Raw genomic sequence first — 55,850 nt, 5'->3', positions numbered from 1 at the left:
ATGCTGTCTTTCAGCGCGTTCAGGAAATGGGTTTCATCTGGGACCATGCCGCCTGCGCCCGCTTTGCCGCGTGCCTTTAGGCCGCCATCCGCGATCGACACGGCTTCGCGTGCGATATCCATCAGTTTCACACCGCCAAATTCGCCTGCCAGACCATCAACAGATGCGGCAACGCGCAGACCTTCGCGGGTTTCTGCATCCCAATCTTTGGCCAGATCCCACGCGGCATCCAGTGCGGACCCATCATACATCAGGCCAACCCAGAACGCAGGCAGCGCGCACAAACGACGCCAAGGCCCGCCATCCGCGCCGCGCATTTCCATGAACTTTTTGATCCGCGCTTCGGGGAAGATCGTGGTCAGGTGATCGGCCCAATCGGACAGAGTCGGCTTTTCACCGGGCAGCGCAGGCAATTCGCCTTTTAGGAAATCGCGGAACGATTGGCCCAGCGCGTTGATGTATTTGCCGTCGCGGTAGACGAAATACATCGGCACATCCAAAGCGTAATCGACATAGCGTTCGAACCCCATGCCGTCCTCGAACACGAACGGTAACATGCCTGTGCGGCTATCGTCCAAATAACGCCACACGCGGCTGCGCCACGATTTGTGACCATTCGGTTTGCCGTCAAAGAACGGAGAATTCGCGAACAGAGCCGTCGCAACAGGCTGCAACGCCAGCGCGGTACGGAATTTTTTGACCATGTCGGATTCCGAACCGAAATCCAAATTCACCTGCACGGTGCAGGTGCGGTACATCATCGATTTACCGGATGTCCCAACGCGGTCCATATAGTCGGTCATCAGGGCGTAACGGCCCTTTGGCATGACCGGCATTTGGTCGTGGCTCCAGATCGGTGCGGCGCCCAGACCGATGAAACCCACGCCGATTTCATCTGCGATTTCGCGAACCTCGCGCAGGTGGGTGTTCACCTCGTCGCAGGTTTGGTGGATGGTTTCCAATGGCGCGCCAGACAGTTCCAGCTGTCCACCCGGTTCCAGACTGACGTTTGCGCCGTCTTTTTCCAGACCGATCAATTTTCCAGCCTCGGTCACGGGTGCCCAACCGTAGCGGTCGCGCAATCCCTCTAGCACGGCCAGAACCGAACGCGGGCCTTCATAGGGGATCGGGTTCAGCGTATCGCGGCAATACCCGAATTTTTCATGTTCGGTGCCGATGCGCCAATCGTCTGCGGGTTTGCAGCCAGCCGCCAAATATTCGGCCAGTTGTTCGTGCCGCTCGATCGGGCCTCCGCCGGATTGTGGAATGGACATAAATGGCCTCGATCTAATTAAAAAGTCTTAGTCACATGAGGTGGACCTGTTAGCGGGTCAAGTCAAGGGACGCGGACCACGGATTTCGTTATGCGGAATAGGTGTTCGCCAAAGCACATAAACACCCGCGCCTTTGGAATTGATAGCCGAAACCGCCGCATCATAGTTCAGTGACGGCAACGCAGACAGTGCATCCATGATTTCTTCGGCACCTGTGGCGTTGGCGGGGACAGTCAGGCGTTCGCCGTCTTTTTGCGTCAGTTGCCAGAACATATCGTCGTTTTCATCGATACGGATGGCGACGCTGGACAGCTGATCAATCGACACCGCGCCGCCCCATTCGGCGGTCAGCCAACTGATCTGGCGTTCATCGATATCCACCATCCCCACACCGATTTCCGATCCCATCCGCGCGGCCAATCGCGCGCGGCGGGTACCTTCGATCATGATGGATAGGCCCAACGCAGCAACGCCCGCGCCGAACCATTTCACAAACCCAAAGGTGGACAGGAACACCCACAGACCAAACGCGGTGACCGCGACGCCAATGATCGCTTGGGTCCAGCGTTTTAACGTGCGGACTGCATCAGGGCGTAGGAAATCAGACATCAACAGGGCTCCGATATAGGCACAAGGTCCAATCGCCGATGCGTTTGAACCCGATGGATTTATAGACCCGCGCGGCGGTTTCGCTGGCTGCAAATAGGGTAAAGCGCGAATAATCCAACGCCTGCGCCAGATGCAACGCCACTGCGCGTCGCGCGTAGCCCTGCCCGCGATGTTCAGGCGGCGTAAAGACCCCGCCGACCTGCGCCACGCCGTCAAATTCCGCGTTGAACCCCGTTTTCGCCACAGGCACACCGTCGACCGATAGAACCCATTGCTGGGGGTCAGCGGCAAACCCGTCGACCACAGTCGCAGCGGATTGCGCGGCGTCTTGGGCGGTCATGCCGATCGCCTCTTGGGAATATTGAGTCAGCCACTGGATCATCAGATCACGGGGCGCATCGCGGAACGGGATCAGATCGCCACCCGCGTCAGGCATAATCAGATCATCGCGGGCCAATTCAAACTGCGGTTCATCCCGATCAACATTGGTTGGCCCGTCGATTTTCAGCAGGTCCATCACGGGCCGGCATTGTTCGGCTGGCCCGACAAAGCCCGCGACTTTGCGCCCGAAAACAGGGGCAATAATCGGATCGGTCGGGCATTGCGGCATGACGATCCCGTTGTTCGTGATCGACAAAACATCGGTGATGTCCCCGCCCGAACGGCGAATCCAGCACGACGTGCCGTATTTGCCCGCCCCGTCCAAACCGAACCGATCCAGATTGGACAGCGCGAACATCGACCGACAGATATCGCGTTTTAGAAAGTCGATCACCTCGGGCAGATCGGCCTGCGTGGCGCGGGTCATTCCCAATCGCCCAGCTGCTGCTGCCACACCGTCAATGCCGCCACAGCCGCCGTATCCGCCCGCAAAATACGTGGGCCTAATGACACCGCGCGGGCACAATCCATTCCGTTCAGCCGTGCGCGCTCTGCGTCGGAAAAACCGCCCTCTGGTCCGATGAAAATCGCCCAAGGGCCGCCTTTGACGTCGCCCAACGCCTCGGCCGCGCCAACAAGGGATTCGTCGCAGAACATGATCTGGCGGCTGTGATCCCAGTCATCGATCAGACGGGTGAATTTCACCAGATCGGCGACCTCGGGCACGTAGGTGCCGCCGCATTGCTCTGCCGCCTCTAACGCGTGGGCCTGCAACCGTTCCTGATTGATGCGCCCCGAATTGGTGAATTCGGTCTGCATCGGCACAATCCGCGCGGCGCCCAGTTCAGTCGCCTTTTCCACGATGAAATCTGTGCGATCCTTTTTGATCGGGGCGAATACCAGCCAGATGTCAGGCGGCAATTGCAGCGGTTTGGTCTGATCCCTGCAGACCAATTCACCCGCGCGTTTGCCCGCTGACACAATTTCCGCGTCCCATTCGCCATCGCGGCCATTGAACAGGGATAAAACCGTGCCTTCGGTCAGGCGCATGACGCCAAATAAATAATGCGCCTGCTCTTTATTCAGAGAGACGGTTTGCCCTTTGGTAAGGGGATGATCTACATACAGTCGAACTTTGGATGCCATGGGCCGGACAATATGAGCGCAGAGAACCAATTGCCAGAGGGCACAGTCGCAGATGCGGTGAAAGATAACTGGGTCGATACTATCGCCCCCCGCTGGACGCGCCCCTATCTGCGCCTGTCGCGTGCCGATCGCCCGATTGGGACGTGGCTGTTGTTGCTGCCATGCTGGTGGTCGCTGGCATTGGCGTGCCTGCAAACGGGCACTGCGGGTTGGTTTGACCTGTGGATCGCGTTGGGCTGTGCGATGGGCGCGTTTTTGATGCGCGGCGCGGGCTGCACATGGAATGACATCACCGACCGCAAAATCGACGCGCAGGTCGCCCGCACCCGTTCGCGGCCAATTCCGTCTGGGCAAGTGTCCACGAAACAGGCCGCCGTTTGGATGGCGGTACAATCGCTGGTGTCACTGGGCATTTTGCTGACGTTCAATACGGCGACGATCGCCTTGGGCGTTCTGTCATTGGCCCCCGTTGCAATTTACCCGTTCGCCAAACGGTTCACGTGGTGGCCGCAAGTATTTTTGGGCATCGCGTTCAACTGGGGCGCGCTGGTCGGGTGGACGGCGCATACCGGATCGCTAGGGTGGCCTGCGGTGCTATTGTATCTGGGCGGGATCGCTTGGACGTTGTTCTATGACACCATCTATGCCCACCAAGACACCGAAGACGACGCCCTAATCGGCGTCAAATCCACTGCCCGCCTGTTTGGCGACGCCACGCCCAAATGGCTGCGGCTGTTTATGGCGCTGACGATGATCCTGTTGGGATCGGCTGCGATTTTGGCCACGATTGACCGATCCTTGCTGTCGCTGATCATCGCGTTCTGCGGGGTTTGGGCGATGGGGTGGCACCTTATGTGGCAAATGGCGCGGTTTGACCCCGAAAATGGCGACGGATTGCTGCGGTTGTTTCGTTCAAACCGCGACGCAGGGTTAATCCCTGTGCTGTTTTTCGCCTGTGCGCTACTACTTTGATTGCGCCAATAGGTCTAACAGCTTAATCAGAGAGAAATTTCTTAGAAGACAGAGACAGCACACAATGCGTCTATCATCAGTAGCGATCCGCGTAGGCACCTTTGGCGTCGCAGCCGGAGTGGCGGTTTTAGCGGGCAAAGCTGCGGTCAAAACGCTGGAATACAAATCCCAGATGGCCGTGCAAGAGGCATTGATTGATGCTGACATGTCTTGGTCGCGCGTTATCGCCGACGGCCTACAGATCGTCCTAGAAGGCGACGCCCCGAACGAAATCGTTCGCCTGCGTGCCGTCACCGTCGCAGGTCAGGCCGTCGATCCCAGTCGCGTGATTAACAACATCAGCGTCATCGATCAGGTCAGCATTGATGCGCCTGACTTTGCGCTGGAAATTTTGCGCAACGACAGCGGCGTGTTTCTGATCGGCCTGATCCCCGCGACTACAGACCGTGAAACCATGACGAAACGGATGACCGATATGGCGAACGGTCTGCCTGTGTCTGATTTGATGGAATCGGCTGATTATCCCGTGCCAGAGGACTGGCGCCCTGCCATTAATTTCGGACTGCGCGCGTTGGAAATGTTGCCGCGGTCGAAAATCTCTGTTGCGGCGGGCGAAGTGTCGGTCATCGCAAGCACCGACAGCGCGGATGAAAAACGCCGCGTTGAACAACGGCTGATATCGATCACGCCCGACGACGTCGATGTCACGATGGAAATCGCAGCCCCCCGTCCGGTCGTATCGCCCTATATCACGCGATTTACCATCGACGAAAACGGCCCCGCGTTTGAGGCATGCACCGCCGACACCGAAGAGGCCCGCGAAAAAATCATGGCGGCAGCCAGATCCGCAGGCGTCACTGACGATGTGACCTGCGCATTAGCATTGGGCGTTCCATCGCGCACGTGGGGTGACGCGGTTGCGCTGTCGATTGATGCCGTCGCCGAATTGGGCGGCGGGACTGTAACCATATCAGACGCGGATATTTCTTTGGTGGGCCGCATCGGCACGACCCAAGCGCGCTTTGATCAGGTGGTCGGCGAATTGGACAACGCGTTGCCCGAACTTTTCGCGCTAGACGCAACATTGCCCGAAGCCCCGACCGACACCGAAGAAGGCCCGCCGCAGTTTTCCGCGACGCTTAGCCCCGAAGGTCTGGTTCAGCTACGTGGCCGTATTCCGAACGATCTGGCCAACACTGTGGTTGAAAACTTTGCCTCGGCGCGTTTCCCCGGAACGGACATCGCGATGGGCACACGTGTGGGCGACGGCCTGCCTGCAGACTGGCAAGTTCGCGCCTTGGCCGCCGTCGAAGCGTTATCGCGTCTATCGAACGGATCGGTCATCGTTGAACCCAACAACCTGATCATCGCAGGCGTCACCAACGTTGAAGAGGCACAGGCCGAAATTTCATCGCTTTTGGTCGAGAAACTGGGGGCAGATGCAGTATTCAACGTAGATGTGGAATTTGTCGCCCTGCCCGATCCGATTTCGGATCAACCGACACCGCAGGAATGTTTGGACCAAATTGCGCTGGTCACTGGCGACCGCAAAATCACGTTTGATCCCGGCAAATCGACGTTGTCGTCGGATTCCATTCCGATCATTGACGATATCGCTGATGTCATGCGCGAATGCGTCGACATTGAATTGGAAATCGCCGGTTACACAGATAGCCAAGGCAGCGAAGAAATGAACCAGAACCTGTCCCAACAACGGGCAGAGGCTGTGTTGTCCGCCCTGCGGAACCGCCGCATTCCGACATCCAGCTTTGCGGCTGTTGGCTATGGCGAAGAAAACCCAATCGCCGACAACGACACCGAAGCAGGCCGCGAGGCCAACCGCCGTATCGAATTCCATCTGGTTGCCGCTGACGCGCCAGACAATACAGAAACCACGGAAGAGGCAAACGCCGAAGCCGACACTGCTGCGCCAGCCGAATAACGACCAAAGGATATCAAAGTGAACAGAACCGAATTGATCTTTGCGACCGCTGTTATCCTATTTGCCGCCTTTTGTTTGGGCTGGATGGCGAACTGGCTGGTCAACCGTTTCAATCGCGTGACCAAAGCGGAAATTGGCGAATTGGACCGCATGGCCCAAGCCCTGCACGAAGCCGAAGAAACCCGCGATCAGGCCATCAACTACGTCCACCAGCGCGAAGCGGAAATCACCAACCAGCTATCCCAGACCGAGGCTGAACTGCGCGCCGCAATGGACGGCCTGCGTGATGCCCGCCACGAAGCCGAAGAACTGCGTCGTTACATCGAACAAAAGAACCTAGGCTAATCAGTCCCGCGGGGCAGCGGCGCGGGTCAAACGATCATTGATCGCACGGCCCAGCCCCGTCATCGGCACAGGCGTGACCGCAATTTTCTGGGCGCCCATGTCGTTTAACTGATGCAGACAGTCAAACAAACGCGCGGCGGCCTGAACCAGATCACCAGATGGCGATAGGTTAATCGCGCAGTCCACATTCCCAAATCCCAAAACAGTTTCATCCGCATCGGGCTCGGTCACGTTCAATCGCATTGTACCGTTTGGCGCGTAATGCGATGTCATTTGCCCAGGCGCTGTGATGCCTGCGCCCGCGCCCTGTAAGGGTTGGCCCAATGCGGCTTCGATCGCTTCGACGGGGATACCGCCCGCACGCAACAAACGCGGCACATCCGAACAGCCGATAATCGTGGATTCCACACCAACGCCGCAGGGACCAGCGTCCAGAACCGCTTCGATCCGGCCAGATAGCCCGTTCATCACGTGCTGCGCGGTGGTCGGGCTGATTTGACCAGACGGATTGGCTGACGGCGCGGCCACAGGGCCACCGAATGCGCGCAGCAACTGTTGGGCAATCGGCGCATCAGGCACGCGCACGGCCAACGTATCCAAACCGGCCGTGACCAGCGGCGAAATGCCTGCATCCTGTTTGATCGGCAAAACCAATGTCATCGCACCCGGCCAAAACGCTGACGCCAATCGTTCCGCCAAATCATTGAATTCAACATATTGGCGGGCCGCTTCTAGATCGGGCACATGTACGATTAGGGGGTTAAACGATGGCCGCCCCTTGGCCTCGTAAATGCGGGCAACGGCAGTGCTGTTTCGCGCATCTGCGCCCAGCCCGTAAACGGTTTCGGTCGCGAATCCCACCAAACCGCCATTCGCCAAAATACTGGCGGCGGTCGCAATATTTGTGGGCTGCGACGTTAGGTATCGGGTCTGCAATTCAGTCATGACGCTGCGTTCCAGTTGCGGGGTCAGGGCCTGTGCGTACCTTAAACCCAACAAAAGTGGAATAGACCGCGCTGACGCAAAATGGAAAACACGCGCGACAGCCGAAAGAAAGAGTTCGATAAAAATGCCTTACCGTAGCCCTGTTTCAGAATTTCAATTCATCCTGAAAAACGTCGTTGATTTCGACCAAATCGCAGCGACCCCGAAATTCTCAGAGGCATCTGCGGATATGGTCGATGCGATCCTGACCGAAGCAGGCAAATTGTGCGACGACGCGATTGCGCCCGTCCAACGGAACGGCGACCTACATCCTGCAAAGCTGGAAAACGGCATTGTGCGGACCTCTCCGGGGTTTGCGGACGCATTCAGCGCAATCGCCGATGGCGGCTGGATCGGCATCTGCGCAGACCCTGAATACGGCGGGATGGGCCTGCCTTTGACCGTTGCGACAGCCGTCAACGACATGATGTCGGGCGCGTGTCTGTCGATGCAGCTGAACCCACTGATGAGCCAAGGCCAGATCGAGGCACTGGAATCCCACGCCAGCGACGAGATCAAGGAAATGTACATTCCCAAACTGATCTCGGGCGAATGGACGGGCACGATGAACCTGACCGAACCTCAGGCGGGATCAGACGTTGGCGCATTGTCGACCAAGGCGGAACCAAATGGCCATGGAAGCTATGCCATCACAGGTCAGAAAATCTATATCACTTGGGGCGACAATGATTTCGCTGAAAACATCTGCCACCTTGTTTTGGCGCGTACCCCTGATGGCGCACCAGGCACCAAAGGCATCAGCCTGTTCATGGTCCCTAAATTCATTCCAAACGCAGACGGATCGCTGGGCGAACGCAATTCGCTGCGCGTGGTCAGCCTAGAACACAAATTGGGTCTGCACGGATCGCCAACCGCGGTGATGAGCTATGAGGGCGCGCAAGGCTGGCTGGTCGGACCGGAATTCGGCGGCATGGCTGCGATGTTCACCATGATGAACAACGCGCGTTTGGGCGTCGGCACCCAAGGCATTGGCACCGCCGAAGGCGCGTATCAAGCGGCCTATAACTATGCCATGGACCGCAAACAGGGCCGCGTTGGCGGCACAGGTACGATCATCGAACACGCCGATGTGCGCCGCATGTTGGCCCATATGAAATCCGATACCTTTGCCTCCCGCGCCATCGCGCTGGCTTGCGGTGCTGCGATTGATATGCAGCACGCCACCAAAGACCCTAAATGGGCGGCGCGCGCGGCCCTGCTGACACCGATCGCGAAATCGTTCGGCACGGATACCGGCATCGACGTGGCCAACATGGGCATTCAGGTGCACGGCGGCATGGGATTCATCGAAGAAACAGGCGCCGCCCAGTATCTGCGCGATGTCCGCGTGACTGCCATCTACGAAGGCACCAACGGCATTCAAGCCATGGATCTGGTGGGTCGCAAAATGATGGACGGCGGTGATGCTGCGTTCCAACTGATGGACGAAATCGAAGCCTTTGCCGAAGATCAAAAAGCCAACCTACCCGAACTGGCCGAGGCCGTCTGGCAAGCAACCGAAGACCTGCGCGAAACCACCGAATGGTTGATCACGCAGGATGTTGCGGATCGCTTTGCCGTGTCGGTGCCTTATCTGCGCGCCTTTGCACGGGTTCTGGGTGGCTACTATCACCTGATCGCCGCCGTCAAAGGCGATGCCGCGCGCACCCGTCTGGCAACGTTCTACATCAAACGCCTTCTACCTGAGCATGTGTCGCTTTGCAGTCACGTCCGCGAAGGTAGTGTTGATCTTCTGGCGATTACGCCCGATGATCTGGCGGTATGATGGACGGCGAACAAAACACAATCAGATACCCACACGAAAACGCCCCCGATTTCGGTTCAGGCATCGAAATCGCACAGGGCGTTTTCTGGTTCCGTCTGCCGCTGCCTATGGCACTGGACCACGTCAATATTTACGCGCTGGATGATGGCGATAGCTGGACATTGATCGACGCAGGGATAAGGACGCGCAAATGCCGCGCGGCGCTTGACGCCGTTTTAAACGGACCGCTGGCGGGCAAACCCGTTGGCCGCGTTGTGCTGACCCACCACCACCCCGATCACGTCGGGCTGGCGGGCAAATTATGTGCCAGTGGCGCGTCGCTGGTCACAACGCGCACGACCTATGTGCTGACCCGTATGTTAACGCTGGATGTTCAGGAAACATATACAGACCATGCGCTGGAATTTTACAAACGCTACGGCATGAACGCCGATGTTCTGGCCGCCCGTTCCACCGATGAACGCCCGTTTAATTTCGCCGATTGCGTAGGTGATTTGCCGGCAGGATACCTGCGGATCAAAGACGGCGATACGATCACCATGGGCGGACGTATGTGGGACGTGATCACAGGTGACGGCCACGCCCCTGAACATGCCACATTCTGGAGCCGCGACGACAATCTGGTTCTGGGCGGCGATCAGTTACTGCCATCGATCAGCCCCAACATCGGCGTCTACCCTACCGAACCCGACAGTGACCCATTGGGCGAATGGATTGCGTCCTGCGAAAAATTCCAGCCAATGGCGCGGGCCGACCAGTTGGTTTTGGGCGGGCATAAATTGCCATATTACGGGCTGCCTTTGCGATTGCGCCAACTGATTGAAAATCATCACGGCGCGTTGGATCGATTGCTGACGCATTTGGAAACGCCTCGGCGCGGCGGCGACTGTTTTGTTCCGCTATTCAAACGCGACATATCAGGTGGTGAATACGGATTGGCCTTTGTCGAAACGGTTGCGCACCTGAATTACCTATATCATCGCGGCCAGGTCACGCGGCAAATGGGTGACGATGGCGCTTGGCTGTGGCAGCGGGTCTAGCAATTCAGCCTTGCGTGGCTATGTTCAGCACAAAGTCACAAAGGGCGAGACATGAAAATCACGGATAGCATCGACACGTCGGCAGAAATTTTGGAAAATGCCGTTCTGCCAACCATTCACGAAGTGCACGTCGATCCGTCTCGGCACGGGCCTTCGACCGATGACCTGCCTGCATCCGTCAAACAAAATGCCGCCAACAAAAGCCCCGCGCAATGGGCCTATGAACGCCTGATCATTTACATCCAGAATTTCGAAAAACAGCTGAATGCCGATCAAGAGGTCGCAATGGGGTTCACCGGATCATCCGCCGGCACGCTGCGGATCGAAGGATTGGGATACTATGACCCCGATATCGTCACCTTTTACGGGTCCAACGAATCTGGGGCACGTACTCAGCTGGTTCAGCACGTCAGCCAGTTGAATGTCATGCTAATGGCCCTGCCAAAGCCGACCGAACAGGCCGAACCTAACCGGATCGGGTTCCAATTGGGCAAAGATCTGGATCCTGTGACGTGATGCAGCAGGTCTAAGGGATGACAGGCCAGAAATTATCATTTATTCAGTCCCGCAAACGCGACACAGGAATGTAAGGAGCCTGCAATGGCTGAGCACAAACACGGCAGCATGGACATCAGCGAGCACGAGAAAACCTTTAACGGTTTCATGAAGCTGGCAACCCGCACCACCATCGGCATTTTGGTGGCTCTGGTTCTGCTGACTCTGATCAACGGCTAATCCGTTATCAATCGCCAAGGGGGCGCGATTCTAGTGAACCGTAGACAGTTCATGTTAGGCGCGCCCTTGTTGGTTGCCGGCTGTGGCGAAGCCATCTGGGCACCCGACGATATCGTCCGATCCATGGAATACACCCATGACGGACCACCCCGACTGACATTGATGACAATGCGGAATGTGGGCTCTGGCAACGGGGCCCATACGTCATTGATGATCAATGCGTCCCAGCGCGTGATCTGGGACCCTGCGGGATCATTTCGCCACCCCGACATCCCCGAACGGAACGATGTTATCATCGGCGTCACACCGCAAATTGCAGAATACTACGTATCGTACCATTCGCGTGCGACCTATTACACCGTGGTACAAGAGATCGATGTCACCCCAGCGGTCGCGGAAATGGCGTTACAAGCCGCACTGTCGGATGGCCCCGTTCCCAAATCCATGTGCGCTGCATCGACGTCGCGGTTATTGTCCCGACTGCCCGGATTTGAATCCATCCGAACCACATTTTTCCCCGTAACGTTGGAAAATCGGTTCGCAAAGTTACCAAACGTTCGAACGCGCGAAGTACGAGAATACGATTCCGATGATAATTCGGGCGTATTGTATCGTATCAACGTCACGCCCCTGCGGTAATCAAAAGCCCGATCACCAAAACCGCCGCGCCTGCGATAATCGCAGCCAGCACCTGCCGCGTGACAATCCCAACACCCAGCGTGATAATCCCGACCGCGAACCGCAGCGGATCAAAATCGCCCCCTGTTGCGTTGGGCCAAACAACCTGCGTCGCGACCAAAGCAGGTAGAACGGCGACGGGCACATATCGCAACAGACGCTGCAGAAAATCGGGCAACGGACGATCACCGATCAGCCCCAAAAACGAAAAGCGGATCAGAAACGTGCCGACGCCCAGAACCGCGATAATGGCCCAAACCATCGCTGAATTATCGATCATGGTTCGCTCCGCCCCTGCAGCAATGTTTCCGTGACAGCACCCGCGAACATCGCCAGCCCCCCTGCAGCAAGCAGACCCAATCCCGACGGGAAAATTGAAAAGATCAAACCAAACAGGATCGACACCGCCGCGGCAACCAAATGCGGAATGGTTTTCAGCATGGGCGCAAATAGCGCGATAAAGGTGATCGGCAGCGCAAAATCCATGCCTGTATTCACCGGAATCGCCTGCCCGATTAAGGCTCCGACCAGTGATGCGACGATCCAAACAGGGACGATTGGGGTCGCCACACCGAAAAAGAATGCGATCCGTTCCGACACGGTCCAGTTCGGGTTTTCATCATAGGCGGCAACTGACAGAGCGTATGTTTGATCAAAATTGGCATAGGCCACCAAAACCCGCTGCCACAGCGGCGCCGTCCCCAGATAAGGCACCAATGCAGCGGAATACATCGCCATGCGCAAATTCACCGCCAAGGCTGCCACGACGATCAACCAGAACGACGCGTTATCCACCATCATTTGCAGGGCGGTGAACTGCGCAGCCCCTGCAATAACCAGCATTGTCATGCCCATCGCCTGCCCCAGCGCCAAACCTGCGTCCATGGCCACAACGCCAAACAGCAGGCCGAACGGGATCAGAACCGGCATAAACGGAAGGCCCCCTACGAGGCCTTTGAGATAGATTTTACGGGACTGGGGTGTCATCTGGCGCCAAATTCACGAATTGCGAATTTGATCATTTATTAAAAACCAGACCGATGCAACCTTAGTCGAACGCACCTGAAACACGGCCCAATAACATAAAGGCGCGGCTGGTTCGGGTTTCCGACAAAGACACGATTTCTTCGTCTGTTGCGTGTTCTTCAAACTCGATCAGGGTCTTATCAAAACGGCGCAGGAAATGGTGCGCGACATCGCGGAAAATCGCGTCTTCGCGCATACGTGCGGACGTCAGGGCCAGACAGGAACGGTCACGAATGCCGCCCAATGCCGCAACGGTGCGCCCGCGTTCGCCTTTGGCGAAACGGCGCCAGATATCGGGGCGCGCGCGGTCGGGGCGCATGTCGTCCATGTAAATGCCGTCTTGGGACAGCAGAGTCAGGATATCCTGCGCGGCCTGCACCAATTGTCGGGCCTGACGGTCCTTTAGTGCGGCACGTAGGGCGGCGAAACCTTCGACGTCTTCTTGGGTTTCTGGGAAATTCAGCGCGCGGATCAGGTCGGTCGTGGAGAGCGGCGGTTCCAGATCCTCGGCCGGCGTGCCAAGCGCCAAGCTGGGCTGTTCGTCTGCTTCGACCGAACGTGGCAGCGGCACCTGAACACGGCCCGCCTGACGGGACGACGTGAACGTCGCCAGAACGGTTTCGGTTTTCTGCGCCGTATGGGCAATTGCGGCCAGTTTTTCTTCGACCTGCGGGGCGATGGCTGCGGTTTTGGCCTGACGTTCGGCCAGCAATGCGGCGCGCATGGAATCAATCGACTGACGCAAACGATCCGTTTCTTCGCGGTAGATGCGCATATTGCGCGCAGAGGTCACTGCCATCCAGACGACTGCGACAGGCAGCAGCAAAGCAACAAGAGTAAACACGAACCGAATACCATCCGAATTTTCGCCGCTACCGGTCGAAAAGAAAGTGAAATAGACACCAGCGCCGACCAGCCAGATCAGCGCTGCTGCGATACCTGCCCATTCCACCGCCGTTAGATCCTGCTGCGTAGAATCAGAATCCTGTTTTTGATCGATGGCCATAGGCACCCCCGCGTTGCTAGGGATTATTTAAAGGTAATGCTTAGGATTTCATAGCTGCGCAAACCGCCGGGTGTGCGAACTTCGACGCTGTCACCTTCGTCTTTGCCGATCAGACCGCGCGCAAGCGGCGATTTGATGTTCAGCTTGCCGTTTTCCAGATCGGCTTCGTATTCGCCGACGATCTGATAGGTTTTTTCTTCGTCCGTATCTTCGTCGACCAGTTCAACGGTCGCGCCGAATTTCACGGTGCCCGACATTTTGGCAACGTCGATGACATCAGCCAGACCCATGACGCCTTCCAGTTCTTTGATGCGGCCTTCGATAAAGGACTGTTTTTCCTTTGCCGAATGGTATTCCGCGTTTTCCGAAAGGTCGCCCAATGCGCGGGCCTCGGCGATGGCTTCGATGATTGCAGGGCGTTCCACCGACTTGAGGTGCTTCAGCTCGGCATCAATTTTATCAAAACCAGCCCGGGTCAGCGGGATCTTTTCCATTGGGTACTCCGTCGAAAGTAAATTCGTTGATCGTAAGTGCATAACGTATTGAGGGGGATAGAAGTCAAGTGGCCCCCATCGCGCAAATGGTCAGAAAGTACCGCAATAGCCGAATCTTGTACCGTTTTGTCGCGTTAAGGCGAAATAACGCCGTGTCGCGATTGCCCCAATCGCACCCATAGGATAATCCGAGACGAAAGAAAGTTACCGGATACCTCCGCGCAGCAAAAGGAACAGCCATGACCGCCATCGAACGGGAAGCTATGGAATATGACGTTGTGATCGTAGGTGCAGGCCCTGCAGGCCTGTCTGCTGCGATCCGCCTGAAACAACTGGACGCAGACTTAAGCGTCGTTGTTTTGGAAAAAGGATCCGAGGTTGGCGCGCATATCCTATCTGGGGCCGTTCTGGACCCATCGGGCCTGAACCGTTTGATCCCTGACTGGAAAGAAAAAGGCGCCCCGCTGAACGTACCCGTGACCGAGGATAAATTCCTGGTTCTGGGCGAAGCCGGTGCGCTGCGTTTGCCAAATGCACTGATGCCGCCGCTGATGAACAACCACGGCAACTACATCGTGTCGATGGGCAACGTCTGCCGCTGGATGGCCGAACAAGCCGAAGAGCTGGGCGTTGAAATTTTCCCAGGCATGGCCTGTTCCGAACTGGTTTACGGCGAAAACGGCGAAGTCAAAGGCGTGGTCGCTGGCGTATTCGGCCTAGAGGCTGATGGTTCCATCGGCGAAGGCACCGAACCGGGCATGGAATTGCACGGTAAATACGTGTTCCTGTCCGAAGGCGTACGCGGATCGCTGTCGAAAGAGGTGATCGCGAAATACGATCTGGACAAAGACGCCCAGCCGCAGAAATTCGGCCTTGGCATGAAAGAAATATGGGAAATCGACCCAGAAAAGCACAAAGAAGGCAGCGTGACCCACACCATGGGCTGGCCTTTGGGTACCAAAAACACCGGCGGTACATTCATCTATCACTTGGACAATAACCAAGTGTACGTGGGCATGATCGTCGACCTGAACTACAAAAACCCGCACCTGTTCCCCTACATGGAATTCCAGCGGTTCAAACATCACCCCGTTGTTGCGGAACTGCTGAAAGGCGGGAAACGCGTGGCTTATGGTGCGCGTGCTGTGACCAAGGGCGGCATTCAATCCATGCCGGAACCTGCCTTCCCTGGCGGTGCGTTGCTGGGTTGTTCGGTTGGTTTGGTGAACCTGCCGCGGATCAAAGGCAACCACAACGCCATGCATTCGGGCATCGACGCCGCCGAAGCGGCCTATGCCGCGATCAAGGATGGCCGTTCGGGCGATACGCTGGAAACCTATGGCGCGGCGCTGCGCAACGGTCCGGTTGGCAAAGACCTGACCAAGGTGCGCAACGTGGCCCCACTGAACGGCAAATTCGGCCTGCTGGGCGGATTGTCGATCGGCGGCTTTGACATGTGGTTCCAAACGCTGTTTGGCGGCGCGTCGCTGCTGGGCACGCTCAAGCACGGCAAATCAGACGCCGAAGCGACCGAACCTGCCGACAAGCACAAAAAGATCGACTATCCGAAACCAGATGGCGTGTTGTCGTTTGACCGCCTGACCAACGTCAGCTTTAGCGCGACAAACCACGAAGAATCGCAGCCGTGCCACCTGAAACTGGCCGATCCTTCGCTGCCGATTGCGGTGAACCTGCCTAAATTCGACGAACCTGCACAGCGGTATTGCCCTGCAGGCGTGTACGAAGTGCTAGAGGGCGACGACGGACCCAAATTCCAGATCAATTTCCAGAACTGCGTCCACTGCAAAACCTGCGACATCAAAGACCCATCGCAGAACATCAATTGGACCACGCCTCAGGGCGGCGACGGCCCGAACTATCCAAACATGTAAGCGACGGCCCGCCAATCGCGGGCCATCACAAGCGCGGCATCTTGCCAATAACGCCCGTCCTTTGATTGCGAAGGTCGGGCGTTTTCATTACGCTTGGCCCGTAAAAATATGAAAGGGCCCTACGTGACCTTGTCGATCCGACGCCTTTGCGCAGCTACAGCCATCACCCTTAGCCTTGTTCCATTTGCCGCCCATGCCGATGGCGGTTTTGGTGCATATCTGGCGGGCAAACAGGCTTTTACCGAAGGTTCCTACAAAGAAGCGGCCGATTATTTCGAACGGTTTTTGCCCGAAAACCCGCAGGATTTGTCAATCGTTGACGGCATCATCAATGCCTACGCCGCGATGGGGGATTTCGACAGCGCCGCGCCCTATGCACAGCAATTGGCCGATCAGGGGAATATCAGTCAGGTCGCCAATATCGTTGTCATGATTCAAACAATCAAAAACGGCGATTGGGATCAGGCGCACACCTATCTGGAACAGGGCATGTCGATTAGCCCGTTGGTGGACGGATCGATTCAGGCATGGGCCGCGTTGGCCGATGGCCGCATGACCGACGCAATCGAAGCCTTTGACGCTCAGTCGGAAATTCAGGGATCATCGTCCTTTGGCGTGTATCAAAAGGCGCTGGCCTATGCCTATGTCGGCGATTTCGAAAGCGCGGACCAGCTGTTTTCCGATGCGATGGAAAACGGTATGGCGCTGAACCCTGCCGCCGTTATCGCCTATGCCCAAATCCTTAGCCAACTGGACCGCGCAGAGGATGCGATCGCTATTCTACGCCGCGCTGACCCTATGGCCGTCAACCCGATGGGCAACCGCATGGTTCGCGCGCTACAGGACGGGGAAACATTTGCCTTTGACGTGATCACGTCGCCCAGCGAAGGTTTGTCCGAGGTATTTATGTCGATCGCGTCTGCCGTGTCGGCAGATGCGCCGCCGTCGTATACATTGACCTACGCGTGGTCCGCGCATCTGTTGGCGCCGACCAAATCCGATCCGATTATCATGGCGGCAGGGACCTATGCCCAAACCGGCCGTGATGATCTGGCCGCGCAAACCTATGCATTGGTTCCCGATGACGACCCACGCTTTATCGAAGCCGAATTGGGCCGCGCCGAAGCATTGGAAAACGCTGGCCAATCCGAAGCCGCAATCGAAGCGCTGCGCAATCTGAACCGCCGCTTTACCGAAGCGCCATTCGTTTTATACACTTTGGGCGACCATTTGCGCCGTGACGAACAATACGCAGAGGCCGACGCCGCCTATACCAAGGCGCTGGAAATGCACGCCCCCGACGGCGAAGCCCGCAAACTATGGTTCGTTTATTTTTCCCGCGGCATCTGCCGCGAACGGTTGCAACAGTGGGATTCCGCTGAAACGGATTTCCGCCGCGCGTTGGAATTGCGCCCAGGTCATCCAACCGTTTTGAACTATCTGGGCTATTCCCTGATCGAACGCGGTGAAAAACTGGACGAAGCCCTAAGCCTGATCGAAGAGGCCATCGCCGCCGACCCCGACAATGGGGCCATTATCGACAGTCTGGGTTGGGCCATGTTCCAACTGGGCAATTACGACGAAGCCACGCCTCTGTTGGAACGTGCGTCCGAACTGGAGGCCACCGACCCTGTTGTGAATGATCACTTGGGCGATGCCTATTGGATGGTCGATCGCAAAATCGAAGCCCGTTTCCAATGGCAACGCGCATTGTCCTTTGACCCTGCCGAAAAAGACGCCGAACGCATTCGCCTGAAATTAGAAGTCGGGCTGGACGCCGTTCTGGAACGCGAAAACGCGCCCTTAGACGGACAGCAACCGTGACCACGATTAAAACCATCGCTCCGGCCAAAATCAACCTGACGCTACATGTGACGGGCCAGCGGACGGACGGATATCACCTGCTGGATAGCCTTGTGACCTTTGCCGAGGTTGGCGACGTGATTTCCGCCACCCGCGCCGTCGATATGCGTCTGACGGTTTCGGGCCATTTCGCTGTGGGCGTTCCTACGGACGAATCCAACCTGATCCTGCGCGCTGCCGACGCTTTGCGCCGCGTGCGGGGTGTCACGATGGGCGCGCATCTGCATCTGGAAAAAAACCTGCCCCACGCGGCAGGCATCGGCGGCGGGTCGTCGGACGCGGCAGCCACGCTGAATTTGCTGGCCGAATTGTGGGACGTTGACCCATTACCCCACGACCATGACGCTGTGGTCGCATTGGGGGCGGATGTGCCTGTTTGCCTGCGCGCGCCTACGCCTTGCCGTATGCGCGGTATCGGCGATCACCTGACGGATTTCACCGCCCTGCCCCGCGCCGCGCTGGTTCTGGTCAATCCCGGCGTCGAGGTCCCCACCCCCGCGACGTTTCAGGGCCTAAAAACCAAACGCAATCCGTCGATGGGCGATTTGCCGACGGGCGCGACACTGCCCGAATTTGCGGCGTGGCTGAATGAACAGCGGAACGATCTGCATCCACCTGCGGCCGCAATCGCCCCCGAAATCGACGAAGCGTTATTCCTGCTGCGCAATCAGCGTGGCGTTCTATGGGCGGGCATGTCGGGATCGGGCGCAACCTGCGTTGCACTGGTCAAAGATATGGGCGCCGCCCGTCAGGTCGCACGCCCCATCCAAATTCGCAAAGGTAGCTGGTGGGTCGTGCCGACCCCGCTGCTTAGTTAATCCGCGCGACCACGTAGTCCGCGATATCCGACAGCATGGTGCGGATTTCGTGGTCAGGCACGGATTGCAGCGCTTCTTTCGCTTTGGCGGACCACGCCAGCGCTTCGTCTCGGGTTGCCTCTAGCGCGCCATGTTTTTTCATGATCGCGATGGCCTGTTCCAGATCGCCGTCATCCTGTTTGCCTTTGGCAATGGTGCGGGTCCAAAACGCCATTTCATCCGCGTCCGATTTTGCAATGGCTTTGATCAGCGGCAGCGACAGTTTGCGTTCGCGGAAATCGTCACCGATGTTTTTGCCGATCGCTTCAGTCCCGCCGTAATCCAGCAGGTCGTCGACCATCTGGAACGAAATACCCAGCGCGTCACCGTAATCATACAGCGCCTGTTCAACGGCCTCATCCGCGCCCGAAATCACAGCGCCAACTTGGGTCGCAGCAGAAAACAGAGCTGCGGTTTTGCCGCGAACGACCTTTAGATAGGTATCTTCGCTGGTGGACAGATCGCGCGAAACGGTCAGCTGTAGAACTTCGCCTTCGGCAATGGTTGCCGACGCATCGGCCAGAATGCCCAAAACACGGATCGACCCCGTTTCGACCATGATCTGGAACGACCGCGAAAACAGGTAGTCCCCCACCAGAACCGAACTTTGGTTATCCCACAGCAGATTCGCGGTCGGGCGGCCACGGCGCTGATCGCTTTCGTCCACCACATCATCATGCAGCAGGGTCGCGGTGTGAATGAATTCAACCGTCGTCGCCAAATGGATGTGATATTCGCCCGTGTAGCCGCATAATTTCGCCGCAGCCAGCGTCAGCATCGGGCGCAAACGTTTACCGCCTGCTTCGACCAAATGAGCTGTCACTTCGGGGATGCGGGGGGCGTGTTCGGACGCCATACGTTCGCGGATCATGGCATTTACGGCAGCCATTTCCGGTGCCAGCGCCTGCGCCAGACGTTCATGAGGTTTAGTCGCAGCTACATCTAGGCTCATGCCGGCTCCATCCGCGGTATTGGCAAACGCTCTTTGGCGTCTTAGGTCTGTAATATGAAAGAACTTTTGCGCACGACTGACCCGACAGTGATCGCCTTTGCAAAGGTGCTCTTGGATGGTGAGGGTATAGACTGCTTTGAATTCGACGTAAATATGAGCGTCCTTGACGGAAGCATTGGCATATTGCCGCGCCGATTGATGGTTGCCGACCGCGATCATTTCATGGCCGCCGCGATTATGCGCGATAACGAGATTGATTTGGGCCAGTGACCGACCTGACGCGCGATGATTTTCTAGGCGGACGTTTGCGCCTGTATCAGCCTGCGAACGGATATCGTGCGGGCGTGGACCCAGTGCTCTTGGCCGCCGCGACCCCCATCAAATCAGGCGAAACGCTATTGGAACTGGGCTGCGGCGTTGGTGCGGCGTCCCTATGCGCGGCGACGCGGGTTCAGGGCATTCGGGCAACGGGCATCGAATTACAGGCCGATTATGCGGATTTGGCCCGCCGCAATGCCGCCGAAAATGATTTGCCGTTTGATGTTGTAACGGCTGACCTGCGCGCCCTGCCCGCCGACATTCGCAACACACAGTTCGATCATGTGATCATGAACCCGCCCTATTATCTGCGCGACGCATCGACCCCCGCCACAGACAAAGGCCGCGACACAGCCCTCGGCGGCGACACGCCACTGGCCGATTGGATCACCATCGGCGCCAAAAGGATCGCGCCGCGTGGCTATCTGACCTTGATTCAGCGGATAGACCGCCTACCTGAAACAGTAGCGGTGGTTCATTCATTGCTGGGTTCGATCGTCATTCAACCGATTGCCCCCCGTCAGGGCCGCGAATCGGGATTATTCATCCTGTCAGCCCGCAAATCGGGCCGCGCCGCGTTCAAATTGCTAGCCCCGTTGGTCATGCACGACGGAGTTGCACATACCGCCGACCAAGAATCGTATACGACGCGGGTCAAGTCGATTTTACGTGATGGCGCAGATTTAAGCCTAATTTGATTAATAAAGTTGCGTCAAATCGGCGGAAAACGACTTATTATTTAAAATTCTGCAGTGCCGCGTGACAGTTTTGTAAAACTGTGCTGCAATCATCCTGTGACAACACACAACAGAGGAGAAGATAATGAGCCTAGGTTCCCACATCGAAGAACTAAGGAAGAAACACCAGACCCTCTCGGCCAAAGTCGACGCCGTTCAACGAAGTCCAAGCGCCAGTTCGCTTGAAGTCGCGCAACTGAAAAAACAAAAGCTAATGGTTAAAGAGGAAATTACCCGACTAACCACCCATTAACGGTTACGCGCTGGCCTTTGCGGCCAGTGCTGCCCCTGCGGTGATGAACGCCGCAGCCAAAAACAGAACCCACGTCGGTTCTGCGATCCCACAAACAACCAAAGCAAAGGTAGACAACACGGGCGCCGCATAGGATGCGACGCCCAATAGCTGTATGTCGCCCTTTTTCACGCCCACATCCCAAACGAAAAACGCGATCCCCACGGGGCCAACGCCCAGCCCGATGATCGATAGCCACCCCAGCGTTGTTTCGGGCCAGACGGTGGTTTCCAACCCGATATGCGCGATTGCCGACAGCACAGCGGTCGCAAGGCAGAACACCACAACAGACGCCGTATGCACCGTGCCAAAGCTGCGCGATACAACCGAATACCCCGACCACGTCAGCGCGCATAGAAATGCCAAACCATATCCGGGCAAGGCATCCGCGTTGAAATTCGCCCCCTTGGCCACGATCAGCGCCGCACCTGCAAACCCGATCAGCCCGCCAATAATATGCCCACGCCGCAGCGTTTCACCGGGCAATAGCCCCGAAAACAATACGATCAGCAGCGGCCATAGGTAGGCGATCAGGCCAGCCTCGGCTGCGGGGGCCATGCGCAGGGCGGAAAAATACAGGAAATGATAGCCAAACAGGCCCAGCGTGCCGATCACATAGACATGCAACGGCACCGTTTTCAGCTGCGCGACATTGCCCGTCGCCAGCAGCCAAACCACGCCAATCCCGCCGCCAATCGCAAAACAGATGGCATTCAACTGAAACGCAGGCACGGGGGCTGACCCGACAGTGAACAACGCAAGCAGCGCCCACAGCAGAACAGCAATAAACCCGATAGCGGTGTAGGTGGTTTTAGACATGAAAAAGGCCGATCATTTGACCGGCCCATTCATTTAGATTTTTAACTGCGAGGCAACCCCTTAGACAAAGAACTGCGCGCCGTTTGCCGAAATGGTCGAACCGTTCACGAACTGAGCGTCGTCCGCGACCAAGAATTTCACGCAGCGCGCGATTTCTTCGGGTTCGCCCAGACGGCCGGTTGGGATTTGGCCGATGATGGCTTCGCGTACTTTTTCAGGCACAGCCATAACCATTTCAGTCGCAATGTAGCCTGGGCAGATTGCGTTCGCGGTGATGTTGAAACGCGCGCCTTCTTGGGCCAGCGATTTCACGATACCCAGATCGCCCGCTTTGGTCGCGGCATAGTTCACCTGACCAAACTGGCCCTTTTGACCGTTGATCGACGAAATCACGACAACGCGGCCGAATTTGCGTTCGCGCATGCCTGGCCATACTGGGTGTACGGTGTTGAACACGCCGGTCAGGTTGGTGTCGATGACCTCTTGCCACTGTTCTTTGGTCATTTTGTGGAACGGCGCATCGCGGGTGATACCTGCGTTTGCCACGATGATGTCGATCGGACCCAATTCCTCTTCGACTTTGGCTAGGCCAGCGGCGCTGTCGTCATAGCTGCCGACGTTCCATTTGTAGGTTTTAATACCGGTCTCTGCGGTGAACGCCGCAGCCTTTTCATCATTGCCGGCATAAGTCGCCGCAACGGTGTATCCAGCCTCTTTTAGCTCTTTCGAAATTGCGGCGCCGATGCCGCGGGATCCACCAGTTACCAATGCTACGCGGGACATATGATTCTCCTTCCTACAAAATCATTCAGTAATCTTGTTACATTAACGATGCTGCGCGCGCAATATAGTTACGCCGCAAATGCACACTAAATAAAAAAGGGGACGGAAGATCCGCCCCCTAATAACAATACTAAAGTACGTTTGTTACGCGCGTTCAACACAAAGTGCCACGCCCATGCCGCCTCCGATACACAAGGTGGCCAAACCTTTGTTGGCACCGCGGCGCTGCATTTCGAACAATAAGGTGTTCAGCACGCGGTTGCCCGATGCGCCGATTGGGTGACCGATCGCAATCGCGCCGCCGTTGACGTTCACGATGGCTGGGTCCCAACCCATTTCTTTGTTCACTGCACAGGCCTGCGCGGCAAAGGCTTCGTTTGCTTCGACCAGATCCAGATCGCCGACCGACCAGCCTGCTTTTTCCAGCGCTTTGCGCGATGCAGGGATCGGACCGCAGCCCATGATCGATGGGTCCAGACCGGCGGTTGCGTAACCCGCGATACGAGCCAGCGGCGTAATGCCGCGCTTTGCGGCCTCTTCTTCGGTCATCATCAGGGTCGCCGATGCGCCATCGTTGATACCCGATGCGTTACCAGCCGTGACCGAGCCGTCTTTGGTGAACGCTGGGCGCAGTTTCTGCATGCTTTCCAACGTTGCGCCGTGGCGGATGTATTCGTCTTGATCCACCACAATTTCGCCCTTGCGGGTTTTCACGGTAAAGGCCGCGATTTCGTCAGCGAATTTGCCCGCTTTCTGAGCGGCTTCGGCTTTGTTCTGGGATGCCAGTGCGAATTCGTCCTGCATTTCGCGGGTGATGCCGTATTTCTCGGCCACGTTTTCTGCGGTCTGACCCATGTGATAGCCGTTGAACGCGTCCCACAGGCCGTCTTTGATCATGGTGTCGATCATTTTCATATCGCCCATTTTGGTGCCTGTGCGCAGATGAGCACAATGCGCCGACAGCGACATGTTTTCCTGACCGCCCGCGATCACGATGGACGCATCGCCCAGCATGATGTGCTGCGCACCCAGCGCAACCGTACGCAGACCCGAACCACACACTTGGTTGATGCCCCATGCGGCGCTTTCGATTGGTAGGCCTGCATTGATGTGCGCCTGACGTGCAGGGTTTTGACCCTGACCTGCGGTCAGAACCTGACCCATGATGGTTTCGCTCACGTCCGCTTTGTCGATACCCGCACGTTCGACCACCGCCTCTAGCACCGCAGCGCCCAGATCATGCGCCGGGGTATTTGCAAACGAACCACCAAAGCTGCCTACGGCGGTACGTGCAGCAGATGCGATAACAATATTGGTCATATGGGGATCTCCTCTTAAATCCTGATAGGCGAAGAAATAGATTCTGGCTCGCCCTTGCCATTGTTGTAAGTACTGGACCCCATTTGCGCAACATTATTTCGCTGCGACGCGGCTAAAACCAAAGATCACAGTGCCAGCTTCAATTTTGGAACACCGTATAAATAGCCTTGCAAACAATCCACGCCCAACGCTGTCAAAATGGCGGCTTCTTGCTGAGATTCCACACCTTCGGCGATCGCAAACATTTCGAACTGATGCGCCACATTTACCAACGCTTCGGTCATGACCTGATTATCAGGCGAATCGTGGATATTGCGCACAAAGCACCGGTCGATCTTAACCATATCAAAGTAAAAGTCTTTTAACCGTTTAAAGGCAATCAACCCCGCCCCGAAATCATCCAAGGCAAAATTGACCCCATAGGGCTGCATTTCCTCCATGAAACGGATCAAAACCTCGTGCAGCTGCATGGCCGAGGTTTCGCTGATTTCCAAAATCAAACGCTCTCCGCATTTGGTTTGGCCGCGCAGCCCCTCCATCAACGTTCTGCGCCATTTTCCATCCGCCAAACTGCGCGCGGACATATTGATGGACAATCGCAATTTTGGATGGGCCCGCAGCACATTCAGCCCCAACCGCAAGGACGCGCAGTCAATATCGCGTCCCATCGCGGTTTCCTCGACGTCCGACATAAATTGACCCGCAGGAATGATCCGCCCGCCTTCGTCGCGCAGTCGGATCAGGCCTTCGTAGAATGCGACGAAATTATTATGGTCTGCGGTGACAATCGGCTGATAGGCCAATTGCGCATGCCCCGCCGCCAGTGAATTGCGCACGGTCTGCTGAATGTTTTTCTGACTTTCCTGAACAATATAGTCCAGCGGGCTATTGGTAACGGCGGTCATCGATACGTCCTGACTGATCAGTCCGATCTTGACCTTCAGGTCTTTAACAGCGCCTAAAAATATCGATGGGTCATTAAAATCCGACCTAGATTACCAGCGGTCTAGCGCCTTTTCATCCGCATCCGTGGCGTCCACCCAATCGGCGCCATCTTTGGTATGTTCTTTTTTCCAAAACGGAGCCCGCGATTTCAGGTAATCCATCAGAAACTCGGCCGCCTCGAACGCCGCAACACGGTGCCGCGACGCCGTTGCGACCATCATAATCTGATCATTGGCGCGCAGCGCACCATAACGATGGATCACCAAAACATCAGCCAGATCCCAACGCTGCTGTGCCTGCGCGACGATGCCTAAAATCGCCTTGTCGGTCATGCCGGGGTAATGTTCAATTTCCATCACATCCAACCCACCGGCAATATCGCGCACAATACCGGTAAAGCTGACCACCGCGCCCGCACCTTCAGCACCCGCGCTAAAGGCATTCAGTTCGGCACCTGCATCAAATGGGTCTGATTGCACACGAACTGACATCAGCCACCTGTCATCGGCGGGAAAAACGCCACTTCGCGCGCGCCGGACAGCGGCGCGTCGAATTCGGTCAATTCCTGATCCACAGCAACCCGCAGCGCCGACAGATCCGAAAAGGCCAGCGCGTAACGTTCATCGCGCGCCCTTAATTCGTTCACCAAATCCAAAACCGTCACCGCAGAGCTCTCTACGGTTTCTTTTGGCTCTCCGATCCGTTCACGGACCCATGCGAAATATAAAACGTCGATCATAGGATCACTTTAGATAAGGAAGCGCCTTTCGGAAATAGTCCCAGCCAGTCAAGATCGTCAAAATTCCTGCGATCCACAACAAAACCACGCCAATATTCCACGACCAAACGGCGCCAAAATGTTTCCAGATGATTCCGTTTTCATCCGGAATATTGCCGCGCAGCACCTCGGCAATAAACGCGACATCCATGCCATCGGTTTCCATTGCGAAATAGGTTTCGAACGCGCCCGTCGAAAACAGCACCGCAATCGCCACCATCTGCGCTGTGGTTTTCCACTTTGCCAGCTTTGTAACCTTTAACAAACCGGCCGTGTCCCCCAGAAATTCACGCAATCCCGAAACGAAAACCTCGCGGAACATAATCACAGTCGCAGGCAGCAAAATCCACGGGTTCATGCCCGAAAATCCGGTGATAACCAACAGCGCGATCACGACCATCGCCTTGTCGGCAATCGGGTCCAACATCGCACCAATTTTGCTTTCCTGTCCCCAGCGGCGCGCCAAATACCCATCAAAGAAATCTGTAACCGCTGCCAGAATAAACAGGACCAAAGCAACCCAATCCGCTGTCGGACGATGAAAATACAGGAACATCACCGCAACACCTGGCGCAGCCAGCAACCGCAAAACCGTCAGAATATTCGGCAGGTTCCAATTCATATCGTCGTCCCTCTGGTACTTTGCGACCTTCTTAAACGGGGCGAACCCGAACGAACAGCCCCAAACCCGAGGGCCCCAAAGGCCCGAGACAAAAACAACGCGGCGCAGCCGCACCTTTTGGAAACTGCTCAGCCGTTTTCGTGGAAATGCGCATAGATCGTTTCGGCCAACGCATCCGATATCCCGTCAACAGCCTTGAGATCGACAAGATTCGCGCGGCTGACCGCTTTTGCGCTCCCAAAATGCGCCAATAGCGCCCGTTTGCGGGTCGCCCCCACGCCATCGATATCATCCAACGGATTCGCCATCGACGATTTGGCGCGCTTTGCGCGGTGCGTACCAATCGCAAACCTATGCGCCTCATCGCGCATGCGCTGTATGAAATACAGCACAGGGTCATTACGTTGCAGCGCAAAAGGCCGTTCGCCGGTGCGATAAAATTCTTCTTTGCCGTGGTCGCGGAATTCGCCTTTGGCAACGCCGACCATCGCGACGTCTTCGACGCCCATTTCGTCCAGAATTTCCTGAACAGCCGACACCTGCCCCGCGCCGCCGTCAATCAGCAGCAAATCGGGCCACATACCTTGAGTTCGATCGGGGTCTTCTTTCAACAGGCGGCTAAACCGGCGAGTCAGCACCTCTTTCATCATGCCGAAATCGTCGCCCGGCGTGATGCTGTCCCCTTTGATGTTAAACTTTCGGTATTGGGATTTCAAAAAACCTTCGGGGCCCGCGACGATCATCGCACCAACCGCGTTGGTGCCCTGAATGTGGCTGTTATCATAGACCTCGATCCGTTGCGGCGGCCCCTCCAGATCAAAGGCTTCGGCAATCCCGCGCAACAGTTTCAGCTGCGTCGCGCTTTCCGACATGCGGCGCGCCAGACTTTCTTTGGCATTCCGTGCAGCGTTTGCGACCAATTCAGCCTTTTCGCCGCGCTGAGGGACCGTAATTTCAATCTTGCGCCCTGCCTTTTCGGCCAAAGCCGCCGTCATCAGATCTTCGTTATCCAAACCATGCGAAAGAATGATTTGCCTAGGCGGCTCTCGATCCGAATAGAACTGCCCGACAAAGGCTTCCATCACTTCGGACAAATCCTCATCTCCCGTGATGCGCGGGTAATAGTCGTGGTTGCCCCAGTTCTGGTTCGCGCGGATGAAAAACACCTGAACGCACGCCTGACCGTTTTCGGTATGCAGCGCGATGATGTCGCCTTCGGACACGGTGCGCGGATTGATCCCCTGCGCTGTTTGCACTTGGGTCAATGCCTTGATCCGATCACGCAGCGCCGCGGCACGTTCAAACTCCATCGCCTCGCTTGCGTCCATCATCTGTTTGGCTAACGCCTCTTGGATGTGGGCGGTTTTGCCTGACAGGAAATCGGCCGCGTCTTTCACCGCCGCACCGTATTCCGCAGCGCTGATTTTCCCAACGCAAGGCGCGCTGCAGCGTTTGATTTGATACTGCAAACAGGGCCGCGTGCGCGTTTCGAATTGGCTGTCGGTACAGTTCCGCAGCAGAAAAACGCGCTGCAGCTGGCTGAGCGTTCGGTTCACCGCGCCCGCGCTGGCAAAGGGGCCGAAATACTGGCCCTTTTCCTTTTTCGCGCCGCGATGTTTTTTGACCATCGGAAATTCATGGCCCGTCACCAAAACGTTCGGAAAGGATTTATCGTCGCGCAACAATACGTTGTAGCGCGGCTTTAGCTGTTTGATGAGGTTCTGTTCCAGTAGCAACGCTTCGGTTTCGGTGCGCGTTGTCAGAAACATCATGGAAACGGTTTCGGAAATCATCCGCGCGATGCGGGCCGAATGGTTTCCGGGGCGGGCATAGTTGCTGACCCGATTGCGTAAATTGCGTGCCTTACCAACGTATAAAACCCGACTGTCCGCATCCAACATCCGGTACACACCGGGCGATCCGTCTAGCGTTTTCAGGTACTCCGCGATCCGGTCGTATCCGGTTTTTTCTGCGGGCGAGTCATTGGTCATGTAACAGATCCGTGATTCTGCGTGTCGCTGCAATGTTACAAAGGCAGGCGCAAGAGGAAAGGCATCCACTGAATCTGTGGATAACTCTGTTGGTAAATTATGGGCATCTAGAAAAAACCCTTAGTTTTCTGGCCCATCAGCTACTTGCACAAAAAATAGGCACATCAGCAAATCACTGAAAACAAATGATATTTTTCTTCACCCTGCTTTCTGTGGGGCAACTTTTTTGCAACATGACATTTCCATGTCACTTTGCCGCCTCGGTGCACAACTTGTCGCAGTGGGCGGAAAAACTCACTCGACGCCTAGGACATCTGGCGTTTGCCAGCACAAATGCTGACCACCATCTACACACAAAAGCTGTCCCGTGATCGCGGGCGAATCGATGAAATACCCCAACGCCGCGCAGATATCTGATGGGTTTGCGCCGCGCTGCAGCACCGTTGCTTTTCGTTGAGCGTCAAAATGTTGACGGCTTTGACGTGCACCCTGCAGCGTAGGCCCCGGCCCGATCGCGTTGACACGAATTTTAGGGGCCAAACCTTGGGCCGCAGTTTGTGTCAATGCCCACAAACCCATTTTGGCAATCGTGTAGGTCGAAAATTCCGGAGTCAGTTTGCGCACGCGCTGATCGATCATATTCACGATCAACCCTTGGGCGACTGGCTCATCCATATCATCCAATTCGGTATCGGGTATCTGCGCCGCCATCGCCTGTGTCAGCACATAAGGCGCGCGCAAATTCGACTCCATGTGTCGGTCCCATTTTTCACGGGTCGCTGTGTGGATATTGTCGTATTCGAAAATCGATGCGTTGTTGATCAGACAGGTAATCGGCCCGCCCAAAGCTTTGGCCGCGGCGGGCAACAGGCCCTGAACGTCATCCTCATTCAGCAGATCCGCCTGAATGGCGATGGCATTGCGACCCTTTTCTTTGATCGCCTGTACCGTTTCATCCGCGCCATCACGACTGGTCGCGTAGTGGACGGCGACATCATAGCCGCGGTTCGCCAAATAAATCGCCATCGACTGGCCTAAACGCGCCCCAGCCCCCGTTACCAATGCCCGCATGGTTTATCCTTTGATCACAACAGAACGAACAGATAGGCCAGATATAGCGCGGTCAAGATCACGCCGCTGATACGGGTCAAATCGCGGCGCATAAATACGAACGGCACCAACAGCAGCGATGCAGCCAACATGACCCACAGATCGAACTGCAAGAAATTCGGATCAACAGGGATGTTTCCGAACATTGTCGAAACGCCGATGATGGCCAGCAGGTTAAACATGTTCGACCCGATGACATTGCCCAACGCGACATCGGCCTGTTTGCGCAACACGGCCATAACGGTCGTCGCCAACTCAGGCAGCGACGTTCCGATCGCGACCAGCGTTAAACCAATGACCGCTTCGCTGACGCCGTAATGCAGTGCAATGTTGGTGGCGCCTTCGACCAACAGGTTTGCGCCCAACGGCAGACCGATCAGGCCCGCCACCAAAAAGAACGCGATTTTGGGCCACGTGATATTCGGGTCCGCGCCTTCGACCTCTTCTTCTAGTGCGGCGCGTTCTGCGCGGTGTTGCATGGCGCCATAGACGGCGTGACCGATCATTGCGGCCAGCGCTGCCAGCAAAATCAGGCCCTTCACCCACGTCAGCGGCCCCATGAAACACAGCGCCATGAACAAAACAGTCGCGAAAATCATCTGCAAATAGGACGCGCGGGTATCGTGATGGCTGGTGTGCATGGTCGCAATCAACGCAGGGATACCCAAAACCAGCAGGACATTGGCGGTATTCGACCCAACCACGTTACCCAAAGCCAGTTCAGGAACGTTATCCATAATCGCCTTGATCGAAATCAGCAGTTCAGGCGCAGACGTTCCAAAAGCAACAATGGTCAGGGAAACAACCAGCGCGGGGATGCCCACCCGCAGGGACAGGTTGACCGCACCTTTGACCAACGCATCGCCGGCCAGCAACAATAGCACTAGGCCGATAACGGTATATACCCAATCCATCCTGAATTATTCCTTTTTGCAGGCGCAGGTGCCCTTACCAATTCTAAATCGCCCGCATTTGGGGCATTTCGCGTTCTGAATCTGTTTCTGGCCCGGATATTTCAATCGGCCAAACATGGCCAAAACGACCATCACGATCAGAAAAATGGAAACGACGCGAAACAGCATTTACAGACCAAACCGCCCGAATGCCGCGCGTTCTTCGATTGTGTCCACAACGCCGGACACGGCCGAGGCCCCAAACCGCAACGCCAATGGTTTGCGCGGCGCATAGCGGCGGAAACTGACCTCTTTGCCAAATTTGTCTTTCAGAAATGGCACCAGATGCCCGATCCCATCAGCAAGGCCCAGTTCGACCGCTTTGTCACCGACCCAAATTTCGCCGGTAAACAGGTCCTGACCTTCGGCCAATTTCCCGCCGCGGCGCGATTTGACGTGATCAATGAAATAGCCGTGCAAGTCAGTTAGCCAACCTTTGAGCCGGCTCACGTCGTCAGGGTTTTCGGGTTTAAACGGGTCCAGCTGCGATTTCGACGTACCAGCGGTGTAAACGCGGCGTTCAACACCGTAACGGCCAATCAGATCGCTAAACCCGAACCCTGCCGAAATCACGCCGATCGATCCCACGATCGACCCGCGGTCCACGTAAATTTCATCTGCCGCACAGGCCAACCAGTAGCCGCCTGACGCGGCCACATCTTCGACGAATGCGTAGACGGGGATGTTCTTTTCATCGGCCAAACGGCGGATGCGGGCGGCGATCAGCGACGATTGCACGGGCGATCCACCCGGCGAATTGATCTGCAGCGCGACCGCATCGGGTTTGCCGCGAAACGCCTTTTCGATAACCGCCGCTAGGCTGACGTCATCCAAACCGCGTGATGAATTTGAAATCGCGCCCTGCAGCCGAACAACTGCAACGCGCGGGCCTGATTTAACAAATGGGATCCAGCGTTTCATAGGGGACAGATAGTCTGCCCCCCGATGTCAAACAAGCCGCCTTAGTCCCGAATGCGCCAACCAGTGCGGAAAATCCACGCAATCGCGGCCAGACACAGCGCGGTAAAGCCCGCAATCGCGATCAACGATATCGCAACGGGCACATCCGCCTGTTCAAAGAACGACCAGCGGAACCCCGAAATCAGGTAGTGCACAGGGTTGAACAGGGTCACGATCTGCCAAAACGGCGGCAACATTGACGTGCTGTAGAAACTGCCGCCCAAAAACACCAGCGGCGTGATGATCAACAGCGGGATCAGCTGCAGCTGTTCGAAATTGCCCGCCCAAATGCCGATGATGAACCCCAGCAGCGCAAACGACAGACAGGTCAGCAACAAAAACGCGACCATCGCCAGCGGGTGCGCGACCTGTACATCGACGAAAAAGAACGATGTAGCAAAAATGATCGCGCCGATGACCAACGCCTTGCTGGCGGCGGCGCCGACGTATCCTATGGTTGCCTCTAGGAAATTAACGGGCGCGGACAAAAGTTCATATATCGACCCCGTAAATTTTGGAAAATATATTCCAAAAGACGCGTTCGTGGTGGCCTGCGTCATCACCGATAGCATGATCAAACCAGGCACAATGAACGCACCATAGCTGACGCCTTCGACCTGATCGATACGGCTGCCAATGGCCGCGCCGAACACAACGAAATACAGCGACGTCGAAATCACGGGCGCCAGAAAGCTTTGTTTATATGTACGGAAAAACCGAGCCATTTCGGTCAGATAGATCGCTTTGATTGCAGTTAGGTTCATGCTGCGTCTCCTTTGACCAGACCGACAAAGATTTCCTCTAGGCTGCTTTGGCGGGTTTCAATGTCGGCCAATTGCAGGCCGACAGCGTTCAGATCGTTCAGCAACGCGGTGATGCCCGTCCGATCCGCGCGGGTGTCATAAACATAGCGCAGCGCGTTTCCGTTCAGCACGATTTCCAGATCATAACGATCCAGACCCGCAGGAATTTCCGTCACGGGGGATGCCAAATGGATGAGCAATTCTTTTTGGCCCATGTGCTGCATCAATTCGTCCTTGCGTTGGACCAACATGATCTGCCCGCCATCGATCACCGCGATGCGGTCGGCCATCGCCTCGGCTTCTTCGATGTAATGGGTGGTCAGGATGATCGTGACGCCCGTTTTGCGCAGGTCATCGACGACGTTCCACATATCTTTGCGCAGTTCGACATCAACGCCAGCGGTGGGTTCATCCAGAAACAGAACGCGGGGTTCGTGCGATAGTGCTTTGGCAATCAACACGCGGCGTTTCATCCCGCCCGACAGCGCCATGATTTTGGTGTTGCGTTTATCGGCCAGCCCCAGCTGTTTCAAAATATCGTCGATATAGGCGTCATTGCGCGGTTTGCCGAACAGGCCCCGCGAATAGCGCACGGCGTTGAACACGGTTTCAAACGCATCCAACGACAATTCTTGGGGCACCAGCCCGATCATCGACCGCGTGTGACGAAAGCCGCTGATAATATCGTGCCCGCCCACGGTGACAGACCCCGACGTTGGCATGGTGATCCCGCAGATCGTCGAAATCAGAGTGGTTTTGCCCGCGCCATTCGGGCCTAGCAGAGCGATAATTTCGCCCTCTTCGATATCCAGATTGACGCCCTTTAGGGCCTGAAACCCGCCATCATAGGTTTTTCGCAGGTCTTTGACCTGAACGATGGGTGCCATCGTGACCCCTCCCTTTTTCTATTCGGTCAAAGAAATAGCCCGCCAGATACTGACGGGCCACAAATAGTTTTGTGCGATGGTGCGCAGTCAGGTTACGCCTTGGCGCGGCGCACCCCGTCAGCCAGTTCGGTCACCAGCGAATTCACGGATGTCGCGGTCGCGTCGGTGGCTTCGTCACCGTTATAGGTGGCGGTGATTTCGTTGATCAGCGCGGTGCCAACAACAACGCCGTCTGCGTGTTCGCCCAACGCCGCTGCGTGTTCACCGGTTTTCACGCCGAAACCAACGACGATCGGCAGGTCGGTGTATTTGCGGATACGGTCCAGAGCGCGCGAAACGGTCGAATAATCAGGCGTTGCCGAACCGGTGATGCCGTTGATCGACACGTGGTAAACAAAGCCCGACGAATTTTTCAGGATCACCGGCAGACGTTTGTCATCAGCAGTAGGCGGGATCAGGCGGATGAATGCCAGACCAGCCTTTTGCGCTGGGATGCACAGTTCGTCGTCTTCTTCGGCGGGAACGTCAACGATGATCATGCCGTCAACGCCAGCCTCTTTCGCGTCGGCTACGAATTTTTCTGGGCCATAGCTGTAGATCGGGTTGTAATAGCCCATCAAAATCACAGGGGTGTCTGGGAATTCTTTGCGGAATTCAACAACCTGCGCCAAAGTCTTCTTCGTGGTTTGACCAGCATCCAGCGCCCGCAGACCAGCGGCCTGAATGGCGGGGCCGTCTGCAACAGGGTCGGTAAAGGGCAGACCGAATTCAACAATATCCGCGCCAGAACGCGCCACGTTTTTCAGAATTTCCAGACCCGTTTCCGCATCAGGATCACCAGCCATGGTATAGGTTACCAGAACGGGGCGGTTTTCAGCGCGGGCTTTGGCAAAGCAGGCGTCAATGCGGGCAGTCATCGGTGTCGGTCTCCTTAGCTTTGTCACGGCTTTAGCAGGAATAACACCGCTTGCAAATGCGATCAGACCGCCGTGCCCCAAAACCGTACGCGGCCCGTATCAATATGGACAAAGCTGGAATAGCCCCCCACCCCGCCGATATCCAAATCCTTGGCCAGCAAAATGGTTTGCGGAATGCCAACGCCGGGCAAACTGAAATCAATCGCCTTGGCCTGAATATGCAGCGAATTGCGCGCGGCATTCACGCCTGACGCCCGCAACGCATCATTCGTGGCCTGACTGCGATAGCCTGACAGAAACCGCACATTGCCCGAAAACCCATTACGGCGGGCGCGCTGTTGAATCTGCAACAATCCCAAAATCGCGTTTGGGTCTATCTGGGCGACTTCGTTACGGCGCCAATCGCGCATAAACCGATTCACGCGGGCCAAACCGTCGTGATCGAAACCTGTCGCGCTGACCGGTTGGACGCGCAACGTTTCTTCGGTGTGGACGTTGTACATAGACAGGGTCGGATTACCCGTCGGCAGTTCAATCTCTGCTGGGCGTGCACGGGGCGCGGCAACCGGTTCGGGTTCTAGGTCGTGTTTTTCATACAAAGAAAACCCGCCAGACATATCGATCAGCGGACCAGAGGCCCCCGACAACAACCCCGACCCCGCCATTGATGGCGTTGCAGCCAATCCGGCCAATGCACTTGCTATGAACTGACGACGATCCAAAGATGATCCTTCTAATCTGATTCAAAGTTGCCATTTGAATGCAAGATGCAGGCCAATGTTCAAAAAAGTGTTGATGCCCTGTTCAATTGCGCCCCTTCGCTGTATCACGGGCGCGCGCAAACAAATGGACAGCCAGATGCCTTATTACCGTTCCCGCAAATCCACCCATGGCCGCAACATGGCAGGTGCCCGTGGCCTATGGCGTGCAACCGGCATGACCGACAGCGACTTTGGCAAGCCGATTATCGCTGTTGTGAATTCGTTCACCCAGTTCGTTCCCGGTCACGTTCACCTGAAAGACCTAGGTCAGATGGTCGCCCGCGAAATCGAAAACGCAGGTGGCGTCGCCAAAGAATTCAACACCATTGCAGTCGATGACGGCATCGCGATGGGTCACGATGGTATGCTGTATTCGCTGCCTAGCCGTGAAATCATCGCGGATTCGGTCGAATACATGGTGAACGCGCACTGCGCGGACGCGATGGTGTGTATCTCGAACTGTGACAAGATCACTCCGGGTATGATGATGGCGGCAATGCGCCTGAACATCCCTGTGATTTTCGTATCCGGCGGCCCAATGGAAGCCGGCAAAGTCACCATCGACGATCTGGAACATTCGCTGGATCTGGTTGACGCAATGGTTGCCGCAGCCGACGACAGCTATTCCGACGAAGAAGTCGACGCGATCGAAAAAGCCGCCTGCCCGACCTGTGGGTCGTGTTCGGGTATGTTCACCGCGAACTCGATGAACTGTCTGGCCGAAGCGCTGGGTCTGGCGCTGCCGGGCAACGGTTCTGCGCTGGCAACGCACGCCGACCGCAAAGAACTGTTCCTAGAGGCTGGTCGCCGCATCGTCGACATCACCAAACGCCACTACGAAGGCGAAGAAAAAGGCCTGCTGCCACGCGACATCGCGACATTCGAAGCGTTTGAAAACGCAATGTCGCTGGACATCGCGATGGGCGGTTCGACCAACACCGTTCTTCACCTGCTGGCGATCGCACACGAAGGCGAGGTGAATTTCACCATGGCCGACATGGACCGTCTGTCGCGCAAGGTGCCGTGCCTGTCCAAGGTCGCACCAGCCAAAGCAGACGTTCACATGGAAGACGTCCACCGCGCAGGCGGCATCATGGGCATCTTGGGCGAACTGAACCGCGGCGGCCTGCTGCACGGCGACGTTCCGACCATCCATTCGGCCACCATGAACGAAGCGATCGCAAAATGGGACATCGTCACGTCGAACGATCCAAAGATCGATGAATTCTACCGCGCGGCCCCCGGCGGCGTTCGCACGACCGAAGCGTTTTCGACCCAGAACCGTTACAAAGAACTGGACCGTGACCGCGAAGGCGGCGTGATCCGTTCCGTTGAACACGCGTTTTCGAAAGACGGCGGTCTGGCTGTACTATACGGCAACATCGCGCTGGACGGCTGTATCGTGAAAACTGCAGGTGTGGACGATTCCATCCTGAAATTCACCGGCACCGCCAAAGTCTACGAAAGCCAAGACGACGCTGTGAACGGCATTCTGACCAACAAAGTCGAAGCCGGCGAAGTCGTCGTCATCCGCTACGAAGGCCCACGTGGCGGCCCGGGCATGCAGGAAATGCTGTACCCAACGTCCTACCTGAAATCCAAAGGTCTGGGTAAATCCTGCGCTCTGCTGACGGACGGTCGTTTCTCGGGCGGGACATCCGGTCTGTCGATCGGCCACGTGTCCCCAGAAGCCGAAGAAGGCGGCCTGATCGGTCTGGTTGAAACCGGTGACACCATCGAAATCGACATCCCGAACCGCACCATCAATCTGGCCGTGGACGAAGCAACACTAGCCGCCCGCCGCGAAGCCAAAGGCCCGCTGCCTTGGAAACCGGCAGAGCCACGCAAGCGCGCTGTTTCGACCGCGCTAAAGGCATACGCGATGCTGGCATCTTCGGCTGCAAAAGGCGGCGTACGTATCCTGCCTGAATAATACGCGGTATTTTGATATTCCGATCCAAAGGCCCGTCACGCACATCGCGGCGGGCCTTTTATATTGCGCCATCGCACGCGGTCACTAAGGTTCCCAGTATTTGAATAGTGGGCCTGCCACGATGGACAGTCATGTTTACGCCGCCGTGTTATTTGCGGCCCTGCTACACGCAGGTTGGAATTCGGTCCTGAAAATCGGATTGGACCGCCTATCGACGGTTTACATGCTATCATTGGCCCAAGCCGCAATTGCGATCCCGATTATACCTTTTGTCGATCCCCCGATTTGGGAGGCAACGTGGCCTTGGCTGGTGTTGGCAGCGGTGCTGCACACGGGCTACAAGGCGTTCCTGATCCAAGCCTATGCCCACTCCGACCTAAGCCAAGCCTACCCTTTGGCGCGCGGCACAGCGCCGCTGGTCGTCGCTGCCGTGTCGGCGGTGTTCATGGGGGCTCAGTTCACATCATTATCCGTGTTGTCGGTTACGCTTATATCTGGGGGCGTCATCGTCATGGCCTTTCGCGGCAACGGCGCCAAATCCATGAACGGGCGCGCCTTGTTCTATGCGTTGGGAACGGCGGCTTTTACGGCCAGCTATACATTAGCTGACGGGATCGGCGCACGGGTGTCTGGGTCGGCCTCTGGGTTCATTTTGTGGATGGTCATTGGCGATGCCATAGGAATGACCATCTACACGTTGACTATCCGCAAACGCAGCCCGTGGACCGCCATAACCACCGCGTGGAAACCCGGGCTGGCGGCGGGCGCAATGTCGCTGGGGTCATACTGGATTGCGATCTGGGCCTTTACTGTCGCACCAATCGCATTGGTCGCCGCGTTGCGGGAATCCAGTATTTTGTTTGCGGTATTAATTGCAGCGTTGGTTTTGCGGGAAAACGTCACCCTGTGGCGCTGGAGTTCTGCGGCAGCCATTGCAGTCGGCGTCATCATTATGAAAGCCTAAGGCCCGCGAAAACAATCGCGCATTCACCGCTAAATCGATTTTGGAATCAAAGCCCCCGATCCGCTCAGCTGCTTGGCGATCAGATCGGGGGGCTTTTTGCCTTATGACTATTGGTCCTCCTCCAAAAACCAACCGTCCGGCTATCCTGAATAATCAGGGACGTGGCGAGAGGCTGGCCTATGTCGCGCCGACTGTCAAACCCTTGCAGCAATAAATCGTCGCTGCACCGCAGCAATTAAACCGCTGTAAGTGTTGGGTTTTCCAACTGGTCAAACCACGGGCAAGCCACCACATGATCGGCTCCGGCGATGTGGTTTTCTGGCCGTTCCCCTGCACATTCGGGGCGCGCATATGGGCAACGGGTCCGAAAAACACACCCCGACGGAGGGGCCAAAGGTGACGGTAATTCCCCTTGTATCATCATAGTTTTACGCGATTTTTCGCGGTCTGGATCAGGAATCGGAACCGCAGAAATCAATGCCTGAGTGTAGGGGTGCGCGGGATTTTGAACCAATTGTTTAGCGCCTGCCTGTTCCATCAAACGGCCCAGATACATGACTGAAATACGGTCCGAAATATGTTTCACGACGCTTAGATCATGGGCGATAAAGATCATCGACAGACCCAAATCTTTTTGCAGCCGTTTCAGCAAATTCACCACCTGCGCCTGCACGGATACATCCAAAGCGGACACAGGTTCATCACAGATCAACAATCGCGGGCGTAGAATCAGTGCCCGAGCGATTCCTATGCGTTGGCACTGACCACCTGAAAACTCGTGTGGATAGCGATTAACCAGATTGGGCAGCAGGCCGACCATCTCCATCATCTCTTGGACGCGGGTGCGTACCTCTTTGCGGGGTAGCGATGGTTCATGCGTGATCAAAGGTTCAGCGATGATATCCCCGACGGTCATGCGCGGGTTCAGCGCGGCCAGCGGATCCTGAAACACCATCTGAATTTCGCGGCCATATTTACGGCGGTGAACAGGGGTCAACTCCGCTAAATCCTGACCATCAAACGTGACTTTGCCAGACGAAATCGGCGCAAGCCCGATCACCGCGCGCGCGGCCGTCGATTTACCCGAACCGGATTCCCCGACCAGCCCCAGACATTCGCCAGGTGCCAGATCAAAGTTGATCCCATTGACCGCGTGCAATTTGCGCGGCGCCGTCCAAGGCCAAGCCCCTGGGCGCGGCACGTCAAAAGTGACCGTCAGATCACGTACAGAAAGCAAAGTATCGGTCATTATGCGACCTCGTCTAATGTGGCGTGACAGGCGCGGCGGCGATCGCCGAATAGGTCGATGACCGGGCGCTGCGTTTGACAGCGGTCTTTGGCAATCGAACAGCGCGGACAGAACGGGCACCCCGCAGGCAGGCGCGACATATCAGGCGGTTCACCCGCGATGGTGCGCAGTTCGTCTTCGTCCACGTCGAAACGCGGGACGGCCTGCAACAGACCTTTGGTGTAGGGATGTGCTGGTTTTGCGAACAGTTGGTCGGTGGGGGCTTCTTCCATCACTTGGCCGCCGTACATCACCATGGTGCGATCACAGAACCCCGCGACCACGCCCAGATCGTGGGTGATCAGAATGATGCCCGTTCCGAATTCTTTGCGGATGTCGCCGAACAGATCCATGATCTGCGCCTGAACGGTCACGTCCAGCGCGGTCGTTGGTTCGTCCGCGATCAACAAACGCGGACGACACAGCAGCGCCATCGCGATCATGATCCGCTGACGCATACCGCCCGAAAATTCATGCGGGAACATGTTGATCCGCGCCTTTGCATCGGGGATGCGGACCGCGTCCAGCATGCGGGCGGCTTCGTCCACGGCGGCGGATTTTGACATGCCTTTGTGCAGGGTCAGGACTTCGGCCATTTGGTCGGAAATCCGCATGTATGGATTCAGCGACGTCATCGGATCCTGAAAGATCATCGCGATCTCTTGGCTGCGGATGCGGTTCAGTTCCTTTTGTTTCATCGTCAAAAGGTTCTGACCGTCAAACAGCGCCTGCCCCGATGCAGTGCCATTGCGGGCCAATAGGCCCATGGCGGCGAATGCGGTCTGGCTTTTGCCTGATCCGGATTCGCCTACGATGGCCAGCGTTTCGCCCTCTTCCACGGCAAAGGACACGCCATTGACGGCATTCACGAAACCGTCGCCCGTTTTGAATGTGACCGACAGGCCATTTACGTCTAACAAAGCCATGTTATCGATCCTTGGGGTCTAATGCGTCGCGCAGGCCATCGCCGACAAAGAAAAAGGCATAGAGCGTCGCAAGAAAGAAAAAGAGCGGGAAGCCAATCATCCACGGTGTGCCGCGGTTCAGCTGCCCCGCGCCGTCGTTGATCAACGCGCCTAGCGACGTCATCGGTTCCTGAATGCCTAGGCCCAGAAAGCTGATAAAGCTTTCGGTGATGATCAATTCAGGGATCAGCAGAGTCGCATAGACGATCACAACACCCGCAAGGTTCGGCACGATGTGACGCACGATGATGGTGAATGGTTTCACGCCGCTGGCGATGGCCGCCTCGACGAATTCTTTGTTCTTGATCGTCAGGGTCTGGCCGCGTGCGATACGGGCCATGTTCAGCCATGAAATCAGGCCGATACCGACGAACAGCATGAACACGGAACGGCCAAAGATCACCAGCAGCAGGATGATCACGAACATGAACGGGATCGCCATCAGGATATCGACGATCCGCATCATGATGCTGTCCACGCGGCCACCAAAATAGCCAGCGATCGCACCGTACAGGGTGCCGACCACGACAGACACGAGCGACCCGATCACGCCGATCATGATCGACACGCGGATGCCCTGAACGGTGCGTTGATACAAATCGCGGCCTTCTTTTTCCAAACCAAAATAGTGGCCGTTTTCGATAGATGGTCCGCCTAGTTCTTTGATATTTCCGCGCAGCATGAAATCGACGAACGCGGGGTCATGGCTGGACAGAAACTGCCCAAAGAACGCGAAAATCAGGATCAGGCCCAATACGAACAGCGAAATCACAGCGGCGCGGTTGCGGGCAAAACGGCCCATTGCATCGCGCCACAGGCTGCGGCCTTTGACTTCGCGCAGCGCGGCGGCCTCTAGGATATTATCGGCGGTGTTACGTCCGGTTGCTAACATTGTTGGCTCCTTAGTAACGGATTTTCGGGTCGATCCATGCGTACAGCAGGTCGACGATCAGGTTGAACAGAATGGTCAGCACGCCCATCAGGATCGTGATGCCCATCATCACCGAATAGTCACGGTTAAACGCCGCATTGACGAAATAGTACCCAATGCCGCCCGTCGAAAAATACACATCGACCAGAACGGACCCTGTGATCATCAGAACAAAGGCAGGCCCGATATAGGACAGGACAGGCAGCAGCGCGGGTTTCAGCGCGTGGCGGAAAATGATGCGGCTGGTGGGCAGGCCTTTGGCCCGCGCGGTGCGGATGTAGCCTGCGTTCAACACCTCTAACATCGATGAACGGGTGATCCGCGCGATGGACGCCATATAGGACGTGGACAGCGCGATCACCGGCAGCACGACATATTGCCATTGCCCGCCGTTCCAGCCGCCCCCCGGGAGCCAGCCCAGCCATAGCGTGAACACGATCACCAGCAGCGGCGCCATGACAAAGTTCGGCAGAGACTGCGCGCCGATCGAAATCCCTACGGCCAGATAATCCAGCCAGCTATTGTGTTTCACCGCCGCAGCAATGCCCAAAGACACGCCCGAAATTACGGCGACCACAAAGGCCCAGAAACCGTATTTCAGGGTCACAGGGAAACCCTGCGCGATGATATCCGATACGGACCGGTCACGATATTTGAACGACGGGCCGAAATCGAAATGGACGACAATGTTGTAAATGTAGTCCGTAATCTGTTTCCAATACGGCTGATCCAGCCCGTATTTGGCTTCGATGTTTGCCAGAACAGCGGGCGGCAACGGGCGTTCGGCGTTGAACGGGCCACCGGGTGCAGCAAACATCAGGATAAAGGAAATGACGACCAGCAACAGGATCGTCGGAACCGCCACAGCAAGGCGGCGTATGGTAAAGGCGAACATAATGTGCCCCTTGGTCTGCGTGGGTTACGCCCCAAAATAGGGGCGCAACCTGCGTTGTTTTAGGATGGATTATTCAGCGACTTTGTACAGCAGGCTGGACTGCCAGTTGTTCTGTACGTTGTCGAATGGCCAACCTTTGACCGTTTCGTCCATCAGGAACGCCGATGCGTAGTGATAGATCGGGATGATCGGCATTTCTTCGGCGATGATATGTTCGATTTCGGTGTAGTTTGCGGATGGGTCTTCCATCGTTTTGGCCGCGTGCAGCAGGTCATCGACCGTTGCGTTGCTGTAACCCGCATCGTTGTAGCCCGATTCCGAATCCATCAGGTCTAGGAACGTCGATGCTTCGTTATAGTCGCCACACCAACCTGCGCGGCTGATTTCGAACTGGCCGTTGCCGCGTGCCTCTAGGAAGGTTTGCCATTCCATGTTGCCCAGCGTGGTGTCGATGCCCAGCGTCTGTTTCCACATCTGGCTGATCGCGATGGCGACGGATTTATGCGCCTCGGATGTGTTGTACAGGATTTCCACGGACAGTGGGTTGTCTGCGCCATATCCAGCCTCGGCCATTAGGGCCATTGCTGCCTCGTTCCGTTCCGCTTGAGTCATTGCGGCGGCGGGAACCTCTGGCACTTCGAACCCTGCGGTCGCGCCGGGGGTGAATGTGTAGGCAGGGGTTTGGCCCGCGCCCAGAACGAATTCGGTGATGATATCACGGTCAATCGCCAGAGACAGAGCCTGACGCACGCGCACGTCTTTGGCCCATTCAGGCGCATCGTCGCGGACGTTTACGTTGTAATAATACGAACACAGTTCAGGCACCGAATACACTTCGCCTGGGTATTCTTCGCTAAGCGATGCGAATTGGCCTGCTGGAACGGTTTCGGTTTTGTCGATTTCGCCCGCGATCCAACGGTTCAACGCTTGGTTTTCGTCGTTGATGATGACGCGGTTCACGGTTTCGATGATCACGTTTTCCGCATCCCAATAGGTGTCGGATTTCGTGCGAACCAGTTTTTCCTGCGGGTTATATTCGGTCAGGACATAGGCGCCATTCCCGACAAAGTTTTCAGGGCGCATCCATTGATCGCCGTGCGCTTCGACCACGTGCTGCGGCACTGGGAAGGTGGTGGTGTGGGTGACCATCTGCGGGAAATACGGCAGAGGGTTGGTCAAGGTCACGACCAGCGTGTGATCGTCAGGCGCCGACACGCCCAAGGTCGATGGATCTGCTTCGCCTGCGATGATCGCGGATGCGCCTTCGATCGACATCAGTTCGATGAACCACGCGTATGGCGATGCGGTTTCAGGGTTCGCCGCGCGCTGCCATGCGAACACGAAATCATTGGCAGTGACGGGCGTGCCGTCCGACCACATTGCTTCGGGGCGCAGGGTGAATGTGTAGGTCAGTTTGTCTTCGGACACGTCGTATCCGGTTGCAACGGCGGGGATCACGTTGCCTTCGCGGTCCTGCATCATCAGGCCTTCGAACAGGTCGCGGGTGACGGCCGAACCTTCGACGTCTTCTACCAGACCGGGGTCAAACGATGGGCTGTCATCAATGGTCGCATAGGTAAAGGTCTGGTCATCGGCCAGCGCTTCGCCAGTGACGGGATGGGTGCCAGCGGCAAACGCCACGCTGGCCGACAGGACCAATGCGGTCGCTGCGGTGGTCGATAGTGCAATTGTTTTTTTCATGAGATTAATCTCCCTGCTTAGGCGGCTTGGCCGCTCTATTGCGTGTCGTTCGTCTATTCGAACGATCATGGCTGTCATACTTTTGATCAAATGATAAAAGCGCAACAACTAATTGCAGCATTTTTCACCAATCATTCAAAAATTGATCACAAATCCCTTACGTAAAGTGCAACCATGCGAAGTGCACATTATTCAGGCAGACGGATAAAGGTTGATAAAACTTGGTCGACCGACTGTTGCGATTCGCCGCAAACCCACAACAGTGGGGCACAGCCGCATTTCACCTGCGCTACGATTTGAATAGAAAATTAGGACACCGTTTTCATGCACCTCACCAATAAAACCTTTGATGAAATGGAAATCGGTCAGACACAGGAATTGCGCCGTCTAATCACGGCAGACGATCTGTATGTCTTTGCCAATGTGTCCGGAAACTATAACCCGATGCACCTGCCTGAATGGGATGGCGACGGCGATGGCCACGCCGAAAGCGTTGCACCCTGCATGTATATCGCATCCCTTATTTCAGCCGTCCTAGGCACCAGTTTGCCTGGTCCCGGCACATCATATCGCAAACAATCCATCGAATTTATGGACCGCGTCTATGCAGGAGAAGAGGTCGTTTGCCGCGTCACCGTTGCAGATAAACTGGACGGTGGTTTGGTGGTGCTGGACACCGAAATACGGCGGGCGGTCGATGATGCGATCGTTCTAACGGGTCAGGCGACCGTCGCCGCGCCGACCAAAAAATTTGACCGCGATGATGTCAACGTGCCGCGGCTGGTGGTCGAACGGCACAAACATTTCGACGCCATTTTGGAAAAGGCCCGCCCTCTTCCATCTATTCCGACCGCCGTCGTCTGCCCCGAGGATGAAAAATCGCTGGGCGGCGCGATTTTGGCGGCGGAACACAGCATCATCACCCCGATCCTGATCGGCAACCGCGATAAAATCATGGCAGCCGCGCAGGGATTGGGCATCGATATTTCGCGCTACGAATTGCTAGACGGTGATCACCACAGCGCCCCTGCCCTTGCCTGCAAATTGGTTCACGAAGGCCGCGCCCGCGCCGTGATGAAAGGACACCTGCACACCGAAGATCTGCTGCGCCCGATGGTGCAACGTGACACGGGCCTGCGGATCGGCAAACGGTTCACCCATGTGTTTGTGATGGACGTGCCCGGCATGCCGCATCCCGTGATGGTCACAGACGCCGCGATCAACATCACGCCCGATCTGAAAACCAAAGTCGACATCGTTCAGAACGCCATCGATCTGGCTATTTCCATCGGTCACGACGCGCCCTTGGCGGCCATTTTGTCGGCGGTCGAAACGGTCAATCCTGAAATCCCATCGTCGATTGATGCCGCCCTGCTATCAAAAATGGCGGAACGCGGCCAAATCACCGGCGGGTATGTCGATGGTCCTTTGGCGATGGACAACGCCGTCGACATCGGCGCCGCACGGACCAAAGGTTTGACAGGCAAAGTCGCAGGCCACGCCAATATTCTGGTCGTGCCCAACATCGACGCAGGCAACATGCTGGCGAAACAACTGGCATTTATCAGCCACGCCGAAGGCGCGGGCATCGTACTGGGCGCCAAGGTGCCTGTGATCCTGAATTCGCGTTCGGACAGTTCGAAATCGCGCCTTGCCTCCTGCGCGGTGGCTGCGCTGCATCAAGCCCGTTTATCTGGCGGTGCTTTGTGATGAACGGGCTTATTCTGACGCTGAACGCGGGATCATCTTCGATCAAATTTTCAATCTACGACGGCGACACGCGTCTGTTTCGCGGACAGGTGGACCGCATCGGCCCCAACGGACGCCTGATCGTCAAAGATGACCAAGATTTCGAACATCCCGTCTCAGCGCCAAATTTATCCGACCATGCGGCGGCTGTGCAGGGAATTTTGACCAATATTCTACCGCTGCTGAATGGTCGTGAAATCTCTGCCGTTGGGCACCGCGTTGTGCATGGCGGCATGCGGTTTGACGCGCCTGCCGTATTGGATGACGACACCATTGCCTATCTTGAAACGCTGACGCCATTTGCGCCGCTCCATCAGCCGCATAATTTGGCTGGCATTTACGCCGCGCGCACGGCCTTTGGCGATGTGCCGCAAATCGCGTGTTTTGATACCGCGTTTCATCGCCACCATCCCTTTGTGAACGATACCTTTGCGATCCCGCGCGACTATTACGATCAAGGCGTGCGGCGGTACGGGTTTCACGGGCTGTCTTATGATTACATCACCAGCGAAATCGCCAAACAATCGCCAACCCTTGCCCAAGGCCGCGTGGTGATCGCGCATTTGGGCAATGGCGCATCAATGTGCGCTGTGCGCGGCGGGCGGTCTATAGCATCGACGATGGGATTTTCCGCTTTGGACGGTTTGCCGATGGGGACGCGCTGTGGCCAGATCGATGCGGGGGTGGTGTTGTACCTGATGCAGCAGGAAAACATGACCGCCGATCAGATATCGGACATGCTATATAAAAAATCGGGCCTGTTGGGGATGTCAGGCGTATCGAACGATATGCGCACCTTAGAGAAATCGGATCACATTGGCGCAAAACAGGCCATTGATTATTTCGTGTTTCGTATCCAGCGCGAATTGGGTGCGATGGCCGCTGTTCTAAACGGAATTGATGCCCTGATTTTCTGCGGAGGCATCGGAGAAAATTCCACACTGATCCGCGAACGTGTCTGCTCTGGCATGGAATGGATGGGCATTGAATTGGATCACAATCGCAATGCCGAAAATACCCCCCGCATATCGGCGGATTTATCGCGCGTCACCGTCATGACCATCCCCACCGACGAAGAGGTCGTGATCGCACGCGCCGTTCGTCATCTGGCCTAATCAGAACCGAACGATTTCATATCCATTTTCGATCAAACGGTCGCGGATCACACCCGCCATGTGCACAGCACCGGGTGTGTCGCCGTGCACGCAGATCGTGTCGATCGACAATGGGATAGCGTCGCCCGTGCGCGGTGTTATTGCTCCATCTTTTAGCATCTGAACCACGCGCTGAGCAGCCAAATCTGCGTCGTGAATAACCGACCCTTCGATGGTGCGCGGCGTCAATGTGCCATCGGATTCATACGTGCGGTCCGCAAAGATTTCATTGATCACGCGGCCGCCCAATTGCGCCGCCGCCGTTGACTGTGCCGTGCCTGCAATCACCATTAAAGGCAAGTCGGGCACAACGGCCCGCGCGGCCCGATAACACACCAGCGCCATATCAACGTCTTTGGCGGCCATATTTGCCATCGCGCCATGTAATTTCAGATGAGTCAGTTCGGCACCCATCGCAGTCGCCATGCCATTGGCTGCCGCCACTTGATACCGCACAATCGCATCCAATTCACCATCAGGCAGATGACATTCGGTCCGACCGAAATTTTCACGATCAAAAAAACCGGGATGTGCGCCGATACCCACATTGTTCGCGGCCGCATCGGCCATGGTCTGCGCCATAATCACTGGGCTACCCGCATGGGCACCGCAGGCGACATTTGCCGAACTGACGATCCGCAGCATAGCCGCGTCATCGCCCATGCCTTCGCCCATGTCGCAATTCAGATCGATTTTCATGCGTCCTCCCATCCGGTCACCATGCCCGATATTAATTGATACGACAAAAGGTCGGTCATTTTTGCCGGATCACGCACCAGCGGCGTTACTTTGGCAATCAAGGATCGCGTTATGTCCTGTTCATTTTGATAACTGGCGACGGCTTCTTCTAGTGTGATTTGACGGAACGCGATTTTTTGACCAATCGCAGCTTGTGCGATGATCGGCAAATCCTGCGGGATCACTGTGCCGATCCGCGGATAACCTCCGATCGTTTGGCATTCCGGCATCAGGACGTACGGCACGCCATCCCCCGTCAATTGAATATCACCAACCGTGATCGCATCGGACAACAGCGCCAACTGACCATCGGTCGCAAATTGCGCCCCGCCACTGTCGAATTTTACGCCCTGACGATTTGCCGCCACATCGCGCGTGAATGTGGTTTCCTGAAATGACTTTTGGGTATCGGTACTGAACAAATCTGTCTGGGGTCCAGCAATATAGCGCACTTCTGACCCACCAAATCGCGCAGAAATATCCAATTTGCATGCATTAAATGATGCGACAGGCGCAACGGCCAGTGTGTCACCTTGCTGCAAAAGTCCACCGATCTGACAGGTCAGCTGCGCGGCGCGGCTACCCAATATCACGGGCGATTGGAAACCACCCTTTACGCCCAGATATCCATAAACGCCTTGAGTTGCGGCACCGATCGTCAGGACCTGACCCGCACGCATTTGATGTGCTGCATTCCATGTGACTGGTTGGCCGTCGATATCCGCGCGCATGATCGCACCAGTGAGCGCGATAGCGACATCACAAGTCGCGCGGAACACCCCGCCATACCCCGCCATTTCAACAGTCGCACAATCCGGCGATTGCCCTAACAAAGCGGCATTTTCACATAACGCCAACCGATCCGCGGCCCCGCCGCGCGGTACGCCCATATGCAAGAGCCCAACACGACCCAAGTCCTGAATCGTCATTGCTGGCCCAGCGCGGTCGATAATCAATGCGCCGCTCATGATGACCATGTCCAACTGACCCCGCCCATGGGGTCCGATTGCAATTGCTCGAATTTATCTGCCGAAACTGGATGAAATTCGATCATGTCGCCCGCTGTTAGGATCGCAGCGGGATCGCAACCTACATCGAACAATCGCGCGGCGGTGGACCCAATCCAACGCCACCCCGTGGGCGACGCATTTGCGAATAAAACCATCTGCCGCACGGCCACGACCAATGCACCCGCCGGAACTGGGCGCAACTGGGACTGACGGGGGATGCCGTACCTTTCAGGCAATTCGCCCAAATAGGGCTGCCCGGGCGCAAAGCCGATGGTTAGGACCCGAACCGGTGTAGAGGCGATTTCGTCGATAACCGACTGCACGCTGTCACCGATGATCGCGGCGACCTCGGTCAGGTCTTCGCCATTGAATAGAGTTGGAATACGCCACTGTTTGACACCTATCACCCGCGCGGTCGCCGCCGCGTTGATTTGCGCCGTGATAACGTCTCGGACAGCAGCAAAATCCATCTGTTTCCGATCAAAACGCACCGCGACAGAGGCTAAGGTGCCCTGCACATCTGTGAATCCGAATGCGTCTTGCGATAGGATTTGGGCCAAATTGGCTGCGGATTGGTTCGCTTTGTCCGACATGACCGTGCTGAACCGAACAAGCGCGCCATCAATTCCCAGAGGCAAAATCTGTGGCACCATATTATTCCCGTATCCGCCCGCTGATGGTTTGTCTGTTGCGCCTTACTAACAAATTCCAGAGCCAATAACCAAGTTGACATTAACACGAAAATTGACCGATACAGCCGTCACCGAATTGGGGGCCGTTAGCTCAGCTGGATTAGAGCAGGGAACTTCTAATTCTCAGGTCGGGGGTTCGAGTCCTCCACGGCTCGCCATTCGGGATTTTATCTAGACAGATCAATATGCAACGGCGCAACGGACCCATCTTTGGGTTCGGCATAGATGACGCCGATCAGATCCGTTTCGCCCGCAAAAGATACCAGAATGTTATGCGTGACGACGCGTTCCAGAACAGCGTCGTAATACAGGTCAAAACCCGTGGCCCCTAGGGTGTTCGGTTCCAAATGAATGGTCGCGACCAGTTCGGCATATGATCCTTCGTCGGTTTGCCCCGTTGATAGGGCAACATCCGAAACCATGACCGACCAACCATCCGCATGGGTGTGATCCGCTAAATACTGCGCAATCTGCGGTGACTGCGCAGCAATCGTTTCATCGGTCACAGGCGTCGATAGGTCAAACGCCAAGGCGAATTCATTCAGCGGGATCGTCACTTCAGCCCTTACCGATTGGGTATCGACGGTCAGTTCAATCGTGGTTTCGGGAATGGGATGAGCCATGGCCGAAACGGCACCGCCCAATAGGGCAAGCGCCGCAAAGACCATACAGTGCAGTGTCTTTTTCATTAGAAATCGTAGACCGCGCCGTAATCATTCACGTGATCACGCCAAATGGTGTGATAGTGGATTTGATCGCCGAAAATCACGCCATTCTGGCAGACGAACTCTAGCCAGACACCGGGGCCATCAATGCGCACATAGTCGGCATGCGCGTTCAGTTCGGCGCTGCCCGAAAACGCAACGTAGGTTTCATCCAGTTGCGCCTTGTAACCGGCCATAATGGTATCAGCGGAAACGGCTGCCGTATCCCCGACCCATTCGCGTATCGCTGCCAAAACCAATTCTTTTTGCGCGTCATCCAATTGGGATACTGGGATGCCGACCTTTTCATCAGGGAACTGGCCGTCCTGACCTGGCCCCAGCAACACATCGGAAAACACAGTGTCCAATTCAGCAGCGGCCAATTGGTCTGGGCTAAACGATGCCAGCATGTCCGCCAGAGTATTGCGATCGTCTGTTAGCGGATCATAGGTGACACCATCAGCGATCCAGACCTTCGGCTCGATACCGATAAAGTTCGGCGTCGCCGATGTTTCGGCACCACCTGCATAGGTGTGCAACGTGCCCAAATGGTGCCCGCCAAACTGCAGCTGCCAAGTGTCCGTTGCCGACGGTTCACCCAAAAACGCGATAAAATAGTTGTTCGACGAATAAGCCAGACCGCCCCCGCCCATCGGGCCGCCATCTGGCATGCCTTGTGGTGGCTCTGCGTCGTCAGGCAGGGCGGGAGGCGTCCCTCCGCCTTGGCCTTGGGTCGACAGGCCTGCATCTTGGGCCAGTGTCAGAACATCATCAGCCATCAACAACGCAGTGATTTCGGAATATCCGTCGCCCGCAACGCCCACATTCGATGCCGCATAAACAACGCCCAATGCTGCCTGACGCTGTTCTTCGGTCATGTCAGTCATTTCCAGACCCAGACGGCAATTCGATCCGCATGGCAAATTCGACCACGACACCGCATTTTCAGCCGTCATCGGCAATAACACCTGTGCCTTTTGATCGTCATCCAAGGTGTTCAGAAAAATATCCGCCATACAGGCAACGACCGCGCCTTGGCTGGATTGGTCACAGGTTGGATCGATCGCAACATCTTGGCCCGGTTCGGACAGGCCCGACAAAATGACAGTGCCATCTTGTTCCATCGAAATGGATGTATCCTGCGCAAATGCTGCGGATGATAGAACCACGCTGACCGCGAACACAGACGCTGAAATTTTCAAATTATTCATTATAGAAACCTGAATTAAGGTGGCGGAAAAACCGCCTTACTGTGCTTGTACGTAGGCCGTTGCAATTTCTGTTGCTATTAAACGAAATTCATAATCGGCTTGATTATTCGGCCATGAATGCGGAAATTTCACATCAATAGATCACAATTTATTCGGAATAACTGATGGACATCGTTGACGAACTAAAGGCGTTTGTTGCCACCGCACAGACGGGATCGTTTACCGCAGCGGCCCATCAGCTGGGGATTTCCAACCGTCTTACGTCTAAATACGTCGCCGAACTGGAAACGCGTTTGGGTGTGCGGCTGTTTCAACGCACAACGCGAAAAGTGGGCCTGACACCCGCAGGCCACGACCTGTTAACCCGCGCCCCTGCGCTGTTGGATGATCTGGACGACCTTTTGACTCAGGTCGCCGAAGGGTCGCGCAGCCTATCCGGTGTCATTCGAATATCCGCGCCCGTCACATTCGGAGAGGTCTACGTCAGCCCCATGTTGGGCCGATTTTCACGGCTGCATCCGGATCTGAGCTTTGATCTAAGGCTGAACGATACGTATGTCGACCTTGCCACCGATGGCATTGATGTGGCGTTTCGGCTGGGACAGTCCGACATCCTATCCCTGAAAACGCGAAAATTGGGGGCATTTCATTCGGTCGCCGTTGCCAGCCCAGCCTATTTAGACGCGAACGGGACGCCGCAAACGCCGTCAGATTTGACCGCACACAGCTGCATCATCGACACCAACCGCCGCATCCCGCGCCGTTGGACGTTTTACAAAGACGGCACCGAAACCATGGTCAACGTCGCTGGCCCGTTCGAGGTGAACTCGGCCCGCGCAGCATCGGATTTATCTTTGGACAATATTGGGATCGCCTATGCCCCTTGGTTCGCCGTGTGCGATCTGGTCAGGGACGGCCAGCTGGTCCCGCTGTTTCAGGACTATGACAGCGAACAGGGGCTGGCAAACATCGTCTACCTAGAAGGCCGCGCCCTACCCCGCAAAATCAGAGAACTGATTGAATTCGCGGTTCAAGACGTCAAAACCGCTGGCATCTTATAGAAAACCTGTATCCGTTCGCATTGGCATAGGGCCATGCGATTTCTTTTGACTCAGGCCGATCCGTATTCCATTCTAATATTCAATTATTTGAATGGGAGGAGAGTAATGTCTGTCAATCGTCGTGACCTGTTGCGGGGGGCGGCGGCAACTGCTGTCGCATCCACCCTGCCCGCTCGCATATTTGCCCAAACCACCGTCGCGCAATCCGGCGAAGTCCATTTGCTGACGCTGTCGGACGGCACGCTCACGCTGCCTCGGTCGTTTATAACGGGTGCTATGCCAGCCGAAGCGGACGAAATTCTAACGCGCTATGGCGTCACAGGTGATGCGCTGACCCCAGACTGTAACGTGACTTTGTTGCGATCAGGGGATCGGACGGTTTTGTTCGACGTGGGATCGGGCACTGAATTTATGCCGACGGCTGGAAAACTGGCCGATGCCTTGGCTGCCGCGGGTGTCGATCCCTATGACGTGACCGATGTGATCTTTACTCATGCGCACCCCGATCACCTCTGGGGCAGCTTTGACGACTTTGGCGATATGTGGTTCCCCAATGCCACCCATCATATTGGGCGGACAGAATGGGATTACTGGACCGACCCCAACACCGTTTCGACCATCGGCGCAGAGCGTCAGACCTTTGCCGTGGGTGCGGCGAACCGTTTGGGCGCATTGTCCGATCAGATTTCCCTATTCGATGACGGCGCCGAAATCATACCCGGCGTTGCAGCGCGCGCGACCCACGGCCACACGCCAGGACATATGTCGTTTGAAACACGCGTTGGAAATCAATCCGTGATGATCGTCGGTGATGCGATCGGCAATCACCACGTTGGGTTCGAACGCCCCGAATGGGCATCGGGATCAGACCAAGATGCCGATCTGGGCGCATCCACCCGCCTGACATTGCTGGACCAATTACACACCGACCAAATGTTATTGATCGGCTACCACCTGCCGAATGGCGGGATCGGCTATGCCGAAAAACGCGGTAACGGTTACCATTTTACGAGCGCGTCATGATCAAATACCTGACCATTCCCGCGGCGCTATTGGCGGGCACCGCCGCCGCAAATGAAAACATTCCGGACCAATATCCACAGTCGTTACTATACAGCGCCCCGGTGGAATTCATTCCCGGCGTTTTCAGCGCCATCGGCGCGACGGCCCCATCGACATACGACAACGCAGGCCACAACAATAACCTTAGCTTTATTATCACAGGCGAAGGCGTCGTTGTCGTAAATGGGGGCGGATCTTACGGTTTGGCCGCCGCATTGCATGAAGAAATCCGTGCGCGCACAGACGAACCTGTCGTGCTGGTCATTGATGAAAACGGCCAAGGCCATGCCATGCTGGGCAATTCATATTGGGCAGACCAAGGCGTGAAAATCATCGCCCACAGCGACGCCGCCCACGAGTTTGAACAAACAGGCCACCGCCAATTAGAAAGCGCACAACGCAACCTACAGGACCGCGCCGAAGGCACGTTTGTACAAGGCCCGACCGAAACTTTTGATAGCGACTATGTGGTCGAACTGGGTGATTTTCGGATCGAAGCGCGCTACCTAGGCCCCGCCCATAGCCCCGGCGATGTGGTAGTCTGGCTGCCCAATCAGGATTTGGTGATTTCGGGGGATATGGCGTTTCACGAACGCATGTTGCCCATTTTCGAACATACCTACACGGCTGACTGGCTGGACACATGGGACAATGAATTCGAAGCGCTGAACGCAACCTACGTCATTCCAGGACATGGGCACCCAACGAACATGGATCAGGTGCGCCGTTACACCAAAGGCTATCTGGAATATCTGCGCGGCAAAATCGGTGAACATCTGGACAACGGCGGCGAACTGGCCGACGCCTATTACGTCGATCAAACGCCCTATGCGCATCTGGACACATTCGAAGAACTGGCCACCCGCAACGCTGGCCGCGTCTATGAACAGATGGAATTCGAATAGGTTACTGCGCCGCCATCGGCATGCGCTGCAATTGGCACTGGGCCCACAGGTCCTCTAACGCGAATAGCAGCGCATCAATATCAGCATCAGTATGCACGGGCGACGGCGTTATGCGCAGTCGCTCGGTTCCTTTTGGAACCGTTGGATAGTTGATCGGCTGGATGTAAATCCCGTGATCACGCATCAAAACATCCGACAGAAATTTGCATTTCACAGGATCGCCCACCATCACAGGGATGATGTGGCTGGGATTGTCGATGTGGGGAATTCCGATCTGTTCCAGTCGGTCACGCACTTTCGCGACCTTGGCCTTTTGGCTGTCGCGTTCGGATTGCGATGTTTTCAGATGTTTGATCGCGGCACATGCCCCTGCCGCCACAGCAGGCGGCAGCGCGGTGGTAAAGATGAAACCAGAGGCAAACGACCGCACGAAATCCACCAGATCGCGGGACGCGGCGATATAGCCGCCCATGACGCCGAATGCTTTGCCCAAGGTGCCTTCGATCACGGTCAGGCGATCCATCAGGCCTTCGCGTTCGGCAATGCCGCCGCCGCGCGGGCCGTACATGCCGACGGCGTGGACTTCGTCCAGATAGGTCATCGCGTTGTATTTATCGGCCAGATCGCAAATTTCGCGGATCGGAGCGATATCACCGTCCATCGAATACACCGATTCAAAGGCGATCAGTTTCGGACGGTCCAGCGGCTGTTCGGCCAGCAGACGTTCCAGATCCGCCAGATCATTGTGTTTCCAGATTTTCCGTTCCGCTTTGGAATGGCGAATGCCTTCGATCATCGATGCGTGGTTCAGGCTGTCGGAAATGACCAAACAGTTCGGGATTTTCGCGGCCAAAGTGCCCAGCGCGGCCCAGTTCGACACATACCCAGACGTGAACAGCAGCGCCGATTCTTTGCCATGCAGGTCAGCCAATTCGCGTTCCAACAGGACATGGTGGTGCGTGGTGCCGGAAATATTGCGCGTTCCGCCCGCGCCTGCGCCGACGCGGTCAATCGCGTCATGCATCGCACTCAGGACGGTTGGATGCTGGCCCATGCCTAGGTAATCGTTGGAACACCAGATGGTGACTTCTTTTTCCGCATCGCCGCGATTGGTCGCCCGTGGAAACCCGCCACGATGGCGTTCCAGATCGGCAAATACGCGATAGTTCCCTTCGGATTTCAAATCGTTCAGGGATTGTTCAAAGAAGGCATCATAGTTCATCAAGTCGCCCCTAGCGCTGGCTTGGTAACATGCTGCAATCACATGCAATTTTTGGAATATCTAGAAATAGAAAAAGCCCGCGCCGATCACAGCGCGGGCCAATTCATATCAGTTGCGAACCGATGGACCTTCGACCGATAGGCCATTGCCACGCGATGCAACATACAGTTCCAGAGCGATAAATTCTGGCGAATTCACAGCATAGGTTTCGGCGCGCGTATCACGAACACAGCCGCGGAAACGGGACTGGACACCGTTCAGCTTTGCGTTCTTCAAACGGTAGGTTGGGAAACCGTTGATCTGGCCTTGGCTTAGGTGATCGGCGCGAATGTAGTTGCCATAGTTCTGTTCGTGGCAGCTCGCGCAGGACAGGTCCAACTGGCCCGTACGGGTGTAATACAGCTCGCGGCCCAATTCATAGGCAGCTTCCGCAGGACCATCGATTTGGACGTTCACCGGCATGCCTCGCGACACGGACGCAAGCAATGCTTCCATCGCAAGGATGTCGCCCTTGTCGGCTGCCCATGCTTCTGCACCCATCTGTTCGGTCCGACAGCCATTGATCTGCATACCCAAGGTGCGAATTTCTTCGGCGTTGTCGTTCCATTTTGGATAGGTCGCACGCGCACCGGCTAGATTCTCTGGCGTCTCATGGCATGTTGCACAGGAATTGCCTTCGGTGCCTTC

Annotated in this window: 58 protein-coding genes and 1 tRNA gene (2 of these 59 cut by a window edge); 22 read left to right on the top strand and 37 right to left on the bottom strand. The window is 56.2% G+C overall.

The window, feature by feature from the left end; translation table 11 throughout:
• The 4 genes in view from ACXAGA_RS08150 to ACXAGA_RS08135 are tightly spaced (at most 57 nt apart) and all read right to left on the bottom strand, a layout consistent with a single transcriptional unit that may run on beyond the window.
• On the bottom strand, positions 1-1,274 hold the 5' portion of the coding sequence (locus ACXAGA_RS08150) for a glutamate--cysteine ligase (RefSeq protein ID WP_475116991.1). Its footprint begins 97 nt before the window's first position; only the first 1,274 of its 1,371 coding nucleotides appear in the window; its start codon is at positions 1,272-1,274; the stop codon falls past the left edge of the window.
• A gap of 57 nt (positions 1,275-1,331) precedes the next feature.
• Complete coding sequence (locus ACXAGA_RS08145) at positions 1,332-1,883, bottom strand: hypothetical protein (protein WP_475116990.1); 552 nt, start codon at positions 1,881-1,883, stop codon at positions 1,332-1,334.
• Positions 1,876-2,691: a GNAT family N-acetyltransferase gene (locus tag ACXAGA_RS08140; protein ID WP_475116989.1), complete on the bottom strand. Its 816-nt coding sequence runs from the start codon at positions 2,689-2,691 to the stop codon at positions 1,876-1,878. Before ACXAGA_RS08140 ends, ACXAGA_RS08145 begins: the two co-directional genes overlap by 8 nt.
• The gene (locus ACXAGA_RS08135; protein ID WP_475116988.1) at positions 2,688-3,410 is read right to left on the bottom strand and encodes a 16S rRNA (uracil(1498)-N(3))-methyltransferase; all 723 of its coding nucleotides are present in this window, start codon (positions 3,408-3,410) and stop codon (positions 2,688-2,690) included. The genes ACXAGA_RS08140 and ACXAGA_RS08135 overlap by 4 nt, the downstream gene beginning before the upstream one ends.
• A gap of 12 nt (positions 3,411-3,422) precedes the next feature.
• Between ACXAGA_RS08135 and ubiA the strand changes: the two genes are divergently transcribed.
• The 3 genes from ubiA (at position 3,423) to ACXAGA_RS08120 (ending at position 6,669) form a co-directional block, all read left to right on the top strand.
• Complete coding sequence (gene ubiA / locus ACXAGA_RS08130; RefSeq protein ID WP_475116987.1) at positions 3,423-4,382, top strand: 4-hydroxybenzoate octaprenyltransferase; 960 nt, start codon at positions 3,423-3,425, stop codon at positions 4,380-4,382.
• Positions 4,383-4,446: 64 nt separating this feature from the next.
• The gene (locus ACXAGA_RS08125) at positions 4,447-6,324 is read left to right on the top strand and encodes an OmpA family protein (RefSeq protein ID WP_475116986.1); all 1,878 of its coding nucleotides are present in this window, start codon (positions 4,447-4,449) and stop codon (positions 6,322-6,324) included.
• Between the two features lie 18 nt (positions 6,325-6,342).
• A complete protein-coding gene (locus ACXAGA_RS08120; RefSeq protein ID WP_086449726.1) occupies positions 6,343-6,669 on the top strand; it encodes a hypothetical protein in 327 nt (108 codons plus the stop codon).
• Here ACXAGA_RS08120 and ACXAGA_RS08115 read toward each other — a convergent pair whose 3' ends face one another.
• Positions 6,670-7,614, bottom strand: coding sequence for an L-threonylcarbamoyladenylate synthase (locus tag ACXAGA_RS08115; protein ID WP_475116985.1), 945 nt, complete (start codon positions 7,612-7,614; stop codon positions 6,670-6,672).
• A 124-nt stretch (positions 7,615-7,738) separates the two neighbouring features.
• On the opposite strand from ACXAGA_RS08115, the gene ACXAGA_RS08110 reads away from it, so the two are divergent.
• The 5 genes from ACXAGA_RS08110 (at position 7,739) to ACXAGA_RS08090 (ending at position 11,853) form a co-directional block, all read left to right on the top strand.
• On the top strand, positions 7,739-9,439 hold the full coding sequence (locus ACXAGA_RS08110) for an acyl-CoA dehydrogenase (RefSeq protein ID WP_475116984.1): 1,701 nt from the start codon (positions 7,739-7,741) through the stop codon (positions 9,437-9,439).
• Positions 9,436-10,479 (top strand): MBL fold metallo-hydrolase, encoded by a 1,044-nt coding sequence (locus ACXAGA_RS08105; protein ID WP_475116983.1) that lies wholly within the window; start codon positions 9,436-9,438, stop codon positions 10,477-10,479. The genes ACXAGA_RS08110 and ACXAGA_RS08105 overlap by 4 nt, the downstream gene beginning before the upstream one ends.
• A gap of 57 nt (positions 10,480-10,536) precedes the next feature.
• The gene (locus ACXAGA_RS08100) at positions 10,537-10,995 is read left to right on the top strand and encodes a DUF6173 family protein (protein WP_475117354.1); all 459 of its coding nucleotides are present in this window, start codon (positions 10,537-10,539) and stop codon (positions 10,993-10,995) included.
• Between the two features lie 84 nt (positions 10,996-11,079).
• Complete coding sequence (locus tag ACXAGA_RS08095) at positions 11,080-11,214, top strand: aa3-type cytochrome c oxidase subunit IV (RefSeq protein ID WP_086449722.1); 135 nt, start codon at positions 11,080-11,082, stop codon at positions 11,212-11,214.
• Positions 11,215-11,265: 51 nt separating this feature from the next.
• Entirely contained in the window at positions 11,266-11,853 is a 588-nt protein-coding gene (locus ACXAGA_RS08090; protein WP_475116982.1) for a hypothetical protein, read from the top strand.
• Here the strand turns inward: ACXAGA_RS08090 and ACXAGA_RS08085 are convergent.
• The 4 genes from ACXAGA_RS08085 to greA form a co-directional block, all read right to left on the bottom strand.
• Complete coding sequence (locus ACXAGA_RS08085) at positions 11,837-12,172, bottom strand: AzlD domain-containing protein (protein ID WP_475116981.1); 336 nt, start codon at positions 12,170-12,172, stop codon at positions 11,837-11,839. The genes ACXAGA_RS08090 and ACXAGA_RS08085 overlap by 17 nt on opposite strands.
• On the bottom strand, positions 12,169-12,822 hold the full coding sequence (locus ACXAGA_RS08080; RefSeq protein ID WP_475116980.1) for an AzlC family ABC transporter permease: 654 nt from the start codon (positions 12,820-12,822) through the stop codon (positions 12,169-12,171). The genes ACXAGA_RS08085 and ACXAGA_RS08080 overlap by 4 nt, the downstream gene beginning before the upstream one ends.
• Positions 12,823-12,940: 118 nt before the next feature.
• A complete protein-coding gene (locus tag ACXAGA_RS08075; RefSeq protein ID WP_475116979.1) occupies positions 12,941-13,924 on the bottom strand; it encodes a hypothetical protein in 984 nt (327 codons plus the stop codon).
• A gap of 23 nt (positions 13,925-13,947) precedes the next feature.
• The gene (gene greA, locus ACXAGA_RS08070) at positions 13,948-14,418 is read right to left on the bottom strand and encodes a transcription elongation factor GreA (RefSeq protein WP_475116978.1); all 471 of its coding nucleotides are present in this window, start codon (positions 14,416-14,418) and stop codon (positions 13,948-13,950) included.
• A 239-nt stretch (positions 14,419-14,657) separates the two neighbouring features.
• Here greA and ACXAGA_RS08065 point away from each other — a divergent pair, with 239 nt between their 5' ends.
• From ACXAGA_RS08065 to ACXAGA_RS08055, 3 genes are all read left to right on the top strand, one after another.
• Positions 14,658-16,310: an electron transfer flavoprotein-ubiquinone oxidoreductase gene (locus ACXAGA_RS08065; RefSeq protein WP_475116977.1), complete on the top strand. Its 1,653-nt coding sequence runs from the start codon at positions 14,658-14,660 to the stop codon at positions 16,308-16,310.
• Positions 16,311-16,433: 123 nt separating this feature from the next.
• Positions 16,434-18,134, top strand: coding sequence for a tetratricopeptide repeat protein (locus ACXAGA_RS08060; RefSeq protein WP_475116976.1), 1,701 nt, complete (start codon positions 16,434-16,436; stop codon positions 18,132-18,134).
• Positions 18,131-18,991, top strand: a complete 861-nt coding sequence (locus tag ACXAGA_RS08055; protein ID WP_475116975.1) for a 4-(cytidine 5'-diphospho)-2-C-methyl-D-erythritol kinase — start codon at positions 18,131-18,133, stop codon at positions 18,989-18,991. The genes ACXAGA_RS08060 and ACXAGA_RS08055 overlap by 4 nt, the downstream gene beginning before the upstream one ends.
• On the opposite strand, the gene ACXAGA_RS08050 is transcribed toward ACXAGA_RS08055, so the two are convergent.
• Complete coding sequence (locus ACXAGA_RS08050; protein WP_475116974.1) at positions 18,984-19,982, bottom strand: polyprenyl synthetase family protein; 999 nt, start codon at positions 19,980-19,982, stop codon at positions 18,984-18,986. The two genes, ACXAGA_RS08055 and ACXAGA_RS08050, sit on opposite strands and share 8 nt — an antisense overlap.
• A 54-nt stretch (positions 19,983-20,036) precedes the next feature.
• On the opposite strand from ACXAGA_RS08050, the gene ACXAGA_RS08045 reads away from it, so the two are divergent.
• The 3 genes from ACXAGA_RS08045 to ACXAGA_RS08035 all read left to right on the top strand — a co-directional run bounded on the left by ACXAGA_RS08045 (position 20,037) and on the right by ACXAGA_RS08035 (position 21,290).
• Positions 20,037-20,252, top strand: coding sequence for a putative signal transducing protein (locus ACXAGA_RS08045; RefSeq protein ID WP_475116973.1), 216 nt, complete (start codon positions 20,037-20,039; stop codon positions 20,250-20,252).
• On the top strand, positions 20,249-20,998 hold the full coding sequence (locus ACXAGA_RS08040) for a tRNA1(Val) (adenine(37)-N6)-methyltransferase (protein WP_475116972.1): 750 nt from the start codon (positions 20,249-20,251) through the stop codon (positions 20,996-20,998). The genes ACXAGA_RS08045 and ACXAGA_RS08040 overlap by 4 nt, the downstream gene beginning before the upstream one ends.
• Positions 20,999-21,122: 124 nt before the next feature.
• Positions 21,123-21,290, top strand: coding sequence for a YdcH family protein (locus tag ACXAGA_RS08035; protein ID WP_475116971.1), 168 nt, complete (start codon positions 21,123-21,125; stop codon positions 21,288-21,290).
• Positions 21,291-21,293: 3 nt separating this feature from the next.
• Here ACXAGA_RS08035 and yddG read toward each other — a convergent pair whose 3' ends face one another.
• The 15 genes from yddG to ACXAGA_RS07960 all read right to left on the bottom strand — a co-directional run bounded on the left by yddG (position 21,294) and on the right by ACXAGA_RS07960 (position 34,939).
• On the bottom strand, positions 21,294-22,148 hold the full coding sequence (yddG, locus tag ACXAGA_RS08030; protein WP_475116970.1) for an aromatic amino acid exporter YddG: 855 nt from the start codon (positions 22,146-22,148) through the stop codon (positions 21,294-21,296).
• 60 nt (positions 22,149-22,208) lie between these two features.
• Positions 22,209-22,931: an acetoacetyl-CoA reductase gene (gene phbB / locus ACXAGA_RS08025; RefSeq protein ID WP_475116969.1), complete on the bottom strand. Its 723-nt coding sequence runs from the start codon at positions 22,929-22,931 to the stop codon at positions 22,209-22,211.
• A gap of 144 nt (positions 22,932-23,075) precedes the next feature.
• A complete protein-coding gene (locus ACXAGA_RS08020) occupies positions 23,076-24,251 on the bottom strand; it encodes an acetyl-CoA C-acetyltransferase (RefSeq protein WP_475116968.1) in 1,176 nt (391 codons plus the stop codon).
• Positions 24,252-24,376: 125 nt separating this feature from the next.
• Positions 24,377-25,156, bottom strand: a complete 780-nt coding sequence (locus tag ACXAGA_RS08015) for an EAL domain-containing protein (RefSeq protein ID WP_475116967.1) — start codon at positions 25,154-25,156, stop codon at positions 24,377-24,379.
• 90 nt (positions 25,157-25,246) lie between these two features.
• Complete coding sequence (locus tag ACXAGA_RS08010; protein WP_475116966.1) at positions 25,247-25,687, bottom strand: molybdenum cofactor biosynthesis protein MoaE; 441 nt, start codon at positions 25,685-25,687, stop codon at positions 25,247-25,249.
• Positions 25,687-25,935 carry a molybdopterin converting factor subunit 1 gene (moaD, locus tag ACXAGA_RS08005; protein WP_475116965.1) on the bottom strand — a complete coding sequence of 83 codons (249 nt, stop codon included), beginning with the start codon at positions 25,933-25,935 and terminating at the stop codon, positions 25,687-25,689. The genes ACXAGA_RS08010 and moaD overlap by 1 nt, the downstream gene beginning before the upstream one ends.
• A gap of 4 nt (positions 25,936-25,939) precedes the next feature.
• A complete protein-coding gene (gene pgsA / locus ACXAGA_RS08000; RefSeq protein ID WP_475116964.1) occupies positions 25,940-26,596 on the bottom strand; it encodes a CDP-diacylglycerol--glycerol-3-phosphate 3-phosphatidyltransferase in 657 nt (218 codons plus the stop codon).
• A 128-nt stretch (positions 26,597-26,724) separates the two neighbouring features.
• A complete protein-coding gene (uvrC, locus tag ACXAGA_RS07995; RefSeq protein ID WP_475116963.1) occupies positions 26,725-28,587 on the bottom strand; it encodes an excinuclease ABC subunit UvrC in 1,863 nt (620 codons plus the stop codon).
• Positions 28,588-28,881: 294 nt separating this feature from the next.
• Positions 28,882-29,658 (bottom strand): SDR family oxidoreductase, encoded by a 777-nt coding sequence (locus tag ACXAGA_RS07990; RefSeq protein ID WP_475116962.1) that lies wholly within the window; start codon positions 29,656-29,658, stop codon positions 28,882-28,884.
• 14 nt (positions 29,659-29,672) lie between these two features.
• On the bottom strand, positions 29,673-30,611 hold the full coding sequence (locus ACXAGA_RS07985) for a calcium/sodium antiporter (RefSeq protein WP_475116961.1): 939 nt from the start codon (positions 30,609-30,611) through the stop codon (positions 29,673-29,675).
• Between the two features lie 168 nt (positions 30,612-30,779).
• Positions 30,780-31,571 carry a S49 family peptidase gene (locus ACXAGA_RS07980; protein ID WP_475116960.1) on the bottom strand — a complete coding sequence of 264 codons (792 nt, stop codon included), beginning with the start codon at positions 31,569-31,571 and terminating at the stop codon, positions 30,780-30,782.
• Positions 31,572-31,612: 41 nt separating this feature from the next.
• Positions 31,613-32,374, bottom strand: a complete 762-nt coding sequence (locus tag ACXAGA_RS07975; RefSeq protein WP_475116959.1) for an ABC transporter permease — start codon at positions 32,372-32,374, stop codon at positions 31,613-31,615.
• Positions 32,371-33,300, bottom strand: coding sequence for an ABC transporter ATP-binding protein (locus ACXAGA_RS07970; protein WP_475116958.1), 930 nt, complete (start codon positions 33,298-33,300; stop codon positions 32,371-32,373). Before ACXAGA_RS07970 ends, ACXAGA_RS07975 begins: the two co-directional genes overlap by 4 nt.
• A 92-nt stretch (positions 33,301-33,392) precedes the next feature.
• Positions 33,393-34,217: a tryptophan synthase subunit alpha gene (gene trpA / locus ACXAGA_RS07965; RefSeq protein ID WP_475116957.1), complete on the bottom strand. Its 825-nt coding sequence runs from the start codon at positions 34,215-34,217 to the stop codon at positions 33,393-33,395.
• Positions 34,218-34,279: 62 nt separating this feature from the next.
• Positions 34,280-34,939: a YcbK family protein gene (locus tag ACXAGA_RS07960; protein ID WP_475116956.1), complete on the bottom strand. Its 660-nt coding sequence runs from the start codon at positions 34,937-34,939 to the stop codon at positions 34,280-34,282.
• A 136-nt stretch (positions 34,940-35,075) separates the two neighbouring features.
• Here ACXAGA_RS07960 and ilvD point away from each other — a divergent pair, with 136 nt between their 5' ends.
• Both ilvD and ACXAGA_RS07950 read left to right on the top strand, forming a co-directional pair.
• On the top strand, positions 35,076-36,911 hold the full coding sequence (ilvD, locus tag ACXAGA_RS07955; protein WP_475116955.1) for a dihydroxy-acid dehydratase: 1,836 nt from the start codon (positions 35,076-35,078) through the stop codon (positions 36,909-36,911).
• A gap of 121 nt (positions 36,912-37,032) precedes the next feature.
• Positions 37,033-37,875: an EamA family transporter gene (locus ACXAGA_RS07950; protein ID WP_475116954.1), complete on the top strand. Its 843-nt coding sequence runs from the start codon at positions 37,033-37,035 to the stop codon at positions 37,873-37,875.
• A 235-nt stretch (positions 37,876-38,110) separates the two neighbouring features.
• Here the strand turns inward: ACXAGA_RS07950 and ACXAGA_RS07945 are convergent, their stop codons facing one another.
• The 5 genes from ACXAGA_RS07945 to ACXAGA_RS07925 form a co-directional block, all read right to left on the bottom strand.
• Positions 38,111-39,124, bottom strand: a complete 1,014-nt coding sequence (locus tag ACXAGA_RS07945; RefSeq protein WP_475116953.1) for an oligopeptide/dipeptide ABC transporter ATP-binding protein — start codon at positions 39,122-39,124, stop codon at positions 38,111-38,113.
• On the bottom strand, positions 39,124-40,089 hold the full coding sequence (locus ACXAGA_RS07940; RefSeq protein WP_475116952.1) for an oligopeptide/dipeptide ABC transporter ATP-binding protein: 966 nt from the start codon (positions 40,087-40,089) through the stop codon (positions 39,124-39,126). The genes ACXAGA_RS07945 and ACXAGA_RS07940 overlap by 1 nt, the downstream gene beginning before the upstream one ends.
• Before the next feature lies 1 nt (position 40,090).
• On the bottom strand, positions 40,091-41,020 hold the full coding sequence (locus ACXAGA_RS07935; protein ID WP_475116951.1) for an ABC transporter permease subunit: 930 nt from the start codon (positions 41,018-41,020) through the stop codon (positions 40,091-40,093).
• 10 nt (positions 41,021-41,030) lie between these two features.
• Positions 41,031-41,954: an oligopeptide ABC transporter permease OppB gene (gene oppB / locus ACXAGA_RS07930; RefSeq protein ID WP_475116950.1), complete on the bottom strand. Its 924-nt coding sequence runs from the start codon at positions 41,952-41,954 to the stop codon at positions 41,031-41,033.
• Between the two features lie 69 nt (positions 41,955-42,023).
• Entirely contained in the window at positions 42,024-43,655 is a 1,632-nt protein-coding gene (locus tag ACXAGA_RS07925) for a peptide ABC transporter substrate-binding protein (RefSeq protein WP_475116949.1), read from the bottom strand.
• A gap of 324 nt (positions 43,656-43,979) precedes the next feature.
• Between ACXAGA_RS07925 and ACXAGA_RS07920 the strand changes: the two genes are divergently transcribed.
• Entirely contained in the window at positions 43,980-45,365 is a 1,386-nt protein-coding gene (locus tag ACXAGA_RS07920) for a bifunctional enoyl-CoA hydratase/phosphate acetyltransferase (protein WP_475116948.1), read from the top strand.
• Positions 45,365-46,519, top strand: a complete 1,155-nt coding sequence (locus tag ACXAGA_RS07915; protein WP_475116947.1) for an acetate/propionate family kinase — start codon at positions 45,365-45,367, stop codon at positions 46,517-46,519. The genes ACXAGA_RS07920 and ACXAGA_RS07915 overlap by 1 nt, the downstream gene beginning before the upstream one ends.
• Here the strand turns inward: ACXAGA_RS07915 and ACXAGA_RS07910 are convergent, their stop codons facing one another.
• From ACXAGA_RS07910 to ACXAGA_RS07900, 3 genes are read right to left on the bottom strand one after another with little or no spacing between them, the layout of a single operon-like run.
• Positions 46,520-47,257, bottom strand: coding sequence for a LamB/YcsF family protein (locus ACXAGA_RS07910; RefSeq protein WP_475116946.1), 738 nt, complete (start codon positions 47,255-47,257; stop codon positions 46,520-46,522). It abuts the gene before it with no gap.
• Positions 47,254-48,264 (bottom strand): 5-oxoprolinase subunit C family protein, encoded by a 1,011-nt coding sequence (locus ACXAGA_RS07905; RefSeq protein ID WP_475116945.1) that lies wholly within the window; start codon positions 48,262-48,264, stop codon positions 47,254-47,256. Before ACXAGA_RS07905 ends, ACXAGA_RS07910 begins: the two co-directional genes overlap by 4 nt.
• Positions 48,261-48,959 carry a 5-oxoprolinase subunit B family protein gene (locus ACXAGA_RS07900; protein ID WP_475116944.1) on the bottom strand — a complete coding sequence of 233 codons (699 nt, stop codon included), beginning with the start codon at positions 48,957-48,959 and terminating at the stop codon, positions 48,261-48,263. Before ACXAGA_RS07900 ends, ACXAGA_RS07905 begins: the two co-directional genes overlap by 4 nt.
• A 119-nt stretch (positions 48,960-49,078) precedes the next feature.
• On the opposite strand from ACXAGA_RS07900, the gene ACXAGA_RS07895 reads away from it, so the two are divergent.
• Positions 49,079-49,156: transfer RNA gene (locus tag ACXAGA_RS07895), tRNA-Arg, on the top strand.
• A gap of 9 nt (positions 49,157-49,165) precedes the next feature.
• On the opposite strand, the gene ACXAGA_RS07890 is transcribed toward ACXAGA_RS07895, so the two are convergent.
• Together ACXAGA_RS07890 and ACXAGA_RS07885 are read right to left on the bottom strand one after the other, a co-directional pair.
• Entirely contained in the window at positions 49,166-49,687 is a 522-nt protein-coding gene (locus ACXAGA_RS07890) for a hypothetical protein (RefSeq protein ID WP_475116943.1), read from the bottom strand.
• Positions 49,687-50,913 carry a DUF3500 domain-containing protein gene (locus ACXAGA_RS07885; RefSeq protein ID WP_475116942.1) on the bottom strand — a complete coding sequence of 409 codons (1,227 nt, stop codon included), beginning with the start codon at positions 50,911-50,913 and terminating at the stop codon, positions 49,687-49,689. The genes ACXAGA_RS07890 and ACXAGA_RS07885 overlap by 1 nt, the downstream gene beginning before the upstream one ends.
• Positions 50,914-51,077: 164 nt before the next feature.
• Between ACXAGA_RS07885 and ACXAGA_RS07880 the strand changes: the two genes are divergently transcribed.
• The 3 genes from ACXAGA_RS07880 (at position 51,078) to ACXAGA_RS07870 (ending at position 53,941) form a co-directional block, all read left to right on the top strand.
• Positions 51,078-51,974, top strand: a complete 897-nt coding sequence (locus ACXAGA_RS07880; protein ID WP_475116941.1) for a LysR family transcriptional regulator — start codon at positions 51,078-51,080, stop codon at positions 51,972-51,974.
• Positions 51,975-52,079: 105 nt separating this feature from the next.
• Positions 52,080-52,997 carry an MBL fold metallo-hydrolase gene (locus ACXAGA_RS07875; protein WP_475116940.1) on the top strand — a complete coding sequence of 306 codons (918 nt, stop codon included), beginning with the start codon at positions 52,080-52,082 and terminating at the stop codon, positions 52,995-52,997.
• Positions 52,994-53,941: an MBL fold metallo-hydrolase gene (locus ACXAGA_RS07870; protein ID WP_475116939.1), complete on the top strand. Its 948-nt coding sequence runs from the start codon at positions 52,994-52,996 to the stop codon at positions 53,939-53,941. The genes ACXAGA_RS07875 and ACXAGA_RS07870 overlap by 4 nt, the downstream gene beginning before the upstream one ends.
• 1 nt (position 53,942) lies before the next feature.
• Here ACXAGA_RS07870 and hemA read toward each other — a convergent pair whose 3' ends face one another.
• Positions 53,943-55,163 carry a 5-aminolevulinate synthase gene (hemA, locus tag ACXAGA_RS07865; RefSeq protein ID WP_475116938.1) on the bottom strand — a complete coding sequence of 407 codons (1,221 nt, stop codon included), beginning with the start codon at positions 55,161-55,163 and terminating at the stop codon, positions 53,943-53,945.
• Positions 55,164-55,271: 108 nt separating this feature from the next.
• A protein-coding gene (soxA, locus tag ACXAGA_RS07860) for a sulfur oxidation c-type cytochrome SoxA (protein WP_475116937.1) crosses the window boundary here: on the bottom strand, positions 55,272-55,850 show its 3' portion. 270 nt of this gene lie beyond the right edge of the window; only the last 579 of its 849 coding nucleotides appear in the window; its start codon lies off the right edge, out of view; the stop codon is at positions 55,272-55,274.

The sequence above is a fragment of the Marivivens sp. ABH4_498 genome, from assembly GCF_056160585.1.
Note: the sequence above shows the minus strand (reverse complement) of the source record. Positions and strands in the feature narration are given on the sequence as shown.

What these genes read in the sequence shown, in the direction of transcription:
- ACXAGA_RS08145 (WP_475116990.1), bottom strand. Translation starts at nt 1,883, where the DNA reads ATGTCTGATTTCCTACGCCCTGATGCAGTCCGCACGTTAAAACGCTGG.
- ACXAGA_RS08140 (WP_475116989.1), bottom strand. Translation starts at nt 2,691, where the DNA reads ATGACCCGCGCCACGCAGGCCGATCTGCCCGAGGTGATCGACTTTCTA.
- ACXAGA_RS08135 (WP_475116988.1), bottom strand. Translation starts at nt 3,410, where the DNA reads ATGGCATCCAAAGTTCGACTGTATGTAGATCATCCCCTTACCAAAGGG.
- ubiA (WP_475116987.1), top strand. Translation starts at nt 3,423, where the DNA reads ATGAGCGCAGAGAACCAATTGCCAGAGGGCACAGTCGCAGATGCGGTG.
- ACXAGA_RS08125 (WP_475116986.1), top strand. Translation starts at nt 4,447, where the DNA reads ATGCGTCTATCATCAGTAGCGATCCGCGTAGGCACCTTTGGCGTCGCA.
- ACXAGA_RS08115 (WP_475116985.1), bottom strand. Translation starts at nt 7,614, where the DNA reads ATGACTGAATTGCAGACCCGATACCTAACGTCGCAGCCCACAAATATT.
- ACXAGA_RS08110 (WP_475116984.1), top strand. Translation starts at nt 7,739, where the DNA reads ATGCCTTACCGTAGCCCTGTTTCAGAATTTCAATTCATCCTGAAAAAC.
- ACXAGA_RS08105 (WP_475116983.1), top strand. Translation starts at nt 9,436, where the DNA reads ATGATGGACGGCGAACAAAACACAATCAGATACCCACACGAAAACGCC.
- ACXAGA_RS08095 (WP_086449722.1), top strand. Translation starts at nt 11,080, where the DNA reads ATGGCTGAGCACAAACACGGCAGCATGGACATCAGCGAGCACGAGAAA.
- ACXAGA_RS08090 (WP_475116982.1), top strand. Translation starts at nt 11,266, where the DNA reads ATGTTAGGCGCGCCCTTGTTGGTTGCCGGCTGTGGCGAAGCCATCTGG.
- ACXAGA_RS08085 (WP_475116981.1), bottom strand. Translation starts at nt 12,172, where the DNA reads ATGATCGATAATTCAGCGATGGTTTGGGCCATTATCGCGGTTCTGGGC.
- ACXAGA_RS08080 (WP_475116980.1), bottom strand. Translation starts at nt 12,822, where the DNA reads ATGCCGGTTCTGATCCCGTTCGGCCTGCTGTTTGGCGTTGTGGCCATG.
- ACXAGA_RS08075 (WP_475116979.1), bottom strand. Translation starts at nt 13,924, where the DNA reads ATGGCCATCGATCAAAAACAGGATTCTGATTCTACGCAGCAGGATCTA.
- greA (WP_475116978.1), bottom strand. Translation starts at nt 14,418, where the DNA reads ATGGAAAAGATCCCGCTGACCCGGGCTGGTTTTGATAAAATTGATGCC.
- ACXAGA_RS08065 (WP_475116977.1), top strand. Translation starts at nt 14,658, where the DNA reads ATGACCGCCATCGAACGGGAAGCTATGGAATATGACGTTGTGATCGTA.
- ACXAGA_RS08050 (WP_475116974.1), bottom strand. Translation starts at nt 19,982, where the DNA reads ATGAGCCTAGATGTAGCTGCGACTAAACCTCATGAACGTCTGGCGCAG.
- ACXAGA_RS08045 (WP_475116973.1), top strand. Translation starts at nt 20,037, where the DNA reads ATGAAAGAACTTTTGCGCACGACTGACCCGACAGTGATCGCCTTTGCA.
- ACXAGA_RS08035 (WP_475116971.1), top strand. Translation starts at nt 21,123, where the DNA reads ATGAGCCTAGGTTCCCACATCGAAGAACTAAGGAAGAAACACCAGACC.
- yddG (WP_475116970.1), bottom strand. Translation starts at nt 22,148, where the DNA reads ATGTCTAAAACCACCTACACCGCTATCGGGTTTATTGCTGTTCTGCTG.
- phbB (WP_475116969.1), bottom strand. Translation starts at nt 22,931, where the DNA reads ATGTCCCGCGTAGCATTGGTAACTGGTGGATCCCGCGGCATCGGCGCC.
- ACXAGA_RS08020 (WP_475116968.1), bottom strand. Translation starts at nt 24,251, where the DNA reads ATGACCAATATTGTTATCGCATCTGCTGCACGTACCGCCGTAGGCAGC.
- ACXAGA_RS08015 (WP_475116967.1), bottom strand. Translation starts at nt 25,156, where the DNA reads ATGACCGCCGTTACCAATAGCCCGCTGGACTATATTGTTCAGGAAAGT.
- ACXAGA_RS08010 (WP_475116966.1), bottom strand. Translation starts at nt 25,687, where the DNA reads ATGTCAGTTCGTGTGCAATCAGACCCATTTGATGCAGGTGCCGAACTG.
- moaD (WP_475116965.1), bottom strand. Translation starts at nt 25,935, where the DNA reads ATGATCGACGTTTTATATTTCGCATGGGTCCGTGAACGGATCGGAGAG.
- pgsA (WP_475116964.1), bottom strand. Translation starts at nt 26,596, where the DNA reads ATGAATTGGAACCTGCCGAATATTCTGACGGTTTTGCGGTTGCTGGCT.
- uvrC (WP_475116963.1), bottom strand. Translation starts at nt 28,587, where the DNA reads ATGACCAATGACTCGCCCGCAGAAAAAACCGGATACGACCGGATCGCG.
- ACXAGA_RS07990 (WP_475116962.1), bottom strand. Translation starts at nt 29,658, where the DNA reads ATGCGGGCATTGGTAACGGGGGCTGGGGCGCGTTTAGGCCAGTCGATG.
- ACXAGA_RS07985 (WP_475116961.1), bottom strand. Translation starts at nt 30,611, where the DNA reads ATGGATTGGGTATATACCGTTATCGGCCTAGTGCTATTGTTGCTGGCC.
- ACXAGA_RS07980 (WP_475116960.1), bottom strand. Translation starts at nt 31,571, where the DNA reads ATGAAACGCTGGATCCCATTTGTTAAATCAGGCCCGCGCGTTGCAGTT.
- ACXAGA_RS07975 (WP_475116959.1), bottom strand. Translation starts at nt 32,374, where the DNA reads ATGAACCTAACTGCAATCAAAGCGATCTATCTGACCGAAATGGCTCGG.
- ACXAGA_RS07970 (WP_475116958.1), bottom strand. Translation starts at nt 33,300, where the DNA reads ATGGCACCCATCGTTCAGGTCAAAGACCTGCGAAAAACCTATGATGGC.
- trpA (WP_475116957.1), bottom strand. Translation starts at nt 34,217, where the DNA reads ATGACTGCCCGCATTGACGCCTGCTTTGCCAAAGCCCGCGCTGAAAAC.
- ilvD (WP_475116955.1), top strand. Translation starts at nt 35,076, where the DNA reads ATGCCTTATTACCGTTCCCGCAAATCCACCCATGGCCGCAACATGGCA.
- ACXAGA_RS07950 (WP_475116954.1), top strand. Translation starts at nt 37,033, where the DNA reads ATGGACAGTCATGTTTACGCCGCCGTGTTATTTGCGGCCCTGCTACAC.
- ACXAGA_RS07945 (WP_475116953.1), bottom strand. Translation starts at nt 39,124, where the DNA reads ATGACCGATACTTTGCTTTCTGTACGTGATCTGACGGTCACTTTTGAC.
- ACXAGA_RS07940 (WP_475116952.1), bottom strand. Translation starts at nt 40,089, where the DNA reads ATGGCTTTGTTAGACGTAAATGGCCTGTCGGTCACATTCAAAACGGGC.
- ACXAGA_RS07935 (WP_475116951.1), bottom strand. Translation starts at nt 41,020, where the DNA reads ATGTTAGCAACCGGACGTAACACCGCCGATAATATCCTAGAGGCCGCC.
- oppB (WP_475116950.1), bottom strand. Translation starts at nt 41,954, where the DNA reads ATGTTCGCCTTTACCATACGCCGCCTTGCTGTGGCGGTTCCGACGATC.
- ACXAGA_RS07925 (WP_475116949.1), bottom strand. Translation starts at nt 43,655, where the DNA reads ATGAAAAAAACAATTGCACTATCGACCACCGCAGCGACCGCATTGGTC.
- ACXAGA_RS07920 (WP_475116948.1), top strand. Translation starts at nt 43,980, where the DNA reads ATGCACCTCACCAATAAAACCTTTGATGAAATGGAAATCGGTCAGACA.
- ACXAGA_RS07915 (WP_475116947.1), top strand. Translation starts at nt 45,365, where the DNA reads ATGAACGGGCTTATTCTGACGCTGAACGCGGGATCATCTTCGATCAAA.
- ACXAGA_RS07910 (WP_475116946.1), bottom strand. Translation starts at nt 47,257, where the DNA reads ATGAAAATCGATCTGAATTGCGACATGGGCGAAGGCATGGGCGATGAC.
- ACXAGA_RS07905 (WP_475116945.1), bottom strand. Translation starts at nt 48,264, where the DNA reads ATGAGCGGCGCATTGATTATCGACCGCGCTGGGCCAGCAATGACGATT.
- ACXAGA_RS07900 (WP_475116944.1), bottom strand. Translation starts at nt 48,959, where the DNA reads ATGGTGCCACAGATTTTGCCTCTGGGAATTGATGGCGCGCTTGTTCGG.
- ACXAGA_RS07890 (WP_475116943.1), bottom strand. Translation starts at nt 49,687, where the DNA reads ATGAAAAAGACACTGCACTGTATGGTCTTTGCGGCGCTTGCCCTATTG.
- ACXAGA_RS07885 (WP_475116942.1), bottom strand. Translation starts at nt 50,913, where the DNA reads ATGAATAATTTGAAAATTTCAGCGTCTGTGTTCGCGGTCAGCGTGGTT.
- ACXAGA_RS07880 (WP_475116941.1), top strand. Translation starts at nt 51,078, where the DNA reads ATGGACATCGTTGACGAACTAAAGGCGTTTGTTGCCACCGCACAGACG.
- ACXAGA_RS07875 (WP_475116940.1), top strand. Translation starts at nt 52,080, where the DNA reads ATGTCTGTCAATCGTCGTGACCTGTTGCGGGGGGCGGCGGCAACTGCT.
- ACXAGA_RS07870 (WP_475116939.1), top strand. Translation starts at nt 52,994, where the DNA reads ATGATCAAATACCTGACCATTCCCGCGGCGCTATTGGCGGGCACCGCC.
- hemA (WP_475116938.1), bottom strand. Translation starts at nt 55,163, where the DNA reads ATGAACTATGATGCCTTCTTTGAACAATCCCTGAACGATTTGAAATCC.